General features: G+C 57.2%; 57 protein-coding genes (2 of these 57 only partly in view). 31 read left to right on the top strand and 26 right to left on the bottom strand.

Annotation, left to right across the window (positions count from 1 at the left end; all coding sequences use genetic code 11):
- From GQF03_RS13860 to GQF03_RS13845, 4 genes are all read right to left on the bottom strand, one after another.
- Positions 1-947, bottom strand: the 5' portion of a protein-coding gene (locus GQF03_RS13860) for an efflux RND transporter periplasmic adaptor subunit (RefSeq protein ID WP_161339891.1). Its footprint begins 184 nt before the window's first position; the window shows 947 of its 1131 coding nt (coding positions 1-947); it begins with the start codon at positions 945-947; its stop codon lies off the left edge, out of view.
- A complete protein-coding gene (locus GQF03_RS13855) occupies positions 948-2285 on the bottom strand; it encodes a TolC family protein (RefSeq protein WP_161339890.1) in 1338 nt (445 codons plus the stop codon).
- 134 nt (positions 2286-2419) lie between these two features.
- Positions 2420-2791 carry a cupin domain-containing protein gene (locus GQF03_RS13850; protein ID WP_161339889.1) on the bottom strand — a complete coding sequence of 124 codons (372 nt, stop codon included), beginning with the start codon at positions 2789-2791 and terminating at the stop codon, positions 2420-2422.
- 31 nt (positions 2792-2822) lie between these two features.
- Positions 2823-4064: an MFS transporter gene (locus GQF03_RS13845; RefSeq protein ID WP_380743761.1), complete on the bottom strand. Its 1242-nt coding sequence runs from the start codon at positions 4062-4064 to the stop codon at positions 2823-2825.
- A 152-nt stretch (positions 4065-4216) separates the two neighbouring features.
- Here GQF03_RS13845 and GQF03_RS13840 point away from each other — a divergent pair, with 152 nt between their 5' ends.
- From GQF03_RS13840 to putA, 7 genes are all read left to right on the top strand, one after another.
- The gene (locus GQF03_RS13840) at positions 4217-5506 is read left to right on the top strand and encodes a mechanosensitive ion channel family protein (RefSeq protein WP_161339888.1); all 1290 of its coding nucleotides are present in this window, start codon (positions 4217-4219) and stop codon (positions 5504-5506) included.
- A gap of 15 nt (positions 5507-5521) precedes the next feature.
- Complete coding sequence (locus GQF03_RS13835) at positions 5522-5920, top strand: nuclear transport factor 2 family protein (RefSeq protein ID WP_161339887.1); 399 nt, start codon at positions 5522-5524, stop codon at positions 5918-5920.
- A gap of 25 nt (positions 5921-5945) precedes the next feature.
- Entirely contained in the window at positions 5946-7721 is a 1776-nt protein-coding gene (locus GQF03_RS13830; RefSeq protein WP_161339886.1) for an SLC13 family permease, read from the top strand.
- Between the two features lie 57 nt (positions 7722-7778).
- A complete protein-coding gene (locus GQF03_RS13825; protein ID WP_161339885.1) occupies positions 7779-8561 on the top strand; it encodes a 3-hydroxybutyrate dehydrogenase in 783 nt (260 codons plus the stop codon).
- Between the two features lie 15 nt (positions 8562-8576).
- The gene (locus GQF03_RS13820) at positions 8577-9452 is read left to right on the top strand and encodes a pirin family protein (protein WP_161339884.1); all 876 of its coding nucleotides are present in this window, start codon (positions 8577-8579) and stop codon (positions 9450-9452) included.
- A gap of 157 nt (positions 9453-9609) precedes the next feature.
- The gene (locus GQF03_RS13815; RefSeq protein ID WP_161339883.1) at positions 9610-11157 is read left to right on the top strand and encodes an acyl-CoA carboxylase subunit beta; all 1548 of its coding nucleotides are present in this window, start codon (positions 9610-9612) and stop codon (positions 11155-11157) included.
- A gap of 181 nt (positions 11158-11338) precedes the next feature.
- Complete coding sequence (gene putA, locus GQF03_RS13810; RefSeq protein WP_161339882.1) at positions 11339-15040, top strand: bifunctional proline dehydrogenase/L-glutamate gamma-semialdehyde dehydrogenase PutA; 3702 nt, start codon at positions 11339-11341, stop codon at positions 15038-15040.
- A gap of 2 nt (positions 15041-15042) precedes the next feature.
- Here putA and GQF03_RS13805 read toward each other — a convergent pair whose 3' ends face one another.
- The 4 genes from GQF03_RS13805 to GQF03_RS13790 all read right to left on the bottom strand — a co-directional run bounded on the left by GQF03_RS13805 (position 15043) and on the right by GQF03_RS13790 (position 19157).
- Positions 15043-16245, bottom strand: coding sequence for a glycerophosphodiester phosphodiesterase family protein (locus tag GQF03_RS13805; RefSeq protein ID WP_380743764.1), 1203 nt, complete (start codon positions 16243-16245; stop codon positions 15043-15045).
- 112 nt (positions 16246-16357) lie between these two features.
- Complete coding sequence (locus GQF03_RS13800) at positions 16358-17284, bottom strand: DMT family transporter (RefSeq protein ID WP_161339880.1); 927 nt, start codon at positions 17282-17284, stop codon at positions 16358-16360.
- Positions 17271-17972: an urease accessory protein gene (locus tag GQF03_RS13795; protein ID WP_161339879.1), complete on the bottom strand. Its 702-nt coding sequence runs from the start codon at positions 17970-17972 to the stop codon at positions 17271-17273. Before GQF03_RS13795 ends, GQF03_RS13800 begins: the two co-directional genes overlap by 14 nt.
- A 180-nt stretch (positions 17973-18152) precedes the next feature.
- Positions 18153-19157 (bottom strand): metal-dependent hydrolase, encoded by a 1005-nt coding sequence (locus GQF03_RS13790; RefSeq protein ID WP_161339878.1) that lies wholly within the window; start codon positions 19155-19157, stop codon positions 18153-18155.
- Between the two features lie 219 nt (positions 19158-19376).
- On the opposite strand from GQF03_RS13790, the gene GQF03_RS13785 reads away from it, so the two are divergent.
- On the top strand, positions 19377-20261 hold the full coding sequence (locus GQF03_RS13785; RefSeq protein WP_161339877.1) for a DMT family transporter: 885 nt from the start codon (positions 19377-19379) through the stop codon (positions 20259-20261).
- Here GQF03_RS13785 and GQF03_RS13780 read toward each other — a convergent pair.
- Entirely contained in the window at positions 20258-20740 is a 483-nt protein-coding gene (locus tag GQF03_RS13780) for a MarR family winged helix-turn-helix transcriptional regulator (protein ID WP_161339876.1), read from the bottom strand. The genes GQF03_RS13785 and GQF03_RS13780 overlap by 4 nt on opposite strands.
- Positions 20737-21891 carry an Acg family FMN-binding oxidoreductase gene (locus tag GQF03_RS13775; RefSeq protein WP_161339875.1) on the bottom strand — a complete coding sequence of 385 codons (1155 nt, stop codon included), beginning with the start codon at positions 21889-21891 and terminating at the stop codon, positions 20737-20739. Before GQF03_RS13775 ends, GQF03_RS13780 begins: the two co-directional genes overlap by 4 nt.
- Positions 21892-22032: 141 nt before the next feature.
- On the opposite strand from GQF03_RS13775, the gene GQF03_RS13770 reads away from it, so the two are divergent.
- Complete coding sequence (locus tag GQF03_RS13770) at positions 22033-23256, top strand: MFS transporter (RefSeq protein ID WP_338401314.1); 1224 nt, start codon at positions 22033-22035, stop codon at positions 23254-23256.
- Positions 23257-23260: 4 nt separating this feature from the next.
- Here GQF03_RS13770 and GQF03_RS13765 read toward each other — a convergent pair whose 3' ends face one another.
- The 3 genes from GQF03_RS13765 to GQF03_RS13755 are packed head-to-tail and all read right to left on the bottom strand — an operon-like array spanning position 23261 to position 27004.
- Positions 23261-24658 carry a di-heme oxidoreductase family protein gene (locus tag GQF03_RS13765; protein ID WP_161339873.1) on the bottom strand — a complete coding sequence of 466 codons (1398 nt, stop codon included), beginning with the start codon at positions 24656-24658 and terminating at the stop codon, positions 23261-23263.
- Positions 24659-24676: 18 nt separating this feature from the next.
- Complete coding sequence (locus tag GQF03_RS13760) at positions 24677-25906, bottom strand: imelysin family protein (RefSeq protein ID WP_161339872.1); 1230 nt, start codon at positions 25904-25906, stop codon at positions 24677-24679.
- A 15-nt stretch (positions 25907-25921) separates the two neighbouring features.
- Positions 25922-27004, bottom strand: coding sequence for a hypothetical protein (locus GQF03_RS13755; RefSeq protein ID WP_161339871.1), 1083 nt, complete (start codon positions 27002-27004; stop codon positions 25922-25924).
- A gap of 253 nt (positions 27005-27257) precedes the next feature.
- On the opposite strand from GQF03_RS13755, the gene GQF03_RS13750 reads away from it, so the two are divergent.
- Positions 27258-29060 carry an ABC transporter ATP-binding protein gene (locus tag GQF03_RS13750; protein ID WP_206375993.1) on the top strand — a complete coding sequence of 601 codons (1803 nt, stop codon included), beginning with the start codon at positions 27258-27260 and terminating at the stop codon, positions 29058-29060.
- Here the strand turns inward: GQF03_RS13750 and GQF03_RS13745 are convergent.
- Positions 29057-30025: a glycosyltransferase family 9 protein gene (locus tag GQF03_RS13745; RefSeq protein WP_161339870.1), complete on the bottom strand. Its 969-nt coding sequence runs from the start codon at positions 30023-30025 to the stop codon at positions 29057-29059. The genes GQF03_RS13750 and GQF03_RS13745 overlap by 4 nt on opposite strands.
- Positions 30026-30242: 217 nt before the next feature.
- Between GQF03_RS13745 and GQF03_RS13740 the strand changes: the two genes are divergently transcribed.
- Both GQF03_RS13740 and GQF03_RS13735 read left to right on the top strand, forming a co-directional pair.
- Positions 30243-30698, top strand: a complete 456-nt coding sequence (locus tag GQF03_RS13740) for a putative pterin-binding protein (RefSeq protein WP_161339869.1) — start codon at positions 30243-30245, stop codon at positions 30696-30698.
- A gap of 18 nt (positions 30699-30716) precedes the next feature.
- A complete protein-coding gene (locus GQF03_RS13735; protein ID WP_161339868.1) occupies positions 30717-31355 on the top strand; it encodes a histidine phosphatase family protein in 639 nt (212 codons plus the stop codon).
- On the opposite strand, the gene cobT is transcribed toward GQF03_RS13735, so the two are convergent.
- Positions 31352-32371 carry a nicotinate-nucleotide--dimethylbenzimidazole phosphoribosyltransferase gene (gene cobT / locus GQF03_RS13730; protein ID WP_161339867.1) on the bottom strand — a complete coding sequence of 340 codons (1020 nt, stop codon included), beginning with the start codon at positions 32369-32371 and terminating at the stop codon, positions 31352-31354. The two genes, GQF03_RS13735 and cobT, sit on opposite strands and share 4 nt — an antisense overlap.
- Positions 32372-32586: 215 nt before the next feature.
- On the opposite strand from cobT, the gene GQF03_RS13725 reads away from it, so the two are divergent.
- From GQF03_RS13725 to GQF03_RS13715, 3 genes are all read left to right on the top strand, one after another.
- Positions 32587-33114, top strand: coding sequence for a redoxin domain-containing protein (locus tag GQF03_RS13725; RefSeq protein WP_161339866.1), 528 nt, complete (start codon positions 32587-32589; stop codon positions 33112-33114).
- A 245-nt stretch (positions 33115-33359) separates the two neighbouring features.
- Positions 33360-33851 (top strand): cold-shock protein, encoded by a 492-nt coding sequence (locus GQF03_RS19210; RefSeq protein ID WP_380743586.1) that lies wholly within the window; start codon positions 33360-33362, stop codon positions 33849-33851.
- A 119-nt stretch (positions 33852-33970) separates the two neighbouring features.
- Positions 33971-35161, top strand: coding sequence for a CaiB/BaiF CoA transferase family protein (locus GQF03_RS13715; RefSeq protein WP_161339864.1), 1191 nt, complete (start codon positions 33971-33973; stop codon positions 35159-35161).
- On the opposite strand, the gene GQF03_RS13710 is transcribed toward GQF03_RS13715, so the two are convergent.
- A complete protein-coding gene (locus GQF03_RS13710) occupies positions 35158-35877 on the bottom strand; it encodes a glutamine amidotransferase (protein WP_161339863.1) in 720 nt (239 codons plus the stop codon). The two genes, GQF03_RS13715 and GQF03_RS13710, sit on opposite strands and share 4 nt — an antisense overlap.
- A gap of 106 nt (positions 35878-35983) precedes the next feature.
- On the opposite strand from GQF03_RS13710, the gene GQF03_RS13705 reads away from it, so the two are divergent.
- Together GQF03_RS13705 and GQF03_RS13700 are read left to right on the top strand one after the other, a co-directional pair.
- Entirely contained in the window at positions 35984-37264 is a 1281-nt protein-coding gene (locus GQF03_RS13705; protein ID WP_161339862.1) for a PQQ-dependent sugar dehydrogenase, read from the top strand.
- 132 nt (positions 37265-37396) lie between these two features.
- On the top strand, positions 37397-37720 hold the full coding sequence (locus GQF03_RS13700) for a GcrA family cell cycle regulator (RefSeq protein ID WP_161339861.1): 324 nt from the start codon (positions 37397-37399) through the stop codon (positions 37718-37720).
- Between the two features lie 9 nt (positions 37721-37729).
- On the opposite strand, the gene GQF03_RS13695 is transcribed toward GQF03_RS13700, so the two are convergent.
- Positions 37730-38080: a DOPA 4,5-dioxygenase family protein gene (locus GQF03_RS13695; RefSeq protein ID WP_161339860.1), complete on the bottom strand. Its 351-nt coding sequence runs from the start codon at positions 38078-38080 to the stop codon at positions 37730-37732.
- 127 nt (positions 38081-38207) lie between these two features.
- On the opposite strand from GQF03_RS13695, the gene GQF03_RS13690 reads away from it, so the two are divergent.
- The 6 genes from GQF03_RS13690 to GQF03_RS13665 all read left to right on the top strand — a co-directional run bounded on the left by GQF03_RS13690 (position 38208) and on the right by GQF03_RS13665 (position 41776).
- Entirely contained in the window at positions 38208-39068 is an 861-nt protein-coding gene (locus tag GQF03_RS13690) for an enoyl-CoA hydratase-related protein (RefSeq protein WP_161339859.1), read from the top strand.
- Positions 39069-39178: 110 nt separating this feature from the next.
- Positions 39179-39829 (top strand): AsmA family protein, encoded by a 651-nt coding sequence (locus tag GQF03_RS13685; RefSeq protein WP_161339858.1) that lies wholly within the window; start codon positions 39179-39181, stop codon positions 39827-39829.
- Positions 39830-39933: 104 nt separating this feature from the next.
- Positions 39934-40221, top strand: coding sequence for a YggT family protein (locus tag GQF03_RS13680; protein WP_161339857.1), 288 nt, complete (start codon positions 39934-39936; stop codon positions 40219-40221).
- Entirely contained in the window at positions 40218-40535 is a 318-nt protein-coding gene (locus GQF03_RS13675) for a DUF167 family protein (RefSeq protein ID WP_161339856.1), read from the top strand. The genes GQF03_RS13680 and GQF03_RS13675 overlap by 4 nt, the downstream gene beginning before the upstream one ends.
- 32 nt (positions 40536-40567) lie before the next feature.
- The gene (gene folD / locus GQF03_RS13670) at positions 40568-41452 is read left to right on the top strand and encodes a bifunctional methylenetetrahydrofolate dehydrogenase/methenyltetrahydrofolate cyclohydrolase FolD (protein WP_161339855.1); all 885 of its coding nucleotides are present in this window, start codon (positions 40568-40570) and stop codon (positions 41450-41452) included.
- Positions 41453-41626: 174 nt separating this feature from the next.
- The gene (locus GQF03_RS13665; RefSeq protein WP_161339854.1) at positions 41627-41776 is read left to right on the top strand and encodes a hypothetical protein; all 150 of its coding nucleotides are present in this window, start codon (positions 41627-41629) and stop codon (positions 41774-41776) included.
- Positions 41777-41782: 6 nt separating this feature from the next.
- On the opposite strand, the gene GQF03_RS13660 is transcribed toward GQF03_RS13665, so the two are convergent.
- From GQF03_RS13660 to GQF03_RS13650, 3 genes are all read right to left on the bottom strand, one after another.
- On the bottom strand, positions 41783-42631 hold the full coding sequence (locus tag GQF03_RS13660; protein WP_161339853.1) for a DMT family transporter: 849 nt from the start codon (positions 42629-42631) through the stop codon (positions 41783-41785).
- Positions 42632-42683: 52 nt separating this feature from the next.
- On the bottom strand, positions 42684-43892 hold the full coding sequence (locus tag GQF03_RS13655; protein WP_161339852.1) for an argininosuccinate synthase: 1209 nt from the start codon (positions 43890-43892) through the stop codon (positions 42684-42686).
- A 100-nt stretch (positions 43893-43992) separates the two neighbouring features.
- On the bottom strand, positions 43993-44559 hold the full coding sequence (locus GQF03_RS13650) for a helix-turn-helix domain-containing protein (RefSeq protein ID WP_161339851.1): 567 nt from the start codon (positions 44557-44559) through the stop codon (positions 43993-43995).
- 99 nt (positions 44560-44658) lie between these two features.
- Here GQF03_RS13650 and GQF03_RS13645 point away from each other — a divergent pair, with 99 nt between their 5' ends.
- Both GQF03_RS13645 and GQF03_RS13640 read left to right on the top strand, forming a co-directional pair.
- Positions 44659-45831: a benzoate/H(+) symporter BenE family transporter gene (locus GQF03_RS13645; RefSeq protein ID WP_161339850.1), complete on the top strand. Its 1173-nt coding sequence runs from the start codon at positions 44659-44661 to the stop codon at positions 45829-45831.
- Positions 45832-45867: 36 nt separating this feature from the next.
- Entirely contained in the window at positions 45868-46338 is a 471-nt protein-coding gene (locus GQF03_RS13640; RefSeq protein ID WP_161339849.1) for a GNAT family N-acetyltransferase, read from the top strand.
- Here the strand turns inward: GQF03_RS13640 and rlmN are convergent.
- The 3 genes from rlmN to GQF03_RS13625 all read right to left on the bottom strand — a co-directional run bounded on the left by rlmN (position 46333) and on the right by GQF03_RS13625 (position 48705).
- Positions 46333-47499 carry a dual-specificity RNA methyltransferase RlmN gene (gene rlmN, locus GQF03_RS13635; protein WP_161339848.1) on the bottom strand — a complete coding sequence of 389 codons (1167 nt, stop codon included), beginning with the start codon at positions 47497-47499 and terminating at the stop codon, positions 46333-46335. The genes GQF03_RS13640 and rlmN overlap by 6 nt on opposite strands.
- Positions 47500-47546: 47 nt before the next feature.
- Positions 47547-48065: an invasion associated locus B family protein gene (locus GQF03_RS13630; protein ID WP_161339847.1), complete on the bottom strand. Its 519-nt coding sequence runs from the start codon at positions 48063-48065 to the stop codon at positions 47547-47549.
- 100 nt (positions 48066-48165) lie between these two features.
- On the bottom strand, positions 48166-48705 hold the full coding sequence (locus GQF03_RS13625) for an RNA methyltransferase (RefSeq protein WP_161339846.1): 540 nt from the start codon (positions 48703-48705) through the stop codon (positions 48166-48168).
- 71 nt (positions 48706-48776) lie between these two features.
- Between GQF03_RS13625 and GQF03_RS13620 the strand changes: the two genes are divergently transcribed.
- The 5 genes from GQF03_RS13620 to GQF03_RS13600 all read left to right on the top strand — a co-directional run bounded on the left by GQF03_RS13620 (position 48777) and on the right by GQF03_RS13600 (position 54087).
- A complete protein-coding gene (locus tag GQF03_RS13620; RefSeq protein ID WP_161339845.1) occupies positions 48777-49805 on the top strand; it encodes an asparaginase in 1029 nt (342 codons plus the stop codon).
- A gap of 86 nt (positions 49806-49891) precedes the next feature.
- On the top strand, positions 49892-50872 hold the full coding sequence (locus GQF03_RS13615) for an NADPH:quinone oxidoreductase family protein (protein ID WP_161339844.1): 981 nt from the start codon (positions 49892-49894) through the stop codon (positions 50870-50872).
- A gap of 6 nt (positions 50873-50878) precedes the next feature.
- Positions 50879-52117: a class I SAM-dependent methyltransferase gene (locus GQF03_RS13610; RefSeq protein ID WP_161339843.1), complete on the top strand. Its 1239-nt coding sequence runs from the start codon at positions 50879-50881 to the stop codon at positions 52115-52117.
- Positions 52118-52267: 150 nt separating this feature from the next.
- Complete coding sequence (locus GQF03_RS13605) at positions 52268-53167, top strand: DMT family transporter (RefSeq protein ID WP_161339842.1); 900 nt, start codon at positions 52268-52270, stop codon at positions 53165-53167.
- Complete coding sequence (locus GQF03_RS13600) at positions 53164-54087, top strand: DMT family transporter (RefSeq protein ID WP_161339841.1); 924 nt, start codon at positions 53164-53166, stop codon at positions 54085-54087. Before GQF03_RS13605 ends, GQF03_RS13600 begins: the two co-directional genes overlap by 4 nt.
- A gap of 26 nt (positions 54088-54113) precedes the next feature.
- Here the strand turns inward: GQF03_RS13600 and GQF03_RS13595 are convergent, their stop codons facing one another.
- From GQF03_RS13595 to GQF03_RS19045, 3 genes are all read right to left on the bottom strand, one after another.
- Complete coding sequence (locus GQF03_RS13595) at positions 54114-54758, bottom strand: CoA transferase subunit B (protein ID WP_161339840.1); 645 nt, start codon at positions 54756-54758, stop codon at positions 54114-54116.
- A gap of 23 nt (positions 54759-54781) precedes the next feature.
- Positions 54782-55498 (bottom strand): CoA transferase subunit A, encoded by a 717-nt coding sequence (locus tag GQF03_RS13590; protein ID WP_161339839.1) that lies wholly within the window; start codon positions 55496-55498, stop codon positions 54782-54784.
- A 129-nt stretch (positions 55499-55627) separates the two neighbouring features.
- A complete protein-coding gene (locus GQF03_RS19045) occupies positions 55628-56059 on the bottom strand; it encodes a DUF1232 domain-containing protein (protein WP_206375995.1) in 432 nt (143 codons plus the stop codon).
- Positions 56060-56130: 71 nt separating this feature from the next.
- On the opposite strand from GQF03_RS19045, the gene GQF03_RS13580 reads away from it, so the two are divergent.
- On the top strand, positions 56131-56694 hold the 5' portion of the coding sequence (locus GQF03_RS13580; protein ID WP_161339838.1) for a 3-hydroxyacyl-CoA dehydrogenase. It continues 198 nt past the right edge of the window; only the first 564 of its 762 coding nucleotides appear in the window; its start codon is at positions 56131-56133; the stop codon falls past the right edge of the window.

Raw genomic sequence — 56694 nt, 5'->3', positions numbered from 1 at the left:
CCGTTCGGATCATTCTTCGACCTGACGACGGCGGCAAGCGGGATTAGCGGACCCTGATGGGTTCCGGCACTCTCTCTCGGCAGGCTGAGCGAGGCGATCATTCCAACCTTCAGAAGGCCGTCGCCGTTATCGATATTGACCTTCACGTCGAACACGCGGCTGTTCGTGTCGGCAGACGGGGCAATTTCGGAAATCTTGCCGGTAAAAACCTTTTCGGGATAGGATTGGGTGGTCAGATTCTGGCTGTCCCCGATATTCAGCGATTGCACGGTGCTGTCCGGAACGCCGAACACGGCTTTGACCACGTTCGTATCGGCGATAACGAAGGCGACTGTTTGCGGGTTGGCGAGCGTTCCAACGTCGACATTGCGCTGCAGGACAACGCCGTCGAGTGGCGCGACAAGATCAAAGTCATTTACGTTATTCCGGGCGATCTTCTGCGCGGCCTTGGCATTTTCAAGCTGGGCGACGGCATTTTCATATTCCTGCTTGGCGCTGTCATAATCCGGCGCCGTCATGCTGCCCGATTTGAACAGGGTGGTCGCCCGGTCATAATCCTGCTTGCCCTTGTTGAGATTGGCCTGGGCCGCTGCGACCTGGCTGTCCGCCTGTGTCAGGCTGTCCCGGATATCCTTGGAATCAACCGTCGCAAGGATATCCCCTTTCTTTACCCTGTCCCCGGCCTGAACGGCGCGCTCCGTTCCGTCATCTCCCTTGATCTGCATAAGCTTCGTGACATAGCCGGTTACCTTGAATGTCACATTGACCTGTGTATTGGCTTCAATATTGGCGCTGTAGCGGATATCGCTTGCCGTCGTATCCTCTGTCAGAACGGCCGCCCTGACCGGTTGCAGGGGAGCTGATTCCTGGGCCTCTTCCGAGTCGCAGGCCGTTAGCATCAAAACGCCAATCGCCAAGCCATATCGCAAGGCCGCTTGCCATGTCATCTATTCATCTCCCAGTGCCTGTTCGAGGGCGGCACTGGCATTCCAGACCCCGAGCAATGCCTGATGGTAGTTGTCATTCGCCTGTTGCAGCTGTGCCTGGGCATTCAACAGATCGCTCAGCAGAATGGTTTTCGCCTTATATTGATTAAAGCTGACCCGCAATTCTTCTTCAGCGGCTTTTTTGGCCATTTCGGTCACCGGCACGAGGGCTCTCGCGACTTCTAGGTTGCGAATACTCTGGCTCACTTGCGCGCGGATTTGGTCCTCGTTATCGCGGAGGGAATTTTGCGCCTGCCGGAGGGCAATTCGGGAGCCCGTCACATTGCTCTCGTCCGCTCCCCAGGTGAAGAAATCCCATTTGGCGATAAATCCGACATAAAGGCTCTCGTCCGGCAGCAAGTTCGTGTTGTTGACGCGGCCATAACTGGCGACAAGATTGACCTCCGGCAGATAACCGCTTTTCTGGATGTCGACTTCCGTCTCTGCCGCCTTGACCTGAAGCCGGGCTTCCTGGGTTTCCGGGCGTTTTTCAATCGCCTGATCGGCAGCCTGCTCGGCATCAAAAGTAAGTGCCGGCTTGGCATTTGCCGGGGTTACCCTGAACGGCGTTGAAATATCCCGGCCGAGCAGGGCATTGAGCTGTTGCTTGGTCGTCAGAAGGTCGTTCTGCTGGGTCAGCAGTTGGTGGCGGGCGGAGGCGAGCTGCGCCTCTCCGTTCAGGAGCTGATATTCAAGCTCCGTCTTCTGGGCCACATTGTCCTTGAGGATCTTGACGAGTTCCTCATTGAACTGGACCGAGGATTTCGTCGCGGCAATGGCGCTTTCGTCGCTCAGGATCTGGTAGTAAAGCTGCTTTACCTGCAACGTCACGGATTGCTCCGTTTGCCGGGATTGCTGGCGGGCAATTTCTTTCTGCGTTTTCAGCTTGTCAACATTCAGGCCGATTTCATAGAGGCCCACGAGCGGCTGCGTCGCCGTCAAGGAATAGCGAGTGGTAAATCCGTTCGTCGTATCGATAGAAACGTTCGAAGAGGGAACAGGGCTGCCGCCGACAGTACCGAGCGATCCTTTCTCGAAAGTATATTCATTGTCGACGAAATTCTGCAGCCCGTGAACATGTGCGCTGAGTTGCGGATATTGCTTCGCTTCGACGGCTTTCTTCTGTTCTTCGACGACGTCAATCTGAAGATCGGCATTCTGTAATTGGTAGTTCTGCGCCTTGGCCATCTCGATGGCATCTGCGAGCGTGAGCAACGGCGCATCTGCCGCAAACGCCGAGCCCGCTACAAGGCCGAGGCCGAGCAGTAGGGTTGGCATGACTGGACGTAAATTGACCACGGCAGCTTTCCCCCCAGCACGTTCTTAATGGCGATCAGCAAAAAACATAGCCGGTCACGTGAAATATGTCAAAATGATAAGGGTTCTGGATCGCCACTATCCGCGGATGGCGGGCATTCGTCCGTTCCGCCAAATTATTCAGCCACTTCAAGGGTTTCGAATTCGGCGGGCAAAACTATTTCGATCATTTCAAGATCATCGGAATAGGCGAGTTCCTGGTGCGGGATGCCGGGCGGTTGATGCACACAGGAGCCAGCCTTGAGTGTGACTTCGCCTGTGCCTTCATACCAGAAATTGACCCACCCTTTGAGAATGTAGACCATCTGGAATTCCAGCTCATGGACATGCCTGTCGCCGACAGCATGTTGTCCCGGAACGGCGCGGATGACATGCGCGCCGAAGCGTCCGTCCGTCGCCTCTTTGATACCGAGGTCGCGATACTCGAAAAAGCCGCGAAGGCCGCTGGTGAATTCGGAGTCTTCCGCATGGCTTACAGATAGTTTCATTTTTCTCCCCGTCAGTTTTTTGTTGGCGGCTTCAGGCATTTGCGGTTCGCCTCTCCCCCGTGCGCCAGAGCAGGAGCGCCATGATGCCCATATTCAGCATGTTCCAGGCAATGCCGTTGATGAAGGCCGCCTGATAGGAACCCGTCAGGTCATAAATCAGGCCGGAAATCCAGCCGCCGAGCGCCATCCCGACAACGGTCATCATGATGACAAGGCCAACCCGCTCCCCTGCCTCTTTTGCGGGCAGATATTCGCGGACGATAATGGCGTAGCTCGGCACGATACCTCCCTGCGACAACCCGAAGACAAGGGAGACGATGTACAGGGAGGCGAGACCGTTGAACGGGATATATAAAAAGAGCGCAAGACATTGCAGGAAGGAGCCCAACAGCACCGTCCGGACACCGCCGATACGGTCGGCAAGAAAACCGGAAAGCAGGCGGCTGACTATTCCGCCTGCGAGCATAATGGACAGCATTTCCGCCCCGGCGGAGACACCGAAGCCGAGATCGGCGCAGTAGGCGACGATATGGACCTGCGGCATGGACATGGCGACGCAGCAGCTGATCCCCGCGATGCATAGCAGGATTTGAAGGGCGCGCGGCGAAATATCGATGCGGCGCTTGGTGACCGGAAGGGCGTCCGGGGCCGATGAGATATCCACCACATGCGCCGGTATGCGCTTCTTCAGGAGAAACGCCACCGGTATCATGACGCAAACGGAGACAACGGCGACCAGCATATAGGCGTCGCGCCATCCATCCGACGCCATGACCTCTTTCAGGACGAGCGGCCAGAATGTGCCGGCGAGATAATTACCGCTGGCGGCGGCGGCGACGGCTATGCCCCTGTTGCGTTCAAACCAGTGCGATAAGTCGGCGATGAGCGGGCCGAATGTGACCGCGGATCCGGATCCGATCAAAATGCCCTGTACCGCAGCGAATATCCAGACATTCCCCGAGAGGGATCCAAGCGCAAATCCCGCACCCAGCATCAGGGCGGAGACAATCATCGGTAATACGATGCCGAACCGGTCGACGAGGCGCCCGAATACGAAATTGCCGAGGGCGAAGCCGATCATCGTCGTCGTATAGGGGATTGACGCTTCGGAGCGATCAATGCCGAATTCTTCCTGTACCGCTGGCAGGACGACAACAACGGCCCACATTCCGGCACTTCCGACAAGGGAGATGAGCACGGATACGCAAAGGCGAACCCAGGAATAACCGCTGTCAAGATAGGGTGTCCCGGGCAAACTCTGAGACGAAAAGATAGACAAGAGAAACGCCCTTTCCCGCGAACAAGGCGATGGTTTTTGTTGATTTTCGATCCACCCTATCACAGCCGGCAGGGGCCCTGCATCCCTTTTGATCGAACGCGGATAGTTGTTTGATAATTGGGGAGAAGCGAGTAAGCTTGAATTCAATGAACGCAGATAAAATACGAGAGTTTCTGGAGCAGACGCTGGGGCATATTACGGCTCTCGGGTCGGACGTGAATATTATTTCCCAGATTCTGGCGGTCATTGGCGGGCTGCTCGTCGCCTATTTCACGCGCCGCCAGCTAAAGACTGCTCTCCTCAGTCTGCAAGGTCATTTTCCGCCGCGCTCGCCGTTCGCAAGGGGGCTTGAAATACTGGCGGGGTTGTCGCTGCCGCTGATCTGGCTGGCGATCGAATTTGCAATTCTCGCAATTTTTCAGGGCGTGGGGCCGCCGTCCCACATCATCAGCGCGATCTGTTCCCTGCTGGTCGCCTGGATTGTCATCAATGTCGTCACCAGCCTTGCGGAAAATAAAATCTGGGCGCGCCTGGTCGCGTTCTGCGCCTGGACAATAGCGGCGCTCAATATCCTGGGCTTGCTAACTCCGACACTGGTTTTTCTCGAAAACCTGGCCTTCAATCTCGGAGATACCCGCATCTCGATGCTGGGCGTCGCCAAGGCCGTCGTCGCCGGCATCATCGTTTTCTGGATTACCTTCGGGCTGTCCCGCTTTCTGGAGGCGCGGATCCATAAGTCGCGGGCCCTGACGCCGTCGGTTCAGGTGCTGACCGCGAAACTGGTCCGCGTCGGACTGATATCGGCGGCCGTCCTGATCATACTTTCCAACTCCGGCATAAACATCACGGCGTTTGCCGTCTTCAGTGGTGCGCTGGGCGTTGGCATTGGTTTCGGCCTTCAGAAAATCGTGTCCAATCTCATCAGCGGCATCATTCTGCTGCTCGATCGCAGTATCAAGCCTGGCGATGTCATCGAGGTCGGACAAACCTATGGCAGGGTCAATGCCATGGGCGCGCGCTACGCCTCGGTGATTACCCGTGATGCCACGGAATTTCTCATTCCGAACGAAGACCTGATCACCCAACAGGTGATCAACTGGTCCTACAGTTCAAAGAATGTACGGATGCGCGCACCGATCGGCGTCTCTTATGACACGGACATCCCGAAGGCGCTGAAATTGATTGAAGGGGCGGCGAAGGATGTTCCCCGAGTGCTTGAAAACCCGGCGCCGCGTTGTCTGATGCGCGGGTTCGGCGATAGTTCCATCGATCTTGAGCTTCGTTTCTGGATCGCCGATCCCGAAGAGGGCTGCCGGAATGTCACCAGCGATGTCCTGGTCAGCGTCTGGGCTTTATTCCGAAAGGAAGGGATCAATGTCCCCTTTCCACAGCGAGATATTCGTGTTGAAATGGTCGACGCCAAAAACCAATCCTGAAAACAAGGGTATAAAATGATCGAAAATACCATTGCGGCCTGGCATGAATGCGTCGAAACGGGCGATCCGGTGAAACTGGACGCGCTTCTGCATGAAGACGCGACCTTCCACAGCCCCGTTGTTCATACGCCGCAACGTGGCAAGTCAATTACGTTCATGTATCTGATGGCCGCCTTCAAGGTATTGAACGGCGACAGCTTTACCTATGTGCGCGAGGTTGTCGGCCCGTCGGATGCCGTACTCGAATTCACAACAACCATAGACGGCATCGATATTAATGGCGTAGATATCATCCACTGGGGCGACGATGGCCGGATTACCGATTTCAAGGTGATGATCCGGCCACTAAAGGCGATAAATCTTGTTCATCAGATGATGGCGTCGATGCTGACTAAATCCGCGAAAGTAATGTAATTTTCTTGCAAAATGGCTGTGAACAATGACGACTGATCAAATTCTGCTGTTTTCGCTGTTTGGTATTGTCTTCGCGCTCCTGATCTGGGGCCGATGGCGATATGACCTCATTGCCTTCGTGGCGCTCGTCATCGCCCTTGTTCTCGGCCTTGTCCCGACGGAGCAGGCCTTTGCCGGCTTCGGTCATCCGGCGACAATTATTATTGCGCTGGTGCTTGTCGTCTCCCGGGGGCTCGTGAATTCCGGGGCGGTCGACCTGATTACGCGACGACTGACCTCGCTGGACTTGAAGCTTTCCAGCCATATCGCCGCAATGAGCGGATTAGGCGCGATTTTCTCAGCCTTCATGAATAACGTCGCGGCGCTTGCCATGTTGATGCCGGTGGATTTGCAGGCGTCCGCCAAGGCCAAGCGCGCGCCGCGCGTCACCCTCATGCCGCTTGCATTTGCGACCATTCTGGGCGGCCTGATCACGCTGATCGGGACACCGCCGAACATCATCATTGCCGCCTATCGGGAAAGCGCGCTGGGGGAGCCTTTCGGGATGTTCGATTTTGCGCCGGTCGGCCTCGCCTGTGCGATTATCGGTATCGTGTTCATTACGGTCATCGGCTGGCGACTGATCCCGGGATCTCGGGACAGTAAGGCGCCGACGGTCGACCTTCTTGATCAGGAGGGCTATCTCGCGGAATTGCTGGTGCCCAAGGAATCTCCGGCCATCGGCATGCTGGTGCGGGAGCTCGATCAGGTGGCGGATGACAGTGACGCCGCCGTTGTCGGCCTTGTCCGGAACGGCAAGCGGCTCGCCGGTCAGGCGCGAAACGTCGAAATCCGCGCCGGCGACATTTTGGTCGTGGATGCAGTCGCCAAGGGGATCGATCAGTTTCGCGGCGCGATGAAGCTCGAATTCGATGGCGAGAAACGCCACGAAAAAGCGGTCGCGGGCGGCATGGTGCTGATGGAATTCGTGGTGCCGCGCTACGCCCGCATCGAGGGGCGTTCGGCGATGTCGCTTCGACTGCTGATGCGCCATGGGGTGACTCTTCTGGGTGTGTCGCGTCAGGGGCAGAAATTTCGCGACCGCGTCCGCAAGCTTGATATTCAGGCGGGCGATATCCTGCTGCTGCTCGGCCCGGTCGACCGGGTTCCGGAAGTTGCCCAATGGCTTGGTGTCCTGCCGCTGGCGGAAAGGGGTCTTTCGGTCACCCAGTATAAGCGGGCCGGTCTCGCGGCCGGCATTTTTGCCGTTGCCATTGCCGTTGCCAGTTTCGGCTGGCTTTATCTTGCCGTTGCTCTGGCGATTGTCGTTGCGGCTTATGTGGTGCTCGATATCGTTCCGATCCAGGAGGTCTACCAGCATATTGAATGGCCGGTAATTGTCTTGCTCGGGTCGATGATCCCGCTTGGTACCGCCCTTGAAGAATCAGGGGGTACCGGGCTGATCGCGGGAAGCATCGTGGACCTTACGGCCGGTCTTCCCGTTATCGTGGTTCTGACCGTCCTGATGGTGGTGATCATGACCCTCTCCGACGTGCTCAACAACACGGCGACGGCGGTTATCGGCGCCCCGATTGCTGTCGATATCGCCAACCGGCTCGGCGCCAATCCCGATCCGTTTCTGATGGTCGTTGCCGTGGCCGCGTCCTGCGCCTTTCTCACGCCTATCGGTCACAAGAATAACACGTTGATTATGGGGCCGGGCGGTTATAAATTCGGCGATTACTGGCGCATGGGATTGCCGCTTGAGATACTCGTGATAGCCGTAGCCATTCCGTCGATACTCTTTTTCTGGCCGCTTTAACAAGCGACGGTTTTATAGAGAAAATTTAACCCATAGAAGATTTAAAAGGTCGTAGACATGCTGAAGAACAAAGTGGCTGTGATTACAGGCTCAACCTCCGGTATCGGGGAGGGATGCGCCCGGGCGCTGGCGAAAGAGGGATGCCATCTGGTGATCAACGGCTTCGGTGACGCCTCGGAAATCGAAGCCTTGCGCGCGTCCTTTGAAGCGGATTACGGAATTACCTGCCTGTATAGCCCGGCGGATATGACCAAGCCGGATGAAATTGCCGAGATGTTCGAGATGACGGTCCGGGAACTGGGCGGCGTCGATATCCTGATAAATAATGCAGGCATCCAATATGTCTCGCCGATCGCGGAATTCCCGACGGAGAAATGGGATGCGATCATCGCGATTAACCTCTCCTCCGCCTTTCATACCATGCATCACGCCATCCCGATCATGACCAAACGGGGCTGGGGCCGCATCATCAATACGGCATCAGCCCATGCGCTGGTGGCCTCCCCCAACAAGAGTGCCTATGTCGCCGCCAAGCATGGCATTGCCGGCCTGACGAAGACCGCGGCGCTGGAGGTTGCGCGGGACAACATCACTGTGAACGCGATTTGCCCCGGATATGTCTGGACGCCTTTGGTCGAAAAGCAGATTCCCGACACGGCGCGGACCCGCGGAATGACGGAGGAAGAGGTTATCAACGACGTTATGCTGGCGTCGGCGGCGACGAAAAAATTCACGTCGATCGAGCAGGTCGCGGCGCTAGCCCTCTTCCTGTGCGGTGAGGCGGCGGAAAATATCACCGGCAGCCTGCAGGTCATCGATGGCGGCTGGACAGCGCAATAAACGGACGGAACAGCCATGGCGGGCGCGGATAGCATAGGTCTCAAAATTACCGGAAAGCCGAAGGATATCGGCGGGTTTGAGGTGCGCCGTCTTCTGCCGGTCGCGCAGCGGCGTTCCGTCGGCGCGTTTGTTTTCCTCGATCACATGGGACCGGCACTGCTCGCGAAGGGAGAGGGGATGGATGTCGGACCGCATCCGCATATCGGCCTCGCTACCGTCACCTATCTCTATGAAGGGTCTATTTTTCACCGCGACAGCCTTGGCTCCGAACAGGAGATTTCGCCGGGCGACGTCAACTGGATGACGGCCGGGCGCGGTATCGTCCATTCCGAACGAAGCAGCGAGGCGGCGCGGGCCACCGAACGGACTGTCCATGGGCTTCAGATGTGGGTGGCGCTGCCCAGGGAATGCGAGGAGATGGAACCCGCGTTCGTTCATACGCCGAAATCGGCGTTGCCGGAGCTGTCCGGAGAGGGTTGGCAGGGTCGCCTGATCGCCGGAAGCCTTTACGGAAAAACGTCGCCTGTTGCGACATTGAGCCGCCTGTTTTTCGCGGATATTCGGGCCGATGCCGGGACGTCACTCTTGTTCGCACCGGATTATGAAGAAGCGGCGGTTTATGTCGTGGAAGGGGAGCTGGATATCGACGGCACCACTGTTGACGCCGGGACGCTTGCCGTCCTTGATGCGCATCCGGAAGTGACGCTGACAACAATGAAGGAAACCGTATTTGCGGTTTTCGGCGGTGACGCCCTTCCGGAGCCCCGCCATATGTACTGGAACTTCGTTTCGACAAGCCGCGAGCGAATTGAACAGGCGAAAAACGATTGGCGCGCCCGGCGATTTGACCCCGTGCCGGGCGACGATGGCTACGTACCATTGCCTGAATGACCCTGTGATCAACATACACGCGCTTGTTGCGTCGAAGCAGTTGACAGCGATCCCATACAAGGCTTTGATGTTTTCCGAGCTAAATTACCGGTAATGCAGGGGGGGCATCCGTGTTGCGGCCCGTGCCCATAGAAGAACAATAAAAAGGGACATCCAAATGAGTTGGGAAAAAGAAATTGAAGAGTTGAGACTCCGTCAGGCCCATGCCAAGAAAATGGGCGGGGAGGAAAAACTCGCGCGTCATATCAATGCCGGCAAACTCCCGGTGCGCGAGCGAATTGAGAAAATTCTCGATGACGGAACTTTTGAGGAAGTCGGCTCCATCACCGGCAAGGTCGAATATGACGCGGATGGCAATATCGTCAGCATGCAACCGGCGAATCTGATTACCGGGCGGGGCCGTGTAAATGGTCGGCGTGTGGTCGTTGCCGGGGATGACTTTACGGTTCGCGGCGGCGCCAATGATGCGGGCATTCGCGAAAAACTCATCCATGTGGAGAATATGGCCGGATCCCTCCATCTGCCGCTCATCCGTCTTGTCGATGGCACGGGCGGCGGCGGGTCGGTCAAGACGATTGAAACCGAGGGGCGCACCTATGTTCCCGAGGTGCGTGGCTGGGATACGGTCATCGAAAATCTGTCGAAGGTGCCGGTCGTCGCGCTGGCGCTGGGATCGACAGCAGGGCTTGGCGCGGCCCGTGTCGCGGCAAGCCATTATTCCGTTATGGTCAAGGAGACGTCGCAGATGTTCGTCGCCGGCCCGCCGGTCGTTGCGCGCACCGGCGAGAACCTGACCAAGAACGAACTTGGCGGCTCGGATATCCATACCCGGAACGGCGCCGTCGATGACGAGGCGAAATCGGAGGAGGAGGCGTTTGAAAAGGCGCGGCGGTTCCTGTCCTACCTGCCACCGTCGGTTTTCGAACTCCCGGAGCGGGTGGAGACGGGGGATGACCCGAACCGGCGCGAGGAGTGGCTTATTGACGCCATCCCGCGCGACCCGCGCAAGGTATACAAGATGCGCAAGATTATCGAGGCCGTTGTCGACAAGGACAGCTTCTTCGAGATTGGCAAAAAATGGGGGCGCTCGGTCATCACCGGGTTCGCCCGTCTCGACGGCTGGCCCGTCGCCATCATGGCCAGTGATCCCTACCATTATGCCGGGGCCTGGACGGCGGATGCCGCGCAAAAGGTGGTGCGCTTCGTCGATCTGGCGCAGACATTCCATTTGCCGGTCGCCCATCTTGCGGATATTCCGGGATTCCTTGTTGGCCGGCAGGCGGAGGAAGAAGCGACGATCCGGCATGGCGTCCGGGCGATGGCCGCGATTGCGCAGGCGACCGTTCCCTGGTGCGCCATCCTGGTGCGTAAAACCTATGGTGTCGCGGGTGCCGCACATATGAATTCCGGCCGTTTCAATCTCCGCTATGCCTGGCCATCGGGTGACTGGGGATCGCTCCCGATCGCGGGCGGTCTGGAGGCGGCCTATAAATCGGAGATTGAAGCCTCCGACGATCCCAAGGCCAAACTTGACGAGATCGAGGAGAGGCTCAACCTGCTACGCTCTCCTTTCCGGACGGCGGAGCGCTTCATGATCGAAGAGATTGTCGACCCGAGGGATACCCGCAAACTGCTGTGTGATTTCGCGGAGATGGCCGCACCATTGCGGGAGACCGGGGTTTCTACCTTCCGGGTGCGCCCCTGATGGAATTCAAACGGTCCGATCACCTGCCAATTCGCTAATTGATAGGCTATTTGGCAATTTTCAGGGCAATTTTGCGGATTTTAGGATAGTTTTTGGTAATAGTTTGGTCACATTGCCTTCGCGATGAATAGTATTATGTGCGAGGTTTGGTGCTCACTCTATTTCAAGGACGACGCGTGCAATGCCCGTAAAACATCTCCAGCGACTTCGCGCTGAAATCCGCGCGCATTATCTCACGGACGAGGCGGCAGCGGTTCGCCGGCTTATCGATGATCTGGACTTGCCCGATGCAGCGCGGGAGCGGATCGTCGACACGGCCGCCGGACTCGTCGAGGAATTGCGGCGCGCGGATAGTCCCGGTGTCATGGAAACCTTTCTCGGTGAGTATGGCCTTTCCACGGAGGAGGGCGTCGCGCTGATGTGTCTTGCCGAAGCGCTTCTGCGCGTTCCCGATGAGATAACCATGGACGCCCTGATCAGTGACAAGATCGCCCCGGCGGACTGGAGCAAGCATCTCGGCCACTCCGCCTCGCCGCTGGTAAATGCCTCGACCTGGGGTCTGATGCTGACGGGCAAGGTCGTGCATCCGCTCGGCGAGGGGACGCTCGATGTCGTCGGGCAGCTTCGCAAGCTGGTCAAACGGGTGGGGGAGCCGGTTATTCGCACGGCAGTCGCCCAGTCGATGAAAATTCTCGGGCACCAGTTCGTGCTTGGCCGGAACATCGGGGAAGCAATGACCCGCGCCAGCGGCATGGAGAAGAAGGGCTACACCTACTCCTACGATATGCTGGGGGAGGCGGCGCGCACCGCAGAGGACGCGCAGCGGTACTTCATGGCCTACTCGAAAGCGATTTCCAGCATTTCGGAACATAGCCGAAACGCCGATATCCGGTCCAACCCCGGAATTTCGGTAAAGCTCTCCGCCCTGCATCCGCGCTATGAATATACACAGAGGAAACGCGTCCTCGATGAACTTGTCCCGCGCCTCTCATCCCTCGTTTTTCAGGCCAAGAATGCCAATATGGGATTCAATATCGACGCGGAGGAGGCGGACCGTCTCGATCTTTCGCTGGATATCATCGAGGCCGTGCTGGCGAGCCCCGACCTCAAGGGCTGGGACGGGTTCGGCGTGGTCGTGCAGGCCTATGGCCCGCGCGCCGCATATGTCATCGACTGGCTCCATGCGCTGTCGAAGCGGCTTGACCGGAAGATTATGGTGCGGCTCGTGAAGGGCGCCTACTGGGATACGGAAATAAAGCTCGCCCAGGTGATGGGGTACGAAGGATATCCGGTTTTCACCCGCAAGGCGGCGACGGATGTCAGCTATCTGGCCTGCGCGAAAAAACTGCTTGCGATGACGGACCGGCTCTATCCGCAGTTCGCCACCCACAATGCCCATTCCATTGCGGCCATTCTGGACATGGCGGACGGGGTTGAGAATTTCGAATTTCAGCGCCTCCATGGCATGGGGGAGGGGCTGCATGACCTTGTCATGAAGAAGAACGGCAACCGCTGCCGGATTTACGCGCCCGTCGGCGTGCATGAAGACCTGCTTGCCTATCTTGTGCGACGGCTTTTGGAAAATGGCGCCAACAGTTCCTTCGTCAATCAGGTTCTCGACGAAAAGGTGCCGCCCCGGCAGGTGGTGCGCGATCCAGTCGCGACGATCCTCGGGTATCCAACGATTGCGAACGATAAAATCCCGAGCCCGCGGGCCCTGTACGGCGCCGCACGGAAAAACTCGGCCGGGATCAATTTCGCGAATCCGTCGGTTCTCGACGATTTTGACGCGGCGAGAAACGCCTTCAAGGCGGCCTCATGGCAGGCCGCCCCGGTTATCGATGGCAGGACGAAGCCGGGCGACGGGCATGAGGTGCGCAATCCATCCAACCGGGCGGATATCGTCGGAAAATGCATCGACGCGACGGTGGAAGACGTCCGCGAAGCCATTGCCGTTGCAAGTTCCGCCGCGCCGGCCTGGCGCAACACGGCGGCCGACACCCGCGCGGATATCCTGGAGAAGATTGCTGATCTTTATGAGGAAAACCGTGTCGAGCTCATGGCGCTGCTCTCCCGGGAGGCTGGAAAGTCGTTGATGGACGGCATATCCGAAGTGCGCGAGGCCGCAGATTTCTGCCGCTATTATGCAGTGCGCATGCGGGAGGATAAGGCAAATGGCGGGCGTGAGGCGCGTGGACTGTTTGTCTGCATATCACCATGGAATTTTCCGCTGGCGATTTTTACCGGGCAGATCGTTGCGGCACTCGTCGCCGGGAATACGGTTATTGCCAAACCGGCGGAGCAGACGCCGCTGATTGCCGCGCGCGCGGTCGCGCTGATGCAGGAGGCCGGGGTGCCGGCGAATGTTCTTCAGCTTCTGCCGGGCGATGGCGCGATTGTCGGGGCGGCGCTTGTCTCGCAACCGGAGATCAAGGGCGTCTGCTTTACGGGATCGACGGAGACAGCGCAGCGGATTGCCCGGGCGATGGCGGAGAATGCCGATCCCGAAGCCCCTCTCATTGCGGAAACCGGCGGCCTCAATGCGATGATCGTGGATTCGAGCGCGCTGCCCGAACAGGCGGTGCGGGATATTATCGCCTCCGCCTTCCAGTCCGCGGGCCAGCGATGCTCGGCCCTTCGTGTTCTCTATGTTCAGGAGGACGTCGCCGATAAGGTCATCCATATGCTGGAAGGCGCCATGGCGGAACTTAAAATAGGCAATCCCTGGGATATCTCTGTCGACTTCGGTCCGGTAATCGACGCCGATGCGAAATCGATGATCGAGACGCATTGCGCCACGTTGGAGAAATCCGGACAACTGATCAAGAAACTGGCACTTCCCACTCCTACGAAAGACGGGTGCTTTGTCGCGCCGGCCGCCTATCGGATCGCGGACATCAGCGCGCTGGAACGGGAGGTGTTCGGCCCCGTCCTGCATGTCGCAACCTTCAAGGCGGAGGACGTCAACAAGGTCGTCGAGGATATCAACAGGACCGGCTATGGCCTGACGCTCGGCCTGCATACCCGCGTTGATACCCGTGTGCAGGATGTGTGCGACCGGGCGCATGTGGGGAACCTCTATGTCAACCGCAACCAGATCGGCGCCGTCGTCGGTGTGCAGCCATTTGGCGGGGAGGGGCTTTCCGGAACGGGCCCGAAGGCGGGCGGCCCGTTGTACCTTCACCGGTTTATGAAACGAATAGGCGCGCCGTCGTCTTCCGCCATAAGTGATCCACAATCCAGGGGTGAAGTTACTGTTTCACGTGAAACGTTCCGGTTGATTTCCCTTGCGCAACAGGCGCAGGCCATCTGGGATCGCCGGGAGGACCGCCGGGAAGTTCTCGAGAAATTTGCCGCGCTGGCGGATAAGGAGGTTGCGTCGGCGGTTGCCGATGTTCTGCGCGAAATGGCCGATTATAGCCCGCAGCCGAAAAACCTTACCGGCCCGACGGGCGAGAGCAACCGGCTCAGCCTCCATGGCCGGGGCGTCATTTTATGCGCCGGAGATGGGGCGGCGTCTTTGGCGGCGACGGCCTTGCTGACCGGAAACGCGGTACTGCTGGCGGATGCACCAAAGGAATTGGACGCCTTGATCAGCGCCTTTAGCACCGACAAGCGCCTAAAGGGCCTTGTCGCGAAATGCGACGCGCCATTGTCACCGGGGCTCGTGACGGCGCTTCCGTCCCTGGCCGGGTTGGCGGTGACGCCGGGTGCCTATGATCTTGCCGCCTACCGCCGCGCCCTTGCGGCGCGCGACGGCGCGATCCTTCCGCTGATTGTGGGGGCGGAGAGTTGGGAGGATTTCGTCTGCGAGAGGGCGCTCTGTATCGATACGACCGCGTCAGGCGGCAATACCAAGCTCCTCGCCGCAAACGAGGCGTAAGGCTAGTTCAGTCCCATGCAGTTGGCATAGTAGGTTGTCGTCGCCGGCCAGTCGGAAAAGACGCCGACGACACCAACCTCTTTCGCCAGAACGTCAAGGACTGTCATGACATCGCCATCGTTATTGATGGCGTCCTGGACGCTGCGATAATACCAGCCGCCGCCCTCATCGAGGGGGCCCGACCGCTCCAGCGTCCAGGTGATGATTTTAAGGCCCGCCTTTTTTGCCTCCCGCGCATAGGCGGAGGGAATTATTTTACCGCTCTCATCCAACGATAGAAGCATCCAGATCGGCGGCGCGATATAGTTCACACCCTTATCGGCAAGCTCCTGCATGCTGGGTGAGAAGCTTGCCCGATCGTCCGGGTTCAGGCGGTTGCCGCGATACCGCCCATCCAGGAACACGGCCTGCGCGCCGAACTCCGGCTCCTTCTCGATCCAGTAAAGGACGTCATCAAGGTTGAAGGATTGCGGAAAGACGCGGGCCGGATCAATGCCCGCAGCCTTGTAATCCGCGATCAGGGCCTTTGCATAGTCGCCCTGGCTATAGCCTTCGTAAGGCATTGAAACATCAACGGATTTAAGCTCCGGCGTAAATTTAAGGCCAAGACTGTCGATAAGGGCGATGCTCTCCCGATGGGTCATCAGGGTTGCTTTCGTCGCATAAAGATCTGTGCGCCATTCCGGCGTGCCCTTCAGATAGTCGGCGATCGTTTCGGCCTTGCTGTTCGCCCCATCCATCTTTCCGCGCAATGTCCTGAATTCGGCAAGAGTGAGATCGGAGGCGCAGCATTTCACATTCGGTTTTCCGCCATTCTCGCTCGCCGGGGAGAAGGGAACAGAGCATTTCGCGGCGAGTTCCGGGCGGCTTAGAATATCCGTCGTTTGATGCAGATCGCATTGCGAATGGCGGCAGACGAGTTCCTTGTCCTTGGTGAAGGTCACGTCGCATTCGATTATGCCTGCGCCCATCCGCGCGGCCGCAAGATATCCCTCCTTCGTATGTTCGGGAAACTGCAGGGAGGCGCCCCGATGACCTATCGAGAAATCCGCTGATTTTGCCGTCATTCCCCGGCATTGGAGAAGCTGTTCCTTGAGGTCGCCGTCGTCCATGTCGTCAATCAGGTAAAGCGGGCGCGGTCCAACAGAAACCGGTTCCGCCGCGATCGCCGCCGTGCCGCCCAGCAGGACCAGCAGCGACAGCATTATGCCTGTCTTCAAAAACTTGCAGATTTCCGTCATTTTCCCTCTCATCCTTTTGGCCGATCTTATCGGCGGGAAGGTCGCCTGTGTAGTCACGTTTACGATACTGCGCCGATCATCGGCGACGCCAGTTCATAATCACCGGTCCGGCGACGGCGCAGGCGAGGCCGACAAGGAACAGGTTCGAGAGATGTTCTCCGAGAATGAGGGCGCCGAACGCCGCGGCCATGATCGGCGCGATCGGAACATAGATCGCCGCCTGAGACGGGGACAGCTGTTGCAGGCCCCAGTTAAACAGGAAAAGGCTGAACGCGGCGGCGGGACCGGCAAGATATGCGATCCAGAGCCAGTCCCGCAGATCGTAATGCAAAATGACCTCCGCAATTCCCTCGCCATAGGCGACGGGAAAAATCACCAAGGTGCCGGCGCTCATGCCGATGATCGTCAGCAGCAGGACAGACCGGTTTTGCATCAGGCGGCTTGAAAAGGCGTTATAGGTGGCGCCGCAACAGACGGCCATGAAGAAGAGGAGTTCTCCCGTCCAGCCGGTTGCCGTGGCCTCCGATGCGAAGGCCTTCTCGCCAATGGCAAGGGAGACGCCGATAATTGACAGGAAGGCCGCGAAAAGCTTGATCCCGGTCAGTGTATCGCGTCCGGCGAGGGCGGCAATCAGCATGGTCATGATTGGGATCAACGCAAAAATCACCGCGCCGCGGGAGGCCGGTATGTCTTCGAGGGCGGTGTTCACGAATAAATGGAAAAGGCCAAACTGAAGGATGCCAAGCAGGGCCACCATGGCAATGATCCTGAGCGGCGGCATGATAACTCTCCGCCGCCAGAGGAAGGGCAGCAGCAGCAGGGTGGCAATGCCGTAGCGGAGAAATCCGAGCGAAGCGGCGGCGTCCTCATCCGCCATGATGGCGCGAATGCCTACGAACGAAAGCCCGAGTGCCACCACCGACAAAAGCAGGGCAAGATGCGGCAGAAGAACGGTTGAAAGCGGCGCCGCGTCGCTGCCGGTGCTGTTTTCAGGCGAAGCCAAGGCTATACATGGTGTAGACGCCGAGAGACATGGTGGCAGTGCCAACAACCGCCTGCAATCCGTTGTACGCCCAGGTCATCGACGTGGCCGAATAGCGCAAGGGGATGGCGATAACCGCCGAGAGCGCCGCCATTCCGACGACAGAGCCGAAACCGAACAGAACAATATAGAGAATACCGGTGAACGTATTCTCGATCGTGCCGGCGACCAGCAGAACCAGCGCGGCGGAACCGGCCAGGCCATGCATGATGCCGACGGCAAGCACCCGCGCGGACATCCCTTTTCCATGCCGGTGCTTATGGGCGGACAGCTCATGACGTCCTTCGCCCCGATGGGAATGCGCATGGAGATGCGGGCGGCTGGCCGGACCATGCTGGTGGAAATGGAAATGAATGCGATCGCGGACCATCCGGCGGATCACGTCGGCGCCAAGCAGAACCAGCATCATGCCAACAGTAAATTCGAGCCAGTGAGCGAGCGTTTCCGGCACGGTACTGCTCATCACGATGACAAACGACCCAATGGCAAGCAGCGTGATTGTATGACCGAACCCCCAGAGTGCGCCATGAAAGATCGTCTCTTTCACACTCTTGCTGCCGGTCGCGAGGCTGGCAACCGCCGCCACATGATCCGCTTCAAGGGCATGGCGTATGCCAATTAAAAACCCAAGTGAAAGTATTGAAAACATCGCGATATCCGAATTGTGCTGATAGCGCCAAAAATGGGTGGCCTGTCCCGGGAAACTGGAATTCCCGATCAAGAGTATCTATCGCGGCCGAGCTTCGCCAGCTTTATTTTTCAGACCAGGCTTAAAAAAAGAATTGCGAATAAGCGCGTCGGATATTCCGGAACAGCCGAACGAAACCCTCTAACTTCCGCCGCATCCTTCCAGTGTATCGGCCATTTTCTCGAAAAGGTCCCCCGCCCGTTGTTCGTAGGATATTCGTATGCGTTCCGGCGCGATCGGGATGGCCCTGCCACTCGAATCCTCGGCGATTTTGAACGAGAAGGCATAGCTTGGATAAAAGCCGATACGAAGATCCGTGATGGTCTGTGCGCCGTCCTTCTCACCGTAGGAGAAAAATCCGTTGGTAAACCATTCGAGGCGTTTGACGGATGGCGGGATTTCATTCAGGCCGCGCGGGGCTTTGCGCCGCTCCGCGGTAACAAGCTGGCGGACGCCACAGCTATTGGTCAGGCTCATCAACCCGGTCGCGAGCCGGTCATCGGATACGCCGGTCACCTGCCAGATCAACAGATTGAAAGCCGTTGGCTGAACGTGAAGACGCATGTCACGAAAGGCCGGATCGGCACTCGCGCGGCTGGAGATAACTGTATTGCCGACCAGTCCGGCGGCGAGATAGGCACAACTGAGCGCAAGCATGATTCTATTGACCCGGAACCCGCCGCCCGGCCGCTTTCGCGCGAAGAATACCGTCGCGATTCCGCTGAAAAGGATCAGGGTATACACAGGATCGATGATAAACACCGCCGGCAGCGCGACCGGCGGTCCCACTTCCAGCGGCCAGAATATCTGCGTTCCATAGGTCGTGAGCGAATCGAGTAGGCTGTGCGTGATCAACGCAAGCCAGACCGTCAGGAAAAGCAGCTTTCTATGCGACCATGTCGACGGCACCAGCTTTCCGATTGCCAGCGCGATAACCGGCGCGACAATTGTCTGGACAATGACCGAATGGCTGAAGCCCCGGTGATAGGTCATGTTATCGATGTCGTTATCGAGGGGGATGAAGCTGTCGAGATCCGGGAGGGTTGCCACAAGGCCGCCAATTAGCAGTGATTTCGCGCCGATGCGCGGACCGAGGATGGCGCCGGAAATACTTGCGCCCAGAAGAAACTGTGTTACCGAATCCATCTACTTTCCTTCCGCCGACCACAGCGATAATTTAACCCCGCAAAGCTGATTTTCAACTTCGCAATTGCATTGCAGGTCCGATGCTGAAATAGTTAAAGCAATTCCGTTCCGGCGCTTTTCCATGGACTTTCCATTATTTATTCCGTAGCGGTTCCTGTCCAATTCTATTACCCGTCGCGTCGTCATGCGGATCCGGCGTGAGGTCAGAAAGCCCGTCATATGTCTTTTCCGCACCTTTTTCTAGCCCTTGTGGTGAGCGCGATCTGGGGGTTTTCCTTCGTGGCGTCGAAGGTCGGGCTCGATCATTTTCCGCCGCTTTTCTTCACCGCGCTGCGGTTTCTTCTGGTGGCACTTCTGCTGTCGCCCTTCCTGCGGATTGTCAAGGGGCGGATGAAGGCGGTCTTCTGGATAGCCCTCACCGTTGGCGTATTTCATTTCACTTTCCTCTATCTTGGGATTTATGCCGCCGGCGGTGTCACGGCGGTCGCAATCACGAGCCAGCTCATCGCACCGTTTTCGGTCATCATGGCGGTTGTCGTGCTGAAGGAATCCATTGGCTGGAAGCGTGTCCTCGGGATAATTATGGCATTCGGCGGCGTGATGTTTCTCGGTTTTGATCCGGTCATCTTCGACCAGCTGGAGGGCGTTGCGCTGGTAACGGTCGCGGCGTTATTTATGTCGGTTGGCCTCATCCTCATGCGGCAGATCCAGAATGTCCGGACGATGACAATGCAGGCCTGGATAGGCGCGATTTCCGCGCTCCCCCTGTTGCTCATCTCGTTCACCATGGAAACCGGGCAGGCGGCAGCGCTCGCCAACATCGGCTGGGAAGCCGCCGGCGCGCTTGCCTTCGTCGTTATCGTGACGACCATCATCGCGCATGGAGGCTGGTATTATCTTTTGCAGCGATATCCGATTTCTGTGCTGACGCCCTTTGGGCTTCTGGCGCCCATATTCGGCATCGCGTTCGGTGTTATCCTGTTTTCCGAACCGATAACGCTCCGGTTCGTGATCGGCGGCACTATAACGCTTGTCGGGGTTGCGATCATTAACCTCAGAACCGCGAAGAAAAGTACGAAAGCCGAGGCAATACCGGAGGCTTAGCGGTTCTCGTCGAGATAGACTTTAAGCCGGTCGAGAAATCCGAAGAAATCTTTCTTCTCCCATTCGCGCCAGCCGTCAAAGGTATCCGCAAGCGCGAGTTCCAGCCGCTCTTTCGCTTGCGCATGGGCCTTTATGCCGGCATCGGTGAGATAAAGAATCTTGGAGCGGCCGTCCTCTGGATTGTCCTCGGCCCGGAGGAACCCTTTGGCCAGCATCTTGGCAACCGTCTTCGTGATGCCCGGCTGCGGCTGCTGCATCGCCCAGGCGATCCCGGATACCGTCTTCCCTTCGTCGGGATGATGGATGAAATGGTTGAGAAGGATAAATTGCGGCGGCGGCACGTCCGTACCGTCAAGAAGCTGCCGCATCTTCGTATCGGTCAACTGACTGATAATGCCGATCCAGTTGATGATCCGAAAATCCGAGGAGGGAAGTTCCTCCTTCCGGTCATATTTCTCATTCTCTCTTCGCGCGCTCATCCGATAAGTATATCAGGCATTTTGCGGCGCGGCGAGGGAGAAACGACGGAATTATATCCCAGCCGGTAGAACATCTGCACCGTTTGCGGGGCGGTAATCCCCAAATGATCGAGGAACGCCGCCTGAATATCGTGCATTTCCGGATATTCCTGCAGGACTTGGCTGACGGGATGCATCGCAATTCCCGCCTTTGCGGCCATCAGATTGAGGCGGACATAGGTTCTGCCGGTGTTCACCTGGGCGCTTCTGAAATTCTCCGCGGTTGCAAGCCAGCCCATGCTATAGGTGCCGTCGACCCAGCCCATGGCGTAATCGATGCCACCTTTATAGGCGATTGTCCCCGGGGTCATTGACTTTTCTCTTGTCATCAGACCGAATCTCTTGAGCCACCAGAAAAGCGGCCCGTTAAGATCGATCCCATCCGGATTTTGCGCAATTTCCTCGGCGCCAATCCGCAATAGTTCAACACTTTCGAGAAGCGTGCGCGGCGTTTCAATCTCCTTGAGCACCGCAAGGCGTGCAAATTCGCGCAGCGGGGCGACCGACTTTTCTTCCGTCGCGAAACCCGCGAATTGTCCGTCCATAAGCGGCGCATTTTCCAGCCACGCCCTGTGATCATCGCTGAGGTATTTTTCCTCATAGGGTTCCTTGTTCGACCGACGGTTCAGGATTTCGGCGAACAGCGGATCTTTTCTTATGCGTGAATTTTTCACGAGCTCTATTCGCGCAACAGGCAGTGAAGCAATCTCGAGGCTTTGCGGCGCCGGTTCTCCGTCCGGAAACAGCGTGATGGTGGCTTCATATCCTTTTTCCCGGGCGGCGATATCAAGAAGTTCCAGAAAGGTGCCCTGACCGATCAGCACCTGCCGTCCGAAAGGATCGGTGTGCGGGAGCAGCCTTTCCGCATCGACAAAAAGGGTTATCTCGTCCGGCTTTGACAGATCGACGAGCCAGGGCTGCCGATTATGCGGATTGGGGGCCAGAATGGCGTGGCTGAGCATCCATTCGCGATCGGGAAGGCCCTCTGCCGGCCCGTTCCAGGGGGCGATGGCGCTCTCCGGCATTTCATCGCATCCCGTCAATGTAAAGCCGGAGGCTGCGAGGATGATTCCGCTTCCGCCCATCGTCTTGATAAATTTGCGCCGGTTCATGGTTATGTCTCCCTTATCCGTTAATTTCTCCATAGCGTATAATATATTCTAAGGAATGTAAGTGATGTCCGTCACATTTATGAAAGGAATGTCACAATGAACCCGAAGTAAGGGTAATTCCGCTTTTGACCTTGCCGTTCTATGGGGTATGAGTATGGCTCTGCTGTTTTTGCGGGTTATCGGTATATGGTTAATGTTGGCTATTCGAAGCGATCCGCATATCTTCGCATGTCGCTTTTCTATATTGCGTTCTTTTCCATGTACGGGATCGCCATACCGCTCTGGCCTCGCTGGCTGGAATATCATGTGTCGGTCGAATATGTCGGCTTGGTGATGGGCGCCGCCTATTGGGGAAAGCTTCTGTTCGTACCCATGACATCCTGGATTGCCGACGCCACAGGTAACCGGAAAACCATCCTGATCACCCTTTCCATTTTCGTGGTTGCGGCGCTGGCCGCCTTGCCGAATGTCAGTGGATGGCTTCTCTATGCGTTGATATGGGGCGCGGCCGGCGCGGCGCTGTCGTCCGCCGTTCCGCTTTCCGATGGATTGACCTTGCGCGCCCAGCAAACGGTCGGGGTCGATTTTGGCAAGGCCCGGCTCTGGGGATCGCTCAGTTTTATTGTCTTTTCCATCCTTGTCGGGCGGGCGGCGGATAGTCAGGGAATTGATGCGATATATGTGGCGATGCTGCTGACGGCGGTGTTCCTGGTGTTTGCGGCCTTCATGCTGCCGGCGATCCGCACGCAGCCGGACCCGGGAAAGGTTCCATTTTTCAAGCCGCTTTCCCTGCCCAATTTCCCGCTGTTCGTCGTGACCGTTTCCCTTCTGCTGTCGACCCATGCCGGTCTGTATGGTTTCAGCGCCATCCATTGGGCCAATCTCGGCTACAGCAATGCGGAAATCACCATTTTCTGGGTGATCGGGGTGATCGCGGAAATCGGCATGTTTGCCATATCGGGGCGCCTGATCGGCCGTTTCGGAGCGACGCCGATGATAGCGGTCTGCGCTCTTGGGGGCATGGTACGGTGGCTGCTATTGGCGACCAGCGTCTCACCGGTTGTTATCGGATTGGCGCAAACACTTCACGCGCTTACCTTTGCGCTGCTCTATATGTCGTTCATCGGCTTTATCGGCAAGCGTGTCCCGCCCGCAATCGCCGCCTCGGCGCAGGGGATTTATGATACGCTCGCCATGGGTATTTTCTTCGGGATATTCACCATCGCGGCGGGCTGGCTGCATCAGCTGGACGGATCGTACAGCTTCTTTTTTATGGCATTCTTATCCGGCGTTGGCCTTTTGCTTGCCGTCATCCTGTGGATACGCGTGCGCCGCGCAGACCATTTGCCGCGGGAGGACAACTAGGAAACTATAGCGAATTGAGAAACGCGAGAATTTGCCGGCGCTCCGTCGCTGTGAGATTGCGGTAGGCCTCTTTCGCATTCTCTGCCTCGCCGCCATGCCAGAGAATGGCTTCCTCGATCGACCGGGCGCGGCCGTCATGCAGAAAGCGGGTATGCTTGTTGACCGCTTCCACAAGGCCGATCCCCCAGAGCGGGGCCGTCCGCCATTCGCGGCCGGTTGCCTCATAATCCGGACGCCCGTCCGCAAGTTCCTCGCCCATGTCATGAAGCAGCAGATCGGTAAACGGATGTATAATCTGATCAGAAAGAAGCGACAGCGTGGGATGCGTGCCGGTCGTAAATGTTGGCACATGACAGGCCGCGCAGCCGATATTGGTGAACAGCTCCTCACCGGCCAGGACATCCGGCTTGTCGATGTCACGGCGCGTCGGGACAGCCAGCACCTGCGTATAGAGGGTCAGCTTGTCAAGAAACGTATCGCTGAGTTCCGGCGAATTGCCGAGCGGCGCGGCGGCGCAGGCCGTCTGTGCTTTCGGGCAGTTCTGGTCCGGGAACAGGCTCGAGGTAAGGCCGATGTCGCCCACCGCGGCCGCCGCATTTTGATGGCGCAGGGTGGCGACATTGGATTTCCAGCCAAAGCGGCCAATTCGCTTACTGTTGTCCGTCACGTCCCAGACATGATTGAGGCGGCCTGATATGCCGTCTCCGTCCTTGTCCTCCGGATCGGCAAGGGCGCGCAGGTCCGCGTCGGAAATGGCTTCGAGAAGGCCAAGCCCGATAACCGCCGGCGCGACGCGCGGTGAAATCAGGACCTCATCGCCGAGCGGGCCGAAGGCAAGATCCGTAAAGTGATAGCTTGGCCGCGCGAGGGAGTAGGGCGTCCCATCGCCGAACCTTCCCGCGATTTCTTCATATTTGATGAGGGCGCGGCCCTCCGCCGGCACGGAGGGAATGGCGCGATCGTTCAACTGGTCGCCATAGACCGGATGCGATTTCGGCCCGCCCTGCGCATTTTCTCCCGGCACGCTCAGGCGGATCAGCATCGACAGGAGTTCATCGCCCTCATGTTCGGGCGGCTGGCCGCGCCCGTCGCGCAAATGACAGCCCGAGCAGGAGACGCGGTTAAAGGTAGGGCCGAGCCCATCGAGCGTCTTTACCGACGCCGGCGCGATCACCCAGTTGGTGTTGAACAGCTTGTTGCCAAAGAAGAAAACCCGCAGCTGTTCGCGATTTATGTTGGCGGCGGGCAGGGCAAACGAGTTTTTGCCCCGGGTCGGTTGCGTGGTGTCGCCACCGGGGGCATCTGAAATATGCGCAAAGGAATCACCGGGCGTGTTGGCCGCCTGCGCCGGGGAGAGTAAAGGCAGCAGCGCCGCCGCGATGATCCAAAGCACCCGTTTCATGGGTCGCCTCCTGTTGCGTCAGCCGCCCGTCGGCACGATCACCTTGACGCCGAGCAGCTTGCCGATGTCCTTGAGGACATCGGATTGCGCCTGAAGCGCCGAAATAACGGCTTCCGCCTCTTCTCGCGCGCGGCTGTTGGGCGCCGATGCGAGGATGGTGTCATAGGGGTAGTTGAGATTGGCGATGGCGGCGTCGGTCCGGTTGAGCGCGGCGATCATCCGGCTGTTCAGATCCGGCGCGAGGCGGCCGACAAGGCTGTCAATTCCGGGTCCGCTGACGTTGCCGTAGCTGCCGAAATAGACATTCCGGATGCCCCGCTGGTCATAGATGACGTCATTGAGGGTGTTGTCGGAAAAACAGGATTGCTCGTCTTCCTGATCGCCACTGTCGAGACCGGTGGCGATCCGTTCAAGCGCGAGCTCGAATTCGCTCAGTGTCGCCAAGGAGGTGAGTATCCGCCCGAGCGCCTCGCGGTCGGAATATTCCTTGAATTTTACGGCATAGCTGTCGGGGTAACTGACATCCCAGGCCGTGACCAGACCATCGAGATCGGTCACCAGCATTTCCGTGACGGTTTTCAGATAGAGCCGGCGCCGGTCGTTGTTTCCCTTGCCCGCCAGATAATCCGTATAGGGCCGGTTGCCGGGACCGGCGTTGCTCATGTCCTGGCCCCACAGCAGGAATTCTATGGCGTGATACCCGGTGGTGACATCGGCTTCGTCTTCCACCTGATCTTTTTCGCGAATGAGATCCGCTGTGATCTCGATGGAGGTGTCGTTGATAATACCGGCATCGGGATTGCCGTCGACGTAATCGATGAACCCTTCGTTCATGGGCCAGGCATTCAGCCGCCCTTCCGGTCCTTCCGTCCCGGCTTTTTCATCCACGAAATCGATGGGGCCTTCATAGAAGCGAAAAGCCTCTGTCTGAAGATAGCTGGTCCGCGCATTGATCCAGGCGTTGCGGGCGGCATTCATCGTTTCCTCGGACGGTTTTTCCAGGAGAGCATCGATCGCAGATTGTAGATCCTTGGCGTCCATCAGAGCCTGCTGATAGGTCGCGGCGACCAGATGGGCATAATTGGCGATGACCGGATAGGCATCATATTCGGGGACATAGCCCGCCGATTCCTTATCAAGCGCATAGCTTGAAATATTACGCACCGGATCGGTTTGTGAGGCATCCGCCAGGGAAACGGCGGCAAGCGCAATGCAGGAAGCGCTCATAAAAAGGCTGATTTTTTTCATTGTATTCCTCATTTATTAAAAATCGACGGCGTAGGAAAGCAGGAGGCCAAGCCCCTCTGACTGGACGCCATCTTCTTCCGCCCCGCGCCAGGCGGCGGCGACACCAAGGCCCATGTCAAAGTCATAACCGATTGTAAAATCGACGACATGGTCATCGCTGGAAAGTCCGGCCAGCTTGGTATCCCGGCGTTGATAGGTTGTGGAGGCAACCCAATTCTGGAAGTTCAGGGCAATTCCGGCGGTGATGTATTTCGCCGTATCTCCGTCGGTGCCGCCGTAGTTGTCAAAATAGACAAACTCCGTCATCGGTGAAATCGTCAGGTCGTCTCCGATGTTGAAGGCATATTCCGCGCCGATGGCATAACCGAGTTGCCGGGCATCGCTTCCCTCACCTTCACCAAGGGACGAAAAGGCCGTGTGATAGCGAAATCCCGCCAGTCGCTGGAACTCACCGTCAAGGGCGACGGCGAAAGACGAGAAATCCTCCGTATTTGCGGGGCCGCCATCGGACAGCCGCACCGGTCCGCGCTTGGTGCCGACGGAATTACTTAGAAATGTCGTGTCCTGGAAGAATGTACTGGCGGAAATCCTATGCACGCCTGCGGCTTCGAAATTAAATCCGCCGCCGAAACCGATCATCTCGGCCAGTTCATAATCTTCGTTGAGGTTGGTGCCAAAGATGCCCGGCGCGATTTCCCAGGCGATGCCGAAGTTCGGGGTGAATTTTCCGGCAAAAGCCGAAAATGTCTCGCCGTCGTAATTTGCCGTGATGATGTTGAGATATCCGCCCAGATCCTCGAATGCCCGATCGCCTGTCGGATCCTCCACCGGTTCCATCGTCGCCTCGAAATTCAACGAGAAATGCTCGTTGAGGCCGACGCTGGTGCCGAGAACGACGGTTGGATACAGGTCATTGATCTCTGCTGCGGGATCGTCAGACCGGTATGTCCAGTCATTCTCGATCTCGATCAAAAGCTCTCCCGTGATCGTCGGATATTGATTTTCCCCCGCAACGGCGCCGGGACTGATCAGGGAAAAAGGTGCCGCAACAACAAGTGCAAGCGCCAGCTGCGTTGACATTGAGCGGTAACGTACCATCTACTCTGACTTTCTAATAGTGAGTTTGATTTTTATTCGCAATTTGGACTAATAGTGAAACTCATAATCATTCGCAATAAAAAATTTTAGATTTATGGAAAAGCCGGCACCATGTCGGTTTGCCGGTACCCGACTGTTGTATCTCAGCCCTTGTTTGTTGCGATATTATGAAAAAAGGACCGTTTTATCTATTTCCCGGCAGGGACCTATGATAGCGGTTGGGCTGTTTGAAACGGTGAAGCTGGACAGATAATTGACCAAACCGAATCACGAATTACCGCCGACAACGGCGACCTTCGCATTATATGGCCGGTTGGTGCGGGACTATGTGTCGCATTATAAATGGCGGCTGTTTCTTGCCATTTTCTTCATGATCGTGAGCGCGCTGACGGCGACGGCAACCGCCTTTGTGATGAAGCCGATCATCGATGAAGTGTTTTTCGACAAGAATCCGGAATTTGTTTTCTACACGACCATAGCCGTTATCGGAATTTTCGCCGCCCGTGGTTTCGCGACTTACGGGCAGACGATTGTCATGGACTGGATCGGGAACCGGGTCGTTTCGGATATTCAGAAAAAGCTGTTCAAGAAACTGGTCTTCGCGGACCTTGCCTGGTTTCATGACAACTCGACCGGCAATCTGATCTCGCGCTTTGTCTTTGATACCAATTATCTGAAAACCGTCGCCACCCAGACCCTGGTGGTGTTGACCAAGGACAGTCTGACGGCGATTTTCCTTATCGCGTCCCTCTTTTATTATGACTGGCAGATGGCGTTGTTCACGCTCATTGCGTTGCCGCCCGGCGCCCTGGCGATCCGCCAGCTGGGCAAAAGGTCGCGCAAGGCATCGAGCAAGGTTCTCGAGCAGACAGCGGACTTCAGCGCCTTCCTTGAGGAAAATTTCCATGGTATCCGCGTGGTCAAGGCGTACGATCGCGAAAATCAAGCGGTGCGCCAGGGCGATGGCGTCATTGAAGACCGTTTCAAGACGCAGTTCAAGGCGGCGCGTATCGAGGCCTCCAGCAGCCCGATTGTCGAGACATTGGCCGGGTTCCTGATCGCCGGTGTGATTTTTTATGGGGCCAGCAACGTTATCGACGGCACGACGACGCCGGGTACTTTCTTCGCCTTTATTACGGCGATCATGCTCGCCTACCAGCCGATCAAGAGTGTCGCCAAGCTGTTCCCGCGCATGCAGACGGGCCTTGCCGCGGCGCAACGGATCTTTGCGCTGTTGGATATCGAGCATAATGTCGTCGATAAACCGGAGGCAACGCCCCTTGAGTTCCATCGGGGGGAGGTCGAATTCCGCGACGTGAAGTTCTCCTATCATCCGGAAGAAGTCGTGCTGCGGGGAATATCGCTCAAACTGGAGGCCGGCAAGCGGGTCGCGCTGGTCGGTCCGTCGGGGGGCGGCAAATCGACAATTCTCAACCTCATCCCGCGCTTCTATGATGTCGATAGCGGAGAAATCATGGTCGACGGGCAGAACGTCCGGGATGTGACAATGGCGTCGCTCCGCCAGAAAATTGCGCTCGTCAGTCAGGATGTCTTCCTATTCGACGATACGATCAAGGTGAATATCGCCTATGGCCGCGACGATGCGACGGATGAAGAAATTATCTCCGCGGCGAAGTCGGCGGCGGTGCATGATTTTGTCTCGGCCCTGCCCAATGGATATGAGACGCTTGTCGGAAGTCATGGCGTGCGGTTGTCGGGGGGACAGAAACAGCGGATCGCGATTGCCCGCGCCATGCTGAAGGATGCCCCGATCCTGTTGCTTGACGAGGCGACGTCCGCGCTGGATACGGAATCGGAGCGGAAAATCCAGATGGCGCTGAAACAGCTGATGAAGGGGCGCACCTCCCTCGTGATCGCTCACAGGCTTTCCACTATTCTGGATGCGGATACCATAAATGTCGTGGTCGCCGGTGAAATCGTAGAAAGTGGTTCACACGACCAGCTGCTAAAAAAAGAAGGGGTCTATGCGGACCTCTATAATCACCAGTTTTCTTTCGAAGGGCGCGTCACGCCGTTCCGTGGGGTCAAGTCCTAGGAACCGCTTTCTGGTGCACTGATGCGTTTGTAAAAGGACTCCGTTTCACGAAGCACCTGTGAAAATGGCAGGGGTTCGTCTTCGCCATCTCCCCTGCCGTTTTCCGGGCGTATGATGGCCGTGCCCGGCGGCGTGCTTTTAAGGCAAAGGGACCGATCGCCCCACGGACCATATACGGCGGGCTTGCCGATCCCGAAAAGCGCGACTGTCGGAATACCGACAGCGACGGCCGAATGCATGAGCCCGGAATCATTGCCGACAAAGAGCGTACATTGCGAGAGGACCGTTGCCGCTTCCATCGGTGATGTTTTGCCGACGAGATCGATGACCTGGTTCCTGGCAAGCGCCTTGACGACGGGCATCGCCTGCGCCTCTTCGCCGGGCGCCCCGAATACGGCGACCCGGGCCCCCGCCATTATCCCGCCTGCTTCCGTCAATTTCTGGGCGAGGCGGATATAATTCTCGAAGTGCCATTGCTTCTGATAAAAGTTGGCTGTCGGCGCCAGTGCGAGGATCGGCGGGCGGTCGATCGCCGGGCCGAGCCATTTGCCCGCCGCGTCGATTTGCGCCGCTGTTGGTGTAATGCGGGGCGGAAGGGGGGTGTCCACGCCGATCAGCCGCGCATTGGCGACGACCTTGTGGATGTCATCCTTGCCGCCGCGCCAGACGTGGCGGTGCCGTCCAGGAAGAAACCCGAGGAGGGATCCCCGGAAGTCGACGATCCGGTGCCAGAAGACGGGCCCCAGGGAAATCGCGACTTCGGGCCAGTGCAGGCTGAACCGGCGCTTGCGGACGCCGATAACACGTTCAACGCCGGAAATGCCCTCAAAGATGCTTTTCGGAATATCGCCGCAAACGACCGTAACGGCGGCTTCCGGCTCGGTTTCCAGTAGATAGTGGAGCACGCCGGTCGTCAGGACGGCGTCTCCCAACCGGTTTGAGGCGACAAACAATGTGCGCTTCATTAAAATAACCTTTGAACGTAATCTTCGGTATCGGCTACATATACGATTATTGCATTTGCCTCCATCTTTTATGCTTGTGAGCGGAGTGGCGGCAATATTTTTGGGTCCTTGCGCCGCCGCGTGCAGGGAAAATTTGATTGGGAGCAGGTCTTTGGTGAACATTTCCGCGTATAGAAATTCTTTGAAAGCGGGTCGTGAACTCGTGGTTTTGACTGTCATGGTTGTTTTGCTTCTGGCCGGAATGGCGCCGGCGCAGGCGGACGAGCAGAAATTGATGATTACCGGCAAGATACAGTCCGAACATGGTGCCATCTATTTCAGTCGCGGCGACATGGCCGCCGCCAAACAGATAGAGGTTGTGACGAGCAGCCCCTGGACCACAGGGAAAACGCGATTTCGCGGTGTGCTCCTTCGTGAGCTTCTGGAAAAGGTGCAGGCCAAAGGCTCTATTTTGAAGGCTTCCGCCGTTGACGGCTATACCGTCGAGATCCCCGTATCCGACGCCACGGATTTTGACGTTATCATTGCCTATAAAATGGATGGGGAATGGCTGGAGGAGGGAGTCTATGCGCCATTCTGGATCATTTACCCCTATGACACAGACAAGGAACTCGCGCAGGAAAAATACTATGCGCGTTCGATCTGGCAACTGACCAAGCTGACGGTGGAATAGCGCCTGCCGGCTGATTGGATGAGCGAAGATTATGTGATCCACGAATGGTGGCTGGTTCGTCATGCGCCGGTAAATACTGATAAAATTTATGGTCATCTTGATCTCGAGGCGGATTTCTCCGATACGCAAAGGCTCGCCGAAATCGCCCGGATGCTGCCGGAAGGCAGCCGTTTCATTACCAGCGACCTCTCGCGGTCCATCGAGACCGCGAGAGGTCTTCAGACCCATGAAAAATTCGCAAAAAATCTGGATATCCGCGCGGGCCTGCGTGAGCAAAACTTCGGCGCCTGGGAGGGACGAACCCATGCGGAAATCGAAAAATCAGAGCCTGACGCCTACCGCAGGTTCTGGGCCGATCCGGCGCAGGCTAAAACGGAAAGAGGAGAGAGTTTTCAGGACCTGATTCGCCGCGTTGATCAGGAAATAAAGAATCTACTTCAGGATATGACGTCGCGGCAATTGGTCATCGTGACACATGCCGGTCTGATCCGTGCGATGGTCGGTCGGGCACTTGGTATCGCACCGCAGAAAATGCTCGCCCTCGCCATCGATCCGCTCTCGGTCACTCATTTGACATCCTTCTCGCGCGACGATGAGGTCAGTTGGCGGATCAATTTCCTGAACGACCGGGGCGGAGAGGGGCACTTGCGACGCTAGGCGGGTTTTTCGCCGCTTACGCCCGCATCCGCGAAGCTCGCCATGCCGTTGTGGGTGACAACAGCGGCCTTGATGATAGCAAGGGCCAGCGCCGCACCGGAGCCCTCGCCAAGGCGCATGCCGAGCGACAGCAGTGGTTCTTTATCCAGGGCGTCGAGCAATCTCCGGTGCCCCGGCTCGGCCGAGACATGGGCCGCGACGCAGTGATCGAGTGCGCGACCGCTGGCCTTGTAAAGAACGGCGGCGGCGGCCGACGCCACAAATCCGTCGAGAAGAACCGGGACATGCTTTTGCCGCGCTGCCAGAATGGCGCCCGCCATGGCGGCAATCTCCCGGCCGCCGAGGCATCGCAAAATTTCAAGCGGATCCGCCAGATTATCCTTATGCCGTTTCAATCCGGCGTCGATCACCTGCGCCTTCCGTTTGACGCCGTCGCTGGAAACCCCGGTTCCGGGGCCCGCCCAGTCGGCGCCGCCACCACCGAAGAGCGCCGCCGATAACGCGGCGGCGACGGTCGTATTGCCTATCCCCATTTCGCCGACAACCAGGATATCTGACGTTTCGTCAACGGCATTCCATCCGGCGGAGAGCGCGGCGGCCGTCTCGCTCTCGGTCATCGCCGGGCCTGCGGTGAAATCGGCAGTAGGATTATCGAGGTCGAGCGCCTCGACTGTGAAGCTGGCGCCGAAGGCAAGCGCAAGCTGATTGATTGCGGCGCCGCCTGATTTAAAATTCGCAACCATCTGGGCGGTAACTTCCTGCGGGAAAGCGGAAACGCCCTGATCGCAGACACCGTGATTGCCGGCGAAGATAATCACCTGTGGTTTCGCGTAGCGGGGTGGGTGCTGCCCCTGCCATCCCGACAGCCAGACCGCCAGTGTCTCCAGTTGGCCAAGCGCACCGGCCGGTTTGGTGAGAACAGCGTCCCGCGCAATCGCCGCATCGGCGGCCGCCTGATTAATGTCCGTCAAACCGGTAAGCTGGTCGCGAAACGCTTGCATTGGCATGGCTGTCATAATGTAAAACCTATACTGGAAAAGGAGCAGTGAAAATTCGGGCTATTCTAGTCGGCGTCCATCATATTGCAATCCGCATAGCGACAAAAATTTTCAAAAATCCGTACGTGAAAAACGTGCTTGTTGTTCTCCACCAAAAACTCTACTATGTAATTGGAATGATCGTTCCAATAATTGGAATTTTAAAGACGACCTGGTGAAAAAGGATCCGGCAAATGACGAGTACTAAACTGGCGGCGGGGCAGCAATTTCCGAAAATCACGGTCCCGCTTGTCTCCGGCGGCACTGCGACATTGGGAGCCGACGGAACGGACCAATGGCAGCTTGTGATAATCTATCGCGGCAAGCATTGCCCGATCTGCATGCGGTATCTCGGCCAGCTCGAAAGCCTCAAGGCCGACTTTGAGGCAGCGGGCGTCGCTGTTACGGCCGTCTCGGGCGATGGCGCGGAGAAGGCCAAGGCCGTCGCGGCAGAGCATAATCTCACCTTTCCCGTTGGCTATAACCTGACGATCCCGCAGATGGCCGAGCTTGGGCTGTATGTGTCTGATCCGCGCTCGCCCAAGGAAACCGATCAGCCCTTTCCGGAACCTGGCCTTTTCGTTCTGCGTCCGGATAACGCGATCCAGATTATCGATATTTCCAATGCACCCTTCGCACGGCCCGATCTCAGTTCGATTTTAAGGGGCATCAAGTTTATCCGGGAGAACGACTATCCCGTCCGCGGAACCCATTCCGTTTAATATCGCGCCCGCCCGGCCGGTGAAATCCGGCTGGATGCATCGTTGAGACATATTTGACGCAAATCAATGCTCCGGCATTGAATCCGCTGTACCCAAGAACATATCTGCTGCGAATTTTGCCGATGGAATATCGTGCATTCGCAGCATAGTTCGAGGGAATTAGCCGTTTTCCGTCGCTACTGCGCGAGGGAGACGGCGAGCAGGGTCGAGGTCGCTTCATGCAGAATTTAGGGAGCTCAAAACAATTGACGACAGCGCCTCAACGGGCGGTGAAGTGCAAGGTGAAATGGTTTAATACGACGAAAGGCTTCGGTTTTGTGGCGCCGCTAAATGGTACCGAGGATGCCTTCGTTCATATCTCCGCCCTGATTCCCCATAATCTTCAGGGGTTGCCGGAAGGCGCATCGATAACCTGCGATCTTGATGTCGGCGAACGGGGATTGCAGGTAACGAATATAATAGATCTCGGCCCGGCGCCGGTGCTGGAGAATGACAACTTTTCCTGCCGCTTCGTTCTCGGGACCGTCAAGTTTTTCAATAACCGCAAGGGCTTCGGCTTCGCGACGCCGGATGACGGCGGAACGGATATTTTCGTGCATATGAAGGCGCTGGAAAAATCGGGTCTTGGTGCCCTGCAGGAGGGTCAGCGGGTCCGCCTGAAGGTCCTGGACAACGAAAAGGGACCGACGGCCGAAGGGCTGCAAATCCTGACCGGCGAAACGCCCGCCTGCGAGTAATTTCCATTATCTCTGCCGTTAAAACAATTGCCAAATGTGGCAATTAAGGGCACTCTTGCCGCCAAACGGGATGCAGAGACACCTGAGAAAAATAACAAGAACGATCAGGAGGGCAGGTAATGTCAAATGTTTTAACGGGAATTCGGGTTCTGGACTTCGGGCGCTATATCGCGGGCCCCTACTGCGCGACGGTTCTATCCGACTTCGGCGCGGAAGTTATCCGGATCGAGAAACTCGCGGGCAGTGAGGACCGTTATATCACACCGCTCAAGGAAGATCAGACCGGCGATGGCGGGCTGTTCATGCAAATGGGTCAGAACAAGAAGGGCTTGACCCTTAATCCCATGAAGCCCGAAGGTCGTGAGGTGGTCAAGCGGCTGGTGAAGACCGCCGATGTGGTTGTTGCCAACCTGCCCATCGAGACACTCGAGGCGATGGGGCTTGATTATGAAAGCCTTAAGGCCATCAAGGAAGACATTATCCTGACCCATGGCTCCGCCTTCGGTGATGAGGGCCCGTATAAGAACCGGGTTGGGTTTGATGGTCTCGGCCAGGCGATGTCCGGTGCGATGTATCTCTCGGGCAGTAACGGCGAGCCACGGAAGCTTTACGGACCCTATGTGGATTTTACGACAGCTCTGATGGGGGCAATCGGAACCATGGCGGCCCTTCGCCATCGCGATATGACTGGGGAAGGGCAGGTAATCAACACGTCGCTCTTCGGTTCTTCGGTACTGATATCCAGTGTGTCCTTGATGGAGCAGGCGATGCTCCAATTAAACAGGGTTGGCACAGCGAACCGCGCGCAAGGGGCGGGGCCGGCAGATACCTTCAAGACGAAAGATGGCTGGGTTCTTGTCCAGTCCCTCGGCTGGCCGCTGTTTGAGCGCTGGACCAAGTTGATCGGCGAGGATCATTGGCTTAGCGATCCCCGCTTCAAGACGGACCAGAGCCGTGGCGATCACAATGAAATTTTATCGGAACGCATGGCGAAATGGTGCGCCGAGCGAACCACAAAGGAGGCGCTGGCCGAGATGGATGCCGTGCGCCTTCCCTGCGGGCCCGTCATGTCGCCTCAGGAGGTGCTGGACGATCCACATCTCAAGGCCATGGGGCAATTGACGGAAATCGAGTATCCGGGATTTGACAAAAAGATTCCGGTTTCTGAACTGCCGATCAAAATGTCGAAGACGGACACCAAGCTTAAACGCCGGGCGCCGACACTCGGCGAACATACGGATGAAATCATGAAAAGCCTGGGTTATTCTTCCGAGGAGATCGCGGATTTACGGCAAAAGCGCGTAATCTAGCTCCCGGTTGCGGCCTGCCGCTGCGCCAGTGGCGGCAGCCAGTGGTCGAGGAAATTTTCGAGCCAGCGATGGACCTCGGCGTCATATTTCCGCCGTCCCTCAAGTTGCGCTTCCCGTGATTGCGCTCCCGGATCGCTGAGCATATGGGCCGCCTTCGTCGCCCAGCGGCGGTTCATGGCCTCCGTCACTTCGGGATGAAACTGGATGCCATAGGCATTCTTGCCGACCCGATAGGCCTGATTTGGAAAAAACTCACCGCTCGCCAGCAATGTGGCGCCGCATGGCAGGTCGAAACCCTCCCGGTGCCATTGATAGGCCATCATCGGATCTTTGAAAAGCGGGCTGCCTTTGTCGGTCGGCGTCAATTGGTAATAGCCGACTTCGCGAAGCCCCTTTTCATGTTCGGCAACGCGCGCACCCAGCGCCCGGGCCATGATTTGAGCACCGAGGCAAATCCCGAGATAGGGGGTTTCACTCTTGAGCAGCACGTCGATCAGCTTTGTTTCCTGGCGGATAAAGTCCTCATGGTCGTCATTGGCGCTCATCGGGCCGCCGAAGATGACGGCGGCCGCATGGTCGTCCATTGTTGGCGGCAGCGGATCGCCAATTGCCGGGATGCGCATATCAAGCTCAAATCCGCGGGTGCGGATGGCTTCGCCGACGCGGCCGGGATCGGAGGTTGCCTGATGGAGAACTAGTAGTACTTTTTGCGACATAATATGGATCAAATACCCTGAAATGTAACATGAATCCGGCTGCTACCCCAGTTTAGCTTTCCTTCGGGTGGAAACAAGACCATATCCGAATATTATACGAAAATGGTTGGCAATTGATTACCAGACGGAAGAGATGAGAGAGATGATGGCTTTTCTGAAATTTTCCGCGGCACTTATCGCGGCGTTGACGACGTTGCTTCCGATAGGTGCGGGCGCGCAAGATAGCAACGAAGTGGGCGCCATGATCACCATCCGCGCCGAGGATCTTCCCGAACCCTACCAAACGCCGGTCGACGCGCTGAGCCCGAGGCATGTCAGCACGAACAAGGAGGGGCAGCTCAATCTGCCGCCCGGATTCAAGGTCAATGCCTTTCGCAAGGGCCTTACCCATGCAAGATGGCTGTATGTCCTTTCAAATGGCGATGTCCTGCTCGCGGAGCCGCGCGGGGAAAAGATAACGATCCTTCGGGACGCCGACGGGGACGGTGCGGCGGAGATAAAAAAAACGCTGGTCGATGATCTTGAAATGCCGCATGGCATGGCGGTTATTGGCGACTGGCTCTATATCGGCGAGGAAACGCACCTCAGCCGCGTTCCCTTCAAAGTCGGCGATCTTGAGCCGTCTGGCCCGCGCGAGGAGGTCACGGCGCCAGGATCGCTTGGCGATGGCAGCGGTCATTGGACGCGCATTCTCCTTTATGATTCAACGGATAATGCGCTCTATATTTCCGTTGGCAGCGCGTCGAACATAGGCATCGAGCCGCTGCCAAGGGCGAGTATCCAGAAATATTATCTTGATGAGAAACGGATGGAAACGATTGCGACCGGCCTGCGCAATCCGGTCGGCATCGATTTCAATCCGGTAACCGGGAGCCTTTACACCGTTGTCAATGAACGCGATGGTTATGGCGACGGCCTCGTCCCGGACTATCTCACGGAAGTGCAAAAGGGCGGATTCTATGGCTGGCCCTACGCCTATTCGGGTAAAATTCCCGATCCGGACTACGGCGAAGACGCGCCGGAAATGGTCGCAAAATCCATCCTGCCCGATGTTCTTTTCCAGTCGCATTCAGCCCCCCTCGGGCTGGTCTTTTATAAGGGATCGCAGTTTCCCAAGGAATATGTGAATGACGCCTTCGTCGCTTTTCAGGGTTCATGGAACGCCTCGAAACCGACCGGATACAAGATTGTCCGGGTGCCGTTTAAAGACGGCCGTCCGACCGGGTCCTATCAGAATTTCGCGACCGGTTTCCGGATTGAAGTTGAAGATCCGGGGGCGGCCAAGGTTTGGGGGCGGCCCGTCGGGCTGGCCGTGGCGGCGGATGGCGCGCTTCTTGTCGCCGATGCGGTAAGCCAGACGGTTTGGCGGATTTCCTATTCAGAATAGTTGCGAATCGGATATCTGTAGACTCTGCCGCCGAGCAAGGATATATGAATGGAGCTTTGGCGGCCGTTTCGACTTTTGTGTATTTCGTGGCACGCTAACGGACAGAATGCAAACGCAACAAGAGATTTGGGTATGAGTTGGACCGACGAACGAATTGAGAAGCTGAAGAAGCTTTGGGGCTCTGGCAAGACCGCTGCCGAAATCGCCGAAGAACTGGGCGACGTTACCCGTAATGCCGTCATCGGAAAGGCGAACCGTCTTGGCCTTTCGTCGAAGTCGACGCCCGCCGCAGCAAAACCCAAGAAGAAAGTCATTCCGGCGCACCGGGCCTGCCAATGGCCGATCGGTCATCCGGGCGAAGATAATTTTCATTTTTGTGGTGATGAAGCGGTGCCGAGCAAGCCTTACTGCCTGAAACACTGCAATATGGCCTATCAGAGCAAGGACAACAGCTAGGCGGTCGGTTCAGGCGGTTTCGAACATCGCCAGGTTCAGCTTCAATTTCTCGCCGAGCCAAAGCGCGTTGTCGCGGTGATCTTCAAGATCGTTGCCCGTTTCCGGATGAACCAGAATGTCGAGCCCCTGACGGTTGAGCATCAGCCAGGGAACGATTTTCGAAAACTCCGTCACCGCGAAGACCACCTGATACATCGAAATCGGATGCGGGCCAACCGGTGCGTCATGCCAGCGACCCAGGGTCACGTCAAACCGCTCGCCGAGCTGGTCGCGGATTTCCCCGGCCGCCGCCTTGGTCTCCGGTTGATAATAGACATGGGCGTGATAGCCGGTAATCAATTGCGCCGCATCCTTTGCCATGGCGATCTTCCTCTGAAAATTCACTGGCCTTCTCAAGCCTATCAAAGTTAACATAGTCATTCGCCGCCGCCATGTCATGGCAAGACAGCCCGGCACCATAAAAAACAAAATAACCGGAGGAAAACCCGTGTCCTACGAACATATCCTGTATGATGTTGAAGACCAGATTCTTACCATTATCCTGAATCGCCCAGATAATCTGAATGCTTTTACCGTCACGATGCGCGACGAATTGATCGATGCGTATGACAAGGCGGATGCGGATGATGACGTCCGCGCCATTATCGTCACCGGCGCCGGGCGCGCCTTCTGTGCCGGGGCTGATCTTGGTGCCGGCAAGGACACCTTTAACTACAAGGCGCGCGGTGTGCAGAAGGAGGGGGAGCTGCACCGCGATGGCGGCGGGCGCGTCACCCTCCGGATGTATCAGTCGAAAAAGCCGATTATCGGCGCGATCAATGGCCCGGCGGTCGGGATCGGCGCGACAATGACGCTGCCGATGGACGTTCGCCTTGCCTCGGACAAGGCGCGGATCGGGTTCGTTTTCTCCCGCCGGGGTATCGTGATGGAGGCTTGCAGCAGTTGGTTCCTCCCGCGCCTAGTCGGTATTTCCCAGGCGGCGGAATGGGTTTATTCCGGGCGGATTTTTCCGGCCGATGAGGCGAAGGCCGGCGGGCTCGTCAAGGCGGTTCATCCGCAAGAGGACCTGCTCCCCGCCGCCCGCCGCCTCGCCAAGGAGATGACAGCCGAGTCCGCGCCGGTTTCCGTGGCGCTTTGCCGGCAGATGATGTGGCGGATGCTTGGCGCCGACCATCCCATGGAAGCCCATAAAATAGACAGCCGCGGTATCGCCATGATGGGCCAGAGCCCGGATGTTGCAGAGGGCGTGACCTCCTTCCTTGAAAAGCGCCCGGCCAAATTCTCCATGCGCCCGTCCGTGGATATGCCGGATTTTTACCCCTGGTGGGAGGAACCTGAGTTCAAATAACCGGCTCGATCCTATAGATTCCCTTAAAAAGTGTTTTAATATTGAATAAAAACAACTAATGATTATCTCCGATTCCTGAACTTTTTTATTCGGGAACCGGAGATAGTCTCATGAAAATTACCTCTCTTCTTGTCAAAGGCGGCCTCTTTGTCGTCATTGTGGCGGCCGTCGTCGTCGGTGTCCGCGAGGCCGAGCGGCATGTCAATTCCACGGGCTGGAATGCCATTACACTGGTCGGAAGCGCGGCGACAGGAGAAAAAGTGACCCTGGATGCCTTCGATGTCAGCATTTTTACCGGCCGGGGAACGATCAATGGATTGACGGTTCCCAATTCCGGCATCGGGTCGTCGCCCACAAGTTTCGTGGTCGACAAGGCCGAAATCAGGATTGTCCCCTGGAGCATCCTGTGGGGGCCGCTTCATATCAGGTCAATCGAGATTACCAATCCGGCGGTGGATCTTGAAACGAGTGCCACGAGTTCAAACCTCACGATCATCCTCGCTGCCGCGGCCGCGTATGCCGTTACCGCCGATAAATCCGGCAATAAGGCGAAAAAACTCCGCGTCGATGACCTGACGATTACCGGTGCGAAGCTGTCCGGTAAAATTTACCCGCTATCGACCAAGGTTTCTTTGACATTACCCGACATCAAGATGAGCAATTTGGGCAGCAGCGGCGACGGCATGAGCCAGGCGGATTTCGTTCAGGCGGTTCTGACCCAGGTGGTTAATCAGGCGACGACCTCGGCGCTTCACCCGTGAGCGAGAGAATCTGACGATTTGCGCTGGCATGCGCCCGCAGAACGGTTGCCTTTTGCGGGCTTAGCGCCTAAATGTAGGGTGGATTAAATCGAGCAGGTATATACATGACATCCTTACTCCTTCTGATCAGTGCGATCATAAACATATTCATTTGGCTTTTGATCGCGAATGCCATTCTGAGCTGGCTCGTGGCGTTTAACGTGGTCAATACGAGCAATCAGTTCGTTTCGACAGTGGGTAATTTCCTCTACCGGATAACCGAGCCGCCGCTGCGGCCGATCAGGAAGGTCATTCCGACGATGGGCGGGCTTGATGTTTCACCGGTGATCCTGATCCTGCTGCTTATCTTCCTACGCAATCTCCTGTTCGAGTATGCGCCGCAAATGATGTGACCCTGCCTATCAGAAAAAGTGACGACGGAGTTTTGCTCGATATCCGGCTGTCTCCGAATGCGGCGCAAAACCGTATTGAAACTATTTTCATCGACGGTGAAGGACGTCCGCGTCTGAAGGTCAAGGTCACGGCAGTGCCGGAAAAAGGGAAAGCCAACGGCGCATTGGTCAAATTATTGTCGAAATCAATCAAGCATGCCCGGGGAAGCTTTGACATTATTGCCGGCAAGCTTGATCGCAACAAGACGGTGCTGGTAAAAGGCGACCCGTCAGAGACGGAAGCTGAACTGAAACTATGGCTTGAGCAGTTTTGACCGGACGAGACGACCGGCAGGGGGAGGAATTTATGACGGCAACGATTATTGATGGCAAAGCCTTCTCGGCCCGGGTTCGCGCGGAGGCGGGCAGGAAAGTCATGGTACTGAAGGAACAGCATGACCTGACCCCGGGGCTCGCTGTCGTCCTCGTGGGTGAGGATCCGGCAAGCCAGGTCTATGTCCGAAACAAGGGCAAGGCGACGGTTGAGGCGGGAATGAAGTCTGAAGAAATCCGTCTCGACGTCACCGCCACCGAGCAGGAAGTCCTGGATGTGGTTCACCGGCTGAATGCCGATCCGACCATTCACGGCATTCTCGTGCAGCTTCCGCTGCCCAAGCAGGTGGATGAGATGGCGGTCCTCGATGCCATTGACCCGATGAAGGATGTCGACGGTTTTCACGTCATCAATACCGGCCGGCAGGCGGTTGGATTGCCCGCGATGGTGCCCTGCACGCCGCTTGGCTGCCTGATGATGCTGAAAGACACGCTTGGCGATCTCTCCGGTCTGAATGCGGTGGTTGTCGGTCGCTCGAATATTGTTGGTAAACCGATGGCGAGTTTGCTTCTATCCGAAAATTGCACGGTCACCATCGCGCATTCGCGAACCCGCGATCTGCCCGCCGTTTGCCGAGGCGCCGATATCCTGGTGGCAGCCGTGGGACGTCCGGAAATGATCCGCGGTGACTGGGTGAAGCCCGGCGCGACCGTGATCGATGTCGGCATCAACCGCATCCCGAAGGAGGATGGCAAGACCCGTCTGGTCGGCGATGTCTGCTTTGATGAGGCGGTCGAGGTGGCCGGGGCGATTACGCCGGTCCCGGGCGGCGTCGGCCCGATGACAATTGCCTGCCTGTTGGCGAATACCGTCACCGCGGCCTGTCGTCAGGCAGGAATAGATGAACCGGAGGTTTAAACGCCGATAGTGCGATTTTCCCGCCAGATTCTTGTCCGATTTGCAAAATTCGCCGCAACAGGCGCGTTGGTGGGGATTGTTTTCAGCATTCTATTTATCGCGCTGCCAATGGCCGGTGTGCTTTTTATCTTAGGCGCGTTCGATATCGGCTGGACTCTGCCATGGATCCCTTCGATGCCACTGATCATGACAGTGGGAGCGATCGCCGGAGCGGTGTTCGCCGCCGCGCTATTTATCAAGGATCGATATATTCCTTACGTGGAGGAAGTCCCCGATTTCGAGGAGGAGGGCGATGATTTCTCGAACGACAGGCGCGACAGGTAACCGAGGCTATTTGCGCTGTTCCGCCACCAAGTTTGTGAGATTGCCGGCAAAAATAATCACGGCCCCGACCAGAACCCATGGATCGAAGGCTTCCGAATAGAGAAGGAAGCCCACGACGGCGATCAGTGGCACCCGCAGGAAATCCATGGGAACCACGACGGTCGCATCGGCATTCTGGAACGCCTTGACGATACAGTAATGCGCGGACAGCGCGGTGATTCCAACAGCAATGAACCAGGGCATTGCCTGCCAGGTCGGCGGCTGCCAGTCGATGATCGACGGGATCATGGCCATGGGCAGCTGAATGAGCGCCATATAGAACAGGATGGCAAGGGCCGTTGTATCGCCCGAAAGCTTCTTCGTCAGGGTTGCGGTAACGGCAAAGCCGACCGCTCCGGCAAGTACGATCAAGGCCGGGGTCGTCATGACGACAAGGCCGGGGCGCAGAATGATCAGGATGCCCGCAAACCCCATGGCGATGGCAAAGACGCGTGTCCAAGAGAGTTTCTCGCCCAGCAGGATGGTCGCCAGCAATGCCGTCCAGATGGGCGTGGTGAATTCAATTGCGAAAACCTCCGCCAGCGAAATTACCGCAATACCGTAAAACCAAGCCGCCTGACCGGCGAAGTGAAAACTGTTGCGGACAATATGGACGCCGAGATGTCGTGGATAGATTTGTGCAAATCCGCTCCGCCAGAGAAAGAATAGAACGATGACGAGACCGATCACACCGCGGTAAAACAGGATCTGAAATGTCCCGTAGTCTGAAGAAAGCTCCCTGCCGGCGACCGCAAGCGTTATAAACGACATCAGCGCGCCGCCCATCCAGAGGGCTGCCTTCACGATCGGCGGCATTATGCAGCCTTTCCCCTATGACCGCTCGTAGGCGGTGCGACTGGCGCCATGATCAGGTTTTCTGGCGATGCAGGAGCCGCAGGCGAAGGGCGTTCAGTTTGATAAAGCCCTCAGCGTCCCGCTGGTCATACACCGTATCTTCCTCGAACGTTACATGCTCCATCGAATAGAGGGAGTAGGGGCTCTTGCGGCCGACAACACTTACGCGTCCTTTGTAGAGCTTGAGACGTACGGTGCCGGTGACTTTTTCCTGGCTCTTGTCGATCAGGGCCTGCAGCATCTCGCGTTCCGGCGAGAACCAGAGACCGTTATAAATCAGCTCCGCATAGCGTGGCATGATGTCATCTTTCAGATGCATCGCCCCGCGATCGAGGGTGATCTGCTCGATCCCGCGATGGGCTTCGAGCATGATGGTGCCGCCTGGCGTTTCATAAATGCCGCGCGACTTCATGCCGACAAACCGGCCTTCCACAAGGTCAAGCCGCCCGATGCCGTTGTCACCCGCGAGTTTGTTGAGCGCGGTCAGCAGTTCCGCCGGGCTCATCCGTTTGCCGTCAATGGCAACCGGATCGCCTTTTTCATAGTCAATCTCGATATAGGTCGGCGTATCCGGCGCATCTTCCGGCGCAACTGTCCGGGAATAAACATATTCCCCGGCTTCTTCCCACGGATCTTCCAGCGCCTTGCCTTCTGCCGAGATATGGAGGAGGTTCGCATCGACCGAGAAGGGCGCTTCGCCGCGCTTGTCCTTCGGAATCGGGATCTGGTTTTTCTCGGCAAAATCGATCAGCTTGGTGCGGGAGTTGAGGTCCCATTCCCGCCAGGGAGCGATCACCTTGATATCCGGGTTGAGCGCGTAGTAGCCAAGCTCAAAGCGAACCTGGTCATTGCCTTTACCGGTTGCGCCATGGGCAACCGCATCGGCGCCAACCTCTTTCGCGATCTCGATCTGCCGTTTTGAGATCAGCGGCCGCGCAATTGAGGTGCCGAGAAGATACTGCCCTTCATAGACGGCATTGGCGCGAAACATCGGGAAGACAAAGTCGCGGACGAACTCTTCGCGGAGATCATCGATATAGATTTCCTTGATGCCCAGCATTTCCGCCTTGGCGCGCGCCGGTTCCAACTCTTCGCCCTGCCCCAGATCCGCCGTAAAGGTAACGACTTCGCAGTTATAGGTCGTTTGCAGCCATTTCAGAATGACGGAGGTATCCAGACCACCGGAATAGGCGAGGACGACTTTTTTGATTTCTTCGGACATGACAGGGAACCTCAATAGGGAATCTGTTATTCAGGCAAATTTGCAGCGCGCAAACTAGGGGAAAAGTGAAGGCTTCGCAAGGGGCAGATTTCCGCAAAATTCAGGCGCGATGCGGATAATGGATCACTGATAAGGTCACGGCCTTTTCATCGCTCCGGTTCCGATAGCCATGGGTCCGGTCGCCGCGAAAGCGGATCGTTTGCCCCATTTCAAGCGGATGCCAGATATCATCGGTCAAAATCTCCATCTTTCCGGAGATGACGGTAATATGCTCGATAACGCCGGGTTCATGGGGCTCCGATAGACGCTCGTACCCCGGCATAAATGTCAGTTCCATCAAATCAAAGCCGAAGCGTGGCTCGAACGGGAAAAGCGGCGCGACGGCCATGCCTTTATCCCCGGGAATATTGCGGATGACTTGAGCGTCCCGGATGACCGTGTCCGCCGTGATTTCCGGCAACGGCTCCATCAGGGAGGAGACGGAAACCTTGAAGCCGGTGGCCAGTTTCCAGAGGACGGCGGTTGTCGGGCTTGATTCGCCGCGTTCTATCTGCCCCAGCATGGCCTTGCTTACACCCGTTGCCGCGGCGGCCGCGTCCAGGCTCCAGCCGCGATCCTTACGGAGCTGTTTAAGGGTGGTCGACAGATGATCTTTCAAATCCTTCATACGGGGTCCATTTTTCGCTTGAGCGTTATAGCGCACATCTGTTAGATTGGCGCCGCTTGTGCGTTATAACGTATATTCCGATGGAAGGTACAGATCAAGATGCTTCGCTTCTTCTCGCCCAGCTATATCTCCGCTGGTTTTGTCGCCGTATTGGTGGGATACGCCGGAGCGGGGGCGATCGTCTTTCAGGCGGCGAATGCCGCGGGTGCGACGCCGGATCAGATCAGTTCCTGGCTCTGGGCGGTCGGGATCGGCATGGGGGTCAGCAGCATTGGCCTCACGCTCTTTTATCGTCAGCCCATCCTGATCGCCTGGTCGACGCCCGGGGCGGCACTCCTCGCCACCAGCCTGCCAGGGGTGCCGATGGGGGATGCGATTGGGGCCTTTATTTTTAGCTCGCTCCTTCTTACCCTCTGCGGCGTAACCGGCCTTTTTCAGAAAATCATGGCCTTTGTGCCGCAATCGCTCGCGTCGGCTTTGCTGGCGGCGGTGCTCCTGCGCTTTGGGCTCGATGCCTTTGTCGCGCTCGAGGCGGATGTCGTCATGGTCGGCGCAATGGTGGCAGTCTTCCTTGCGGCCAAGCAGTTCATGCCCCGCTACGTCATCCCGCTCACCTTGCTAACCGGGGTTGTGATTGCGCTGATCGGGGGGCAGATTTCGTCGATTGACACCGATTTCACGCTCACCCGGCCGGTTTTCGTGATGCCCAGCTTTGACCTCCCCACCTTGATCGGTGTCGGCATTCCGCTCTTTATCGTGACCATGGCGTCCCAGAATGTGCCAGGGATAGCGGCCCTCCGTGCACATGGATATGACGCTCCGGCTTCCCCTTTGATCGGCTGGTCGGGCTTCACAGGTGTCGTGCTGGCGCCCTTTGGTGGTTATGCCTTCAACCTCGCCGCGATTACCGCGGCCCTCTGTATGAGCCCGGATGTGCATCCCGATCCGGCAAAGCGGTATCCGGCTGTACTCTGGGCCTCGGTTTTTTACTGCCTGGCCGGGCTCTTCGGCGCGGCGATTACCGCGCTCTTTATCGCTTTTCCGGCGGCACTTGTCATGGCGATTGCCGGGCTCGCCCTCCTGTCAACGATTGCCAACAGCCTTGAAGCCGCCCTCAAGGAGGAGACGGAACGCGATGCCGCTATCCTGACCTTCGCGGTAACGGCCTCTGGTCTCACGCTTCTGTCCATCGGCGCGCCCTTCTGGGGCATCGTCATCGGCATGGGGGCCTATTTGTTTCGGAAACACTTTACCCGGATCAAAAAAGGATGAAATATCGCAGCGGTCAAACCGGGCTGCGAGAACAGGATGATGAGCGTTTCCGTAATAGAACAGAACTTCGACGACTGGCGGACGTTGTTGAAGCTTCTTTTTGATGCATTTGAGTATATGGAGGCGCGGATCGACCCCCCGTCGTCGCTGCGTCTTCTCAATGAAGAGACGATTGTCCAAAAAGCAGCCGAGGAAACGCTCCTTCTCGCGCGGGAGGGAGACAGGCTGGTTGGCTGTTGCTTTCTCAAGGATATCGGCGAGAAAATGTATCTCGGCAAACTCGCGGTCGATCCCGTCATCCAGCAGTCCGGTATTGGGTTAGCGCTGGTGACGGCCGCGATCGATCTTTGCCGCGCCCGGGGAAAGAAGCAGATTGAGCTTCAATCACGTATCGAGCTAACCGAAGTACATGACTTCTTCCGCGGCCGCGGCTTTCGCCAGACGGGCACGACAGCCCATGAAGGTTACAACCGTCCCACAAGCATTACCATGCAGCTAGAGTTATAGGCTGGCTTCCGCCGCCTTTTCTTCAGTCCGGGCGGAGGCCCGCACTTTCTTGCTCTCGGATTTGAGCTGACCACAGGCGGCCATGATGTCGCGGCCGCGCGGCACCCGGATGGGGGAGGAATATCCTGCGTCATTGACGATTTTTGCAAAGCGATGCATCGCATTGTTGCTGGAGCATTGATATTGAGTGCCGGGCCAGGGGTTGAACGGGATCAGATTGACCTTCGCTGGGATATCTTTCAACAGGCGGACAAGTTCGCGTGCGTCTGCCGGGCTGTCATTCACGCCGTCCAGCATGACATATTCGAAGGTAATCCGGCGCGCATTATTGCTGCCGGGATATTCCTTGCAGGCCTGCAGCAATTCCTTGATCGGGTAGCGCTTGTTGATCGGGACAAGGACGTCGCGGATTTCATTCGTCACCGCATGCAGCGAGATCGCGAGATTGACGCCAAGTTCCTCGCCGCACTGGCGAATTTTCGGCACCACGCCGGAGGTCGAAAGGGTAATCCGCCGTTTGGAGAGGGAAATTCCTTCCCCGTCCATGATAATTTTCAAGGCCTTCGCGACATTGTCATAATTCAGGAGCGGCTCCCCCATGCCCATCATGACGATGTTGGAGATCATCCGCTCGCCCTTGGGGCTTGGCCACTCGTTGATGGTATCGCGCGCAACCAGCATCTGGGCGATAATCTCGCCCGCCGTCAGGTTGCGTACAAGCTTCATCGTGCCGGTATGGCAGAAACTGCAGGTGAGGGTGCAGCCGACCTGGCTCGAAACACAGAGCGCGCCGCGATCCTCTTCGGGGATATGCACCGATTCCACTTCCTGGCCATCGGGAAATTTCACCAGCCATTTGCGGGTGCCGTCGGTCGATTCAAGAAGGGAGGTGATTTCCGGACGGGCCGCCGTGAATTTTTCGGGCAGCCAAGCGCGCATCTCTTTCGAGATCGAGGTCATGTCCTCAAACCGGCTGGCGCCGCGGTAATAGAGCCAGTGAAAGAGCTGCCGCGCGCGCATCTTGGCCGCTTTCGCGTCAACGCCCGCGTCCATCAGGGCGGCCGCCATTTCACTTCGGTCAAGGCCGATCAGGCTCTTGCGGATCGCCAGGAGTTCCGGCTGCCGGTCAACGGCCTCTACATCTGGAATCAAATGATCCATGATATTCACTTCGGTTTAAAAAGCGGCTTATACTCTTGTAACGGCGCTCAAGTACAGCTTTTTCTAATCTGCTTGTGGGCGGCCGTGAACCCTTGCAGCGAATAAGTATCGACCGTCAGCGTTCCCCGGGTCGATGTTCCCTTGACGATCATCTTCGATCCGCCACGCATGGCGCTAACCAGCTGTTCATCGCTGCTGCCTTCCGGCACCCAAGCCACCTCACCATTCGTTGCGAGAAGGAACTTGCGGTTTCCGATAAGGGCCTCGACCGTCGACTGATCCTTGTAGGGATAGCCCGCCACGTGGCTGACTTCTTCCTGGGATTTGGATTTGGGCCGGTAGGCCACCATCACATATATATCGCCGCGATTAACACCCTGCGGTGTGGATTTGAGCGGACGGGAAAGCATGTAGCAGACCTTGTTACCATTCTCGATCCAGCTATAGGCAAGCCAGTCATTGAAGGTGCCCAGCGCTCTGGGCTCCGCCTGCTGCGCCGCGGCCGGTCCCGGAGCGATCAGAAAAAGAGAAAGTGTCAGGAGAATACTTGCTGCTAATCTACTCATAACCAAAGAATACCGGTATGACGCCGATTTTTCCACCCCCGGCGTCGTCAATTTTTCTTCAAACTTATACATCCACTAAACCTTTTTCCTCCGCGTCCCATCAGTCCGTTTCGCGCCGCTTTATGGGCGCCCCCTGCACATGGGCCTTCAAGGGCTCCGGTTTGCCGAGCTCGCCGGTTGGTCGCCGGGCAAACCGTCCGTGGGTGACAATCCTGTCATACATAACGATTGCCCCCGCGGTTGCAACATTCAGACAGAATTTTGTCGGAATTTTGATGAAGTAATCGCATTTTTCCTGCATAGCCGGAGAGAGGGACCCGCGTTCACGCCCGAGGATATAGGCGGCGCTGATGGGATGGAAAAAGCTCGGCAGGTCGGTTGCCTCGTCGAGAAGCTCCACCCCGACGATCTTGCATCCCTTGGGTAACTGCATCTCTTCAATATTCTTCCAATCGTACCAGGGAATGTTTTTGGGCGCGAGGGAGGTGTCCGAGCGGGCCTTGCGGACGGAATAATCCGCGCCGACCGTGAAGACGAAGCTTGCGCCAAAGGCATGGGCCGTGCGGAAGAGGTTGCCTGCATTCATCGGTTTGCTGATGCCTTCGACGCCGATGCCGAAATATCCACGGGATATCGCCATAAATTCCTACTCTCCTGATCCGATTCCTGTTAAAACCCCGGTAATTCCAAAAGATGATGTGATCCGGAAGTATGAATAACCAATCCTCCCAGAAAAGTACAAGCCTTCCTTTTACTGTGGCGGTGACCCGCGGCCCGATGGTGGAGAGCCGGCATCAGGTCGTCGCCGCCATTTCCGATTCGGCCGGCAAGCTTGTCAAAAGCTGGGGGAACGTGGAAAGCCCCGTTTATCTTCGGTCCGCCATCAAGCCGCTACAAGCGCTTCCTTTGATCGAAAGCGGCGCGGCTGATGCTTTTGGCGTAAGCGAGAAGGAGCTTTCGCTTGCCTGCGCGTCTCACACCGGCGAACCCCTCCATGTCGAGGCGGTGACCGCCTGGCTTGACCGGATTGGACTTGGCATAGGCGATCTTGAGTGCGGCAGTCACTGGCCGACCTATGATCCGGCGGCGCGCGCGCTTGCTGCGGCCGGGGAGGTGCCGACCGCGGCGCATAACAATTGTTCCGGCAAGCACACGGGTTTTCTTTGTACTGCGGTACATCTAAAAGATCAGATCAAGGGCTATATCAACCTCGAGCATCCCGTGCAGAGGCGGATCAAGAAGGTGTTGGAGGATTTTACGGATCTCGATTTGTCGGACGCGCCGGTTGGTATCGACGGATGCTCCATCCCGACGATCGGAATTCCGCTGAACTGGGCGGCGATGGCCTTTGCCCGGTTTGCCGATCCGGCCGGGCTGGATCCGGACCGGGCGGCCGCCTGTAACCGGTTGCAGAACGCCATCTCGAAATATCCGGAGATGATCGCGGGATCCGACCGGCTTTGCACCGCGATTAACGGCGCGGCAAAGGGGCGGGTTGTCGCCAAGGTCGGGGCGGAGGGGGTCTATCTCGCCGCGCTTCCCGAGCAGGGTATCGGCATTGCGATCAAGGCGATTGACGGGACGACGCGGGCGGCGGAAGTGGCGCTGGGTGCAATTCTCGACGAGCTGGGTATTCTGGATGAGGACATTCACAGGGCCATCGATCCCTTCGTTCGCCCGGTCCTCCGTAACCGGAACGATCTGACCGTCGGGGAGATTCGGGCCGATTTGACAACGTGAAGACATCAGGGCGATTGACCTCGGGATTTGTTGAGGGGTAAGTTGCTGCATTGCAATAACAACAAAAATGGCATTTAGGAAAAATCATGAAAGCACTTGTTTGTAAGGAATTCGGAGATCCGGACATTTTGGTAATGGAAGATATTCCGGAGCCGGAAGTCAAAAAAGGGATGGTGAAGATCGAGGTGCATTCGGTCGGCCTCAATTTCCCCGATACCCTGATGATTGCCGGTAAATACCAGTTCAAGCCGCCGTTTCCGTTCTCGCCGGGCATGGAATCCTCCGGTATCGTGACCGCCGTTGGCGAAGGCGTCACCAAGGTTTCCGTGGGCGACCGGGTAATGGCCAATCATGGCGTTGGCGGTTTCGCGGAATATGTCCTGGCACCGGAAGACGGGACCTACAAAATTCCCGACAACATGCCCTATGATCAGGCGGCCGGCTTTCCCGTAACGTACGGCACAACGTATCATGCACTGGTCGACCGGGGCGAATTGAAACCGGGTGAAGTTTTGCTGGTTCATGGCGCCGCCGGCGGCGTTGGGCTCAATGCGGTTGAGCTTGGCAAGGCGCTGGGCGCGACTGTCATTGGCACGGTCGGCTCTGATGAAAAGATGGATATCGTCAAGCAATATGGCGCCGAGCATGTCATCAACTATTCGACCGAGAGCATCCGTGATTGCGTCAAGGAACTGACGGACGGCAAGGGTGCGGACGTGATTTATGATCCCGTCGGCGGCGATGCCTTCGATCAGTCCATGCGCTGCATCAACTGGAATGGCCGTCTGCTGGTGATCGGGTTTGCCTCCGGCCGGATTGCCGAGCTCAAGACCAATCTTGTGCTGTTAAAGGGCTGCTCTGTCGTGGGTGTATTCTGGGGCGAATTCGCCCGCCGCTACCCTGAGCAGAACCGCGCCAATTTCCAGGCGATGCTGGACATGGTGGAAAGCGGCAAAATCAAGCCGCATGTCTCCATGCATTTCCCGCTGGAGCAGGGCGCGGACGCCATGAAGGCGCTGCTGTCGCGGAAAACCACCGGCAAGGTCATCATCACCGTCAAGGATTGATCGCCAATGGCGAAGGGGAGAGGGAAACGTGATCGGGCGGTCAAACGCCAGTACGAAATGCTTCCCTATCCCCCTCGCGATCCGAAGGACGAGGCAAAGCGGCTGATCGAAGGCAGCCCGAGCCATCTTGACGAACTCAACCACTATCTTTTTGCCGGCAGGCGTGATTTTTCGAGACCCTTCCGCGCGCTCGTGGCGGGGGGTGGCACCGGGGATGCGGCCATCATGCTGGCGCAGCATCTGGCGAACCGCGGCGATGCCGGACAGGTGGTCTATCTCGACTTGTCAACGGCCAGCCGCAAAATCGCCGAGGCGCGGGCACGGGCGCGGGGGCTGACGAATATCGAGTTCTTGACAGGCTCTCTTCTTGATCTGCCGAAAATGGATATCGCCCCCTTCGACTATATTGATTGCTGCGGCGTCCTTCATCATCTGGAAGAGCCGGAAGCCGGTCTCGGTGCCCTCGTGGCGGTTCTTGATGACGGCGGCGGCATGGGCTTGATGCTCTATGCGACGCTTGGCCGGACGGGGGTATATCCCGTGCAGAACGCGTTGAAGGCCTTGGGCGGGAGCGCCGATACGGCGGAACAGGTCCGACTTGCGAAAAGCCTGCTCAAAGACCTATCCCCAAATCATTGGCTTAACAGGAACCGGGTGATTGGCGATCATAAGCTAGGTGATGATGCGGCGCTTTATGATCTGCTACTTCACCCGCGCGACAGAAGCTATCTTGTGCCAGAGCTACTTCTGCTTTTGGAGGGCGCGGCGATGGAACTGGTGAGCTTTATCGAACCGGTCCGCTACGACCCAGAACATTACCTGAAGGACAAGGAGTTGAGAAAGCGTGCCCGGGAGCTGCCGGATGGTGAGCGGGCGGCACTCGCCGAAAACCTTTCGGGAACGATCAAGACGCACAGTTTTTATGCCCGGAAGGTGGGCGGTGTGGCGCCGGGACCGGCAAAATTCGACCCGGAAATGATCCCGTTCCTGAAAGACGGCAATGCGGATGTTTTGGCGCGGGCCCTTGCCGCGCGGCCGGCGCTAACGGTGCATTTTGATACAGAACCTGCGCAGATCGACATTCCAACCGGTGCGGCGGAATTTGTGAAACGGATCGACGGCCGGACCAGCTTGCGCGATATGCAGGCCGCCATGCCTTTAAGCTGGCCGGATTTTCGGGCGCGATTTGCCCCCGCCTATAAAATGTTGAACGGGCTCAATCTCTTGTGGCTAAAATCCGGATAGGATTCCGCGCGCCGAAAACGCAGGGCAGTGTTGCGTAATTAGTGCTTTGTCTTTGTTTCTTGCCCACTTATTGTGAACCTGATGGCGTCATATCACCTGTTGATCAAACCTTTTTTAAAGAGTCCCCCGGTATTGCAGGCGGCAAGCCTGATGATTTTGGCCTGCCTGCTGCTTTCCGTCATGGGTGGGATGATCCGGTTTGTCGCCGATACCGGTATGCCCGTATTTCAGATCGTTTTCTTGCGAAATGTCGCCGGGCTTCTGTTTTTCCTTCCCTGGTTTTTCAAGTCCGGCCTCGGGGTCCTGAAAACAAAGCGGATTGGCGCCTACAGTATCCGCAGCCTAGTCGGTTTCGCCTCCATGATCAGCTGGTTTTATGCAGTCAGCGTATTGCCGCTCGCCGATGCCGTCGCCCTGAATTTCACGGCGCCGATTTTTGGCACCATCCTCGCCATTTTTATTTTGCATGAGACCGTCGGCATCCGGCGCGGCTCCGCCATGATTGTCGGGTTTATCGGCGCCATGATTATCCTGCGGCCGGGCCTGACGGAGATGAGTTTAGGCGCCTATGCCGCCGTGTTTTCCGCGATTACGATGGCCGGTTCCATTACGATGGTCAAGCTGCTGTCGCGCACGGAGAGTACGGCGGCGATGGTTGCCTGGACGCAAATCCTGATCCTGCCGATGTCGGCGGTTCCGGCGATGTTTGTCTGGCAAATGCCGACGATCGAACAGCTTCTGTCCATCCTGTTCATTGGCCTGCTTGCCACTCTCGGTCATTTGTCCTTCACGCGGGCCTATTCCCTCGCCGATGCGTCTGTGGTCATGCCGTTCGATTTCTTCCGGCTGATTTTTTCCGCCCTGATCGGCTTTATATTCTTCATGCAGGAGCCGGACCTGTTCACCTATATCGGCGCCGCCGTCATTTTTGCCTCTTCCATCTATATCGCTATTCGGGAATCCCGGGTGAGCAATGCGCATGCTGACGCGAAGAGCAAGGAGATACTCGCACGTACAAAGGCGGAAACCCGCTCAGGGCCCACAAGTTGACTGCCGAAGGTGACGGCGTCTCCTGGCGAGGTTTCCTCAGCCGGATTCCTGCAAATGGCCAGGGTGCGCTCTGGATGTTGCTGGGCGGGTTCTGCTTTTCCTGCATGGGGCTTGGGATCAAGTTCCTTGGCGCGGAAATGGACAGCTTCCAGATTGCCTTCCTGAGGGCGTTGTTCGGCTTTTTCGTAATCCTCCCCTTCGCCCTGCGCCGTGGTATTTCCGGCTTGCGAACCAGGGTGCTCAAGCTGCATCTCGCGCGGGGGGTCGTCGGTATTCTGGGGATGCTGTCGATCTTTTATGCGATCACCCATCTGCCGCTCGCCGATGCGGTCGCGCTCACCTTTACGCGGCCGCTATTCCTGATATTGCTCGCCGTGCTTTTGCTGGGAGAAAAAATCCGCTGGCGTCGCTGGACGGCGACGGCGGTCGGCTTTCTCGGCGTCCTGATCATGGTGCAGTCGCAGGCGCAATTCGAATTTGCATCTCTTGTCGCGCTTTTCGGCGCATTGATGGTGGCCCTTGTTTCGGTATTTCTGAAAAAGCTGAGCGTCACCGAAGCGCCAACGACGATGATGTTCTATTTCGGCCTGATTGCGTCCGTCGTATCGGCTTTTCCGGCGGCGCTGGTCTGGGTGCCGCCAAGCCTGGAGGATTTGCTTCTGATTGCCTTGCTGGCCTGTTTTGGGTCCGGCGCAAATTTCTGCGCGATCCGCGCATTCTCCGTCGGAGAGGCGACCGCCGTCGCGCCATTCGATTATACCCGGCTGATATTCTCCGGTCTGCTCGGATTTATCGTGTTCTCCGAGGTGCCGACGCTGGCCATGGTGATCGGTGCCGGCATCATCGTTATCTCCAGCCTATATATCGTACGGCGCGAAGCGGGGCTTGGTCGGAAAAAGCCACTGGTGACCGAAAGCTGATCCCGCCTGCGCCCATCTCGATCTTGTCAGACGGCGACTTCGAATTCCGCTTCCGTCGCTGCTTTAACGTCCTCAAGGGCGACGCCATCAGCAAGCTCGATCAGCTTCATGCGCGGCGTTTCACCGCTCTTGTCGAACTCGAAAACCGCCATGTCGGTGATGACCATGTCGACGACACCTTTGCCGGTTAGTGGCAGATTGCAGGATTTGAGAAGCTTGGGATCGCCTTTCGCCGTATGCTCCATGACGACAATCACTTTTTTCACGCCGGCAACCAGATCCATGGCGCCGCCCATGCCCTTGACCATCTTGCCGGGGATCATCCAGTTGGCGAGATCGCCGTTCTGGGCGACCTGCATGGCGCCAAGGATTGAAAGATTGATGTGCCCGCCGCGGATCATCGCGAAGCTGTCCGCGTTGGAAAAATAGCTGGTGGTCGGCAGTTCCGTAACCGTCTGCTTGCCGGCGTTGATCAGGTCCGCATCCTCCTCGCCTTCATAGGGGAAGGGGCCCATGCCGAGCATGCCGTTCTCGCTCTGCAGCTGGATTTCCATGCCCTCGGGGATATAATTGGAAACCAGGGTCGGGATGCCGATGCCGAGATTGACGTAAAAGCCGTCTTCAAGTTCCTGTGCGGCGCGCTGCGCCATCTGTTCTCTTGTCCAAGCCATGTCTTTATTCCTCTGTCTCTCGGTCAGGCGACCTGTTTGCGGGGGCGTGTGGTGCGTTGCTCTATATGCTTTACCGGGTTCGGTACATGGACGATCCTCTGCACATAGATGCCAGGCACGACGATATGATCGGGATCAATCTCGCCCGGCTCGACAAGATGCTCGACTTCCGCAACGGTGATACGTCCGGCGGTTGCCATCATCGGGTTGAAGTTGCGGGCGGTCTTGCGAAAGACCAGATTGCCTTCCTTGTCGGCCATATAGGCATGCACCAGCGCGACATCGGCCGTGAGACCCCGCTCCATGACATAATCCTCGCCGTCAAAATTCCGGACTTCCTTGCCTTCGGCAACCAGGGTGCCGACGCCGGTCTTGGTGAAGAAGGCGGGGATGCCCGCTCCGCCCGCGCGGATCTGCTCTGACAAGGTGCCTTGCGGCGTGAAAACGACTTCGAGATCGCCGTTGAGATACTGCTCGGCGAACATCTTGTTTTCGCCGACGTAGGACGAGATCATTGTCGATATCTGCTTGCTTTCCAATAGAACGCCGAGACCGATACCATCGACGCCCGCGTTGTTGGAGATGACCGTCAGGCCCTTTACGCCCGACGCTTTCACCGCGTCGATCAGGGTTTCCGGAATACCGCAGAGACCGAAACCGCCGGACATCAACGTCATGCCGTCCTTGAGTATACCCTCCAGGGCTGCCGTCGCATCGGCATAAATTTTCCTGTCACTCATTCCAAGGTTCCTTATCAAAATGCGTGTGATTTTTTGGGGTTTGACGCAGCTATATAACAGCAAAATGCTGTACCGCACAAATTTTTTAAATCTATTGCGAAGGAGGGAAAATTTGCACTGGAAACCCCGCTATTCTGTCGTTGCGGGTTCTTTTTCCAAAAAGCCGCGGGCTTTTTCGCGGTGTTCATTATTGATGTATTTCTTGACCGTTGCCATTGCCGCCATCAGAACGCTGGCGTCATCCGTAAACCCGACGCCGGCGAGAAAATCCGGGATGACATCCGCCGGCATGATGAAATAGGCGAGCGCGCCGAAAAGCACTGCCTTCACGAAGGCGGGGCTTTTGCTGTCCAGGGCGCAGTAAAAACTGGCGGTCACATCTTCGGAAAAGGGTATTTTCCCGATGTTTCGCCGAAGTTTCTGCGCAAATTCCCGCATGACGAGGCGTTTGTCGCTCTCGAGCTTGGTTTCGTCAAAGGCAGATATGTCGTCATCATCGGGTGTGGTCATGATGATAATATGTAGCTTGCTTCTCGCCTTTGCAAGCAGACCGATATTCACTTTTCTGGTCTGGCAGTATAAGGAAGGATAAAATTTGTTAGGATCATCCTTTACGAAACTGGAGAAGAAAAATGGATATTTCTGGAAAATCGGCAATTGTCACAGGTGGGGCCTCCGGCCTTGGCGAGGCGACGTCGCGCATGCTGGCGGCTGCCGGCGCAAAGGTCGCCATTCTTGATATGAATACCGATCTTGCAGAAAAGGTGGCAAATGACATCGGCGGTATCGCCTGCACGACCAACGTATCGGATGATGCCTCCGTCGACGCCGCCTTTGAAAAGGCGCGCGACGCACATGGCGCGGCACGAATTCTCGTCAACTGCGCCGGCATTGGCCCAGCGGCGAAAACCTACTCCAGTAAGGGCATGCATCCGCTTGATAAGTTCGAGCAGGTTATCTCCGTCAATCTGATCGGCACCTTCAACTGCATTCGGCGGGCCGCCGCCGATATAGCGGGACTCGATCCAATGGAGAGCGGGGAAAGGGGCGTCTGCATCAATACGGCGTCTGTTGCGGCTTTCGATGGTCAGATCGGGCAGGCGGCCTATTCCGCGTCCAAGGGCGGCATCGTCGGCATGACGTTGCCAATTGCGCGGGATCTTGCCTCGATCGGCATTCGTGTCGTCACCATCGCG

Source organism: Sneathiella chungangensis (assembly GCF_009882935.1).
GTDB lineage: Bacteria > Pseudomonadota > Alphaproteobacteria > Sneathiellales > Sneathiellaceae > Sneathiella > Sneathiella chungangensis.
The sequence above is the reverse complement of the archived record's forward strand: the minus strand, read 5'-3'. Positions and strand labels throughout refer to the sequence as shown.

Excerpts from the sequence above, each read along its gene's own strand:
- GQF03_RS13850 (WP_161339889.1), bottom strand. The coding sequence starts at position 2,791 with ATGAAACTATCTGTAAGCCATGCGGAAGACTCCGAATTCACCAGCGGC.
- GQF03_RS13840 (WP_161339888.1), top strand. The coding sequence starts at position 4,217 with ATGAACGCAGATAAAATACGAGAGTTTCTGGAGCAGACGCTGGGGCAT.
- GQF03_RS13835 (WP_161339887.1), top strand. The coding sequence starts at position 5,522 with ATGATCGAAAATACCATTGCGGCCTGGCATGAATGCGTCGAAACGGGC.
- GQF03_RS13830 (WP_161339886.1), top strand. The coding sequence starts at position 5,946 with ATGACGACTGATCAAATTCTGCTGTTTTCGCTGTTTGGTATTGTCTTC.
- GQF03_RS13825 (WP_161339885.1), top strand. The coding sequence starts at position 7,779 with ATGCTGAAGAACAAAGTGGCTGTGATTACAGGCTCAACCTCCGGTATC.
- GQF03_RS13820 (WP_161339884.1), top strand. The coding sequence starts at position 8,577 with ATGGCGGGCGCGGATAGCATAGGTCTCAAAATTACCGGAAAGCCGAAG.
- GQF03_RS13815 (WP_161339883.1), top strand. The coding sequence starts at position 9,610 with ATGAGTTGGGAAAAAGAAATTGAAGAGTTGAGACTCCGTCAGGCCCAT.
- putA (WP_161339882.1), top strand. The coding sequence starts at position 11,339 with ATGCCCGTAAAACATCTCCAGCGACTTCGCGCTGAAATCCGCGCGCAT.
- GQF03_RS13805 (WP_380743764.1), bottom strand. The coding sequence starts at position 16,245 with ATGCTGTCGCTGCTGGTCCTGCTGGGCGGCACGGCGGCGATCGCGGCG.
- GQF03_RS13795 (WP_161339879.1), bottom strand. The coding sequence starts at position 17,972 with ATGTTTTCAATACTTTCACTTGGGTTTTTAATTGGCATACGCCATGCC.
- GQF03_RS13790 (WP_161339878.1), bottom strand. The coding sequence starts at position 19,157 with ATGGATTCGGTAACACAGTTTCTTCTGGGCGCAAGTATTTCCGGCGCC.
- GQF03_RS13785 (WP_161339877.1), top strand. The coding sequence starts at position 19,377 with ATGTCTTTTCCGCACCTTTTTCTAGCCCTTGTGGTGAGCGCGATCTGG.
- GQF03_RS13780 (WP_161339876.1), bottom strand. The coding sequence starts at position 20,740 with ATGAGCGCGCGAAGAGAGAATGAGAAATATGACCGGAAGGAGGAACTT.
- GQF03_RS13775 (WP_161339875.1), bottom strand. The coding sequence starts at position 21,891 with ATGAACCGGCGCAAATTTATCAAGACGATGGGCGGAAGCGGAATCATC.
- GQF03_RS13770 (WP_338401314.1), top strand. The coding sequence starts at position 22,033 with ATGGGGTATGAGTATGGCTCTGCTGTTTTTGCGGGTTATCGGTATATG.
- GQF03_RS13765 (WP_161339873.1), bottom strand. The coding sequence starts at position 24,658 with ATGAAACGGGTGCTTTGGATCATCGCGGCGGCGCTGCTGCCTTTACTC.
- GQF03_RS13760 (WP_161339872.1), bottom strand. The coding sequence starts at position 25,906 with ATGAAAAAAATCAGCCTTTTTATGAGCGCTTCCTGCATTGCGCTTGCC.
- GQF03_RS13755 (WP_161339871.1), bottom strand. The coding sequence starts at position 27,004 with ATGGTACGTTACCGCTCAATGTCAACGCAGCTGGCGCTTGCACTTGTT.
- GQF03_RS13745 (WP_161339870.1), bottom strand. The coding sequence starts at position 30,025 with ATGAAGCGCACATTGTTTGTCGCCTCAAACCGGTTGGGAGACGCCGTC.
- GQF03_RS13740 (WP_161339869.1), top strand. The coding sequence starts at position 30,243 with ATGGTTGTTTTGCTTCTGGCCGGAATGGCGCCGGCGCAGGCGGACGAG.
- GQF03_RS13735 (WP_161339868.1), top strand. The coding sequence starts at position 30,717 with ATGAGCGAAGATTATGTGATCCACGAATGGTGGCTGGTTCGTCATGCG.
- cobT (WP_161339867.1), bottom strand. The coding sequence starts at position 32,371 with ATGACAGCCATGCCAATGCAAGCGTTTCGCGACCAGCTTACCGGTTTG.
- GQF03_RS13725 (WP_161339866.1), top strand. The coding sequence starts at position 32,587 with ATGACGAGTACTAAACTGGCGGCGGGGCAGCAATTTCCGAAAATCACG.
- GQF03_RS13715 (WP_161339864.1), top strand. The coding sequence starts at position 33,971 with ATGTCAAATGTTTTAACGGGAATTCGGGTTCTGGACTTCGGGCGCTAT.
- GQF03_RS13710 (WP_161339863.1), bottom strand. The coding sequence starts at position 35,877 with ATGTCGCAAAAAGTACTACTAGTTCTCCATCAGGCAACCTCCGATCCC.
- GQF03_RS13700 (WP_161339861.1), top strand. The coding sequence starts at position 37,397 with ATGAGTTGGACCGACGAACGAATTGAGAAGCTGAAGAAGCTTTGGGGC.
- GQF03_RS13695 (WP_161339860.1), bottom strand. The coding sequence starts at position 38,080 with ATGGCAAAGGATGCGGCGCAATTGATTACCGGCTATCACGCCCATGTC.
- GQF03_RS13685 (WP_161339858.1), top strand. The coding sequence starts at position 39,179 with ATGAAAATTACCTCTCTTCTTGTCAAAGGCGGCCTCTTTGTCGTCATT.
- GQF03_RS13680 (WP_161339857.1), top strand. The coding sequence starts at position 39,934 with ATGACATCCTTACTCCTTCTGATCAGTGCGATCATAAACATATTCATT.
- folD (WP_161339855.1), top strand. The coding sequence starts at position 40,568 with ATGACGGCAACGATTATTGATGGCAAAGCCTTCTCGGCCCGGGTTCGC.
- GQF03_RS13665 (WP_161339854.1), top strand. The coding sequence starts at position 41,627 with ATGCCACTGATCATGACAGTGGGAGCGATCGCCGGAGCGGTGTTCGCC.
- GQF03_RS13660 (WP_161339853.1), bottom strand. The coding sequence starts at position 42,631 with ATGCCGCCGATCGTGAAGGCAGCCCTCTGGATGGGCGGCGCGCTGATG.
- GQF03_RS13655 (WP_161339852.1), bottom strand. The coding sequence starts at position 43,892 with ATGTCCGAAGAAATCAAAAAAGTCGTCCTCGCCTATTCCGGTGGTCTG.
- GQF03_RS13650 (WP_161339851.1), bottom strand. The coding sequence starts at position 44,559 with ATGAAGGATTTGAAAGATCATCTGTCGACCACCCTTAAACAGCTCCGT.
- GQF03_RS13645 (WP_161339850.1), top strand. The coding sequence starts at position 44,659 with ATGCTTCGCTTCTTCTCGCCCAGCTATATCTCCGCTGGTTTTGTCGCC.
- GQF03_RS13640 (WP_161339849.1), top strand. The coding sequence starts at position 45,868 with ATGATGAGCGTTTCCGTAATAGAACAGAACTTCGACGACTGGCGGACG.
- rlmN (WP_161339848.1), bottom strand. The coding sequence starts at position 47,499 with ATGGATCATTTGATTCCAGATGTAGAGGCCGTTGACCGGCAGCCGGAA.
- GQF03_RS13630 (WP_161339847.1), bottom strand. The coding sequence starts at position 48,065 with ATGAGTAGATTAGCAGCAAGTATTCTCCTGACACTTTCTCTTTTTCTG.
- GQF03_RS13625 (WP_161339846.1), bottom strand. The coding sequence starts at position 48,705 with ATGGCGATATCCCGTGGATATTTCGGCATCGGCGTCGAAGGCATCAGC.
- GQF03_RS13620 (WP_161339845.1), top strand. The coding sequence starts at position 48,777 with ATGAATAACCAATCCTCCCAGAAAAGTACAAGCCTTCCTTTTACTGTG.
- GQF03_RS13615 (WP_161339844.1), top strand. The coding sequence starts at position 49,892 with ATGAAAGCACTTGTTTGTAAGGAATTCGGAGATCCGGACATTTTGGTA.
- GQF03_RS13610 (WP_161339843.1), top strand. The coding sequence starts at position 50,879 with ATGGCGAAGGGGAGAGGGAAACGTGATCGGGCGGTCAAACGCCAGTAC.
- GQF03_RS13605 (WP_161339842.1), top strand. The coding sequence starts at position 52,268 with ATGATTTTGGCCTGCCTGCTGCTTTCCGTCATGGGTGGGATGATCCGG.
- GQF03_RS13595 (WP_161339840.1), bottom strand. The coding sequence starts at position 54,758 with ATGGCTTGGACAAGAGAACAGATGGCGCAGCGCGCCGCACAGGAACTT.
- GQF03_RS13590 (WP_161339839.1), bottom strand. The coding sequence starts at position 55,498 with ATGAGTGACAGGAAAATTTATGCCGATGCGACGGCAGCCCTGGAGGGT.